Raw genomic sequence first — 57,671 nt, 5'->3', positions numbered from 1 at the left:
CTATTTATTTGAGCACCACTTAGGTAAACGGTTACATCTTCTAAATGGGTAACCGTGTTATTTTTAGTTTTAGCAAGACTAATGGTTGATATTAAAATTAGTAAAAGGGTAAATTGTTTCATGATAAGTTAATTTAGTTTACCATAAAACTAGCTTTCTTATCAATGTTATAAAATTGGGTTTGAGCAAAGACTCATTTTTATTGAGTAAACTTATACCTTGAATTAGTCTTCTAAAAATAATTTGGAATGCATCTAATAGATGTTTTTTGCAAGTCCTGTTTTTTGAACAATTTTTTTAGGGTTTATATCGATGTTTTTGCTCAATTAGTATGTGTAGCAGTAAATTTATACTATAAATAATGTGCTATTAATCAATAATCTATAATTAGATAATCCCTCTTGATTAAAAATTATTTAGAGTTAAATTAGTTTTAATTAGTTGTTAATTATTAAAGTCCTTTTTTCCCAAAAGGACTTTTTTTTATTCTAAAAATTTCGATTTCAGTTCTGGAGTAGGAATCATACAGGCTTCTTTCTTTCCATACCATCTATAGCGATTTTTCGCTACATAATCATAAACCCAATTTCTTATAAACGTTGGGATGATAAAGAAAACGACAATCATATTTCTAGGGAAACCTAAATGTTTTGCAATTTTTAATGCTGCAGATGATTTTACCGATAAGCCATTTTCATTAGAATACAGTAATATAGAATCGGTTTTAGAGGTGTCAATATTATATGATTCGATGATGTGCTGACCTGCATTACTTTGCAAAGGTGCAAACATAAAGCGATTTGTCTTATCGTGTTTAATTACATACAAGACTGATGAATTGCATAAGTTGCAAACACCATCAAAAAGTATTAATTGTTTATGTTTTGGTAAGGCTTCTAACACATTGCAAAGATACGACAACCAATTATAAGGTGTTTAAAAATTGAGTTAAATCCTTAGAGTGTAAGTCGGTTGAAAATGTTTTATGGTGTGTAATGAGAAACTAAGCGTTAATTAGCTAAGCGGTTTTGGCTGGTTATTTGCGTTCTACTAATTCTAATAAATCTAAGCTTACATTGGTCGTAAACAGGCCATAGTTTACTATAGCTTTGTTTTTTTCAATTTTATCAATGCTTCCAATAGCTCTGCCATCATGCATTCTCACACGATCACCAACTTTTAAAATAGGTTTTGGTTTTTCAACGGGAATGTTTTTTTTCTTTTCAGCTTTTTTCTTCTTCCTGATGACTTCAACTTTCTTTTCGGCTTCTTTTTTTATTTGAGTTTCTTTAGCTTTTTGAGCTCTTTTTTGTTTTGCTGAAACTTTTTTGCGCTTAGAGTTTTCTATTTGAACAAGTTTGAACAATTCAGCCATTAACTCACGCTTCTTCTTATTATCAAAGTATTTTTCTGAAATATCATTAAACTTTTGTCCGAGATATATTAAGCGCTGATTGGTATCATAAAGTTCCTGAAAGTTTTCTAATTTCTTTTGAACTTTTGCATTGACTTCTTCGAGTTTATCTGCTTCAGATTGTTTTTTCTTTTCGTTTTCTTTGAGAGAACGCTCCGTTTTTTCGAGCTTACTGCGTTCTTTCTGAAGTTTAGCAATCGTAGCATCAAAGCGTACTTTACCACGTTCAATTTTCTTTTTGGCACGATTGATAAGGCTGTACGGAATTCCGTTTTTTTGCGCCACCTCAAATGTAAACGAACTACCTGCCTGGCCTAAAATTAGTTTGAACATAGGTTCTAGACTCTTTTCGTCAAACATCATATTAGCATTTTGCATATATGGTAATTCGTTTGCCAATACTTTTAAGTTAGAGTAGTGGGTTGTAATAATTCCGTAAGCTTCACGATGGTAAAATTCTTCCAAAAATGTTTCTGCCAGAGCTCCACCTAATTCTGGGTCGCTTCCTGTACCAAATTCATCGATGAGAAATAAGGTGTTTTTGTTACATTTCCGAAGAAAAAAGTTCATTTGCTTCAATCGGTAACTATAGGTGCTTAAATGATTTTCTATAGACTGATTGTCACCTATGTCACTAATAATACGATCAAACAGACAGATATTACTTTTCTCATGAACAGGAATTAATAAGCCGCTTTGGAGCATCACCTGTAATAAGCCAATAGTTTTGAGAGTGATACTTTTTCCACCAGCATTTGGTCCAGATATAACAATGATTCGGTTCTCTGGGTGTAAAACAATAGACTGCGGAAATGTTTTTTTGCCTTCAGCTTTGTTTGATACATAAAGCAAAGGATGATAAGCATCTTTGGCCTCATAGAATTTTTCATCATTGATCTTCGGAAGTATTGCATTTATAGATTGTGCATACTTAGCTTTGGCATAAATGACATCCAACTGTATTAAAAACTCCTGATAGTTTTGTAATAGTGTAGCATATGGTCTTACGTATTCAGTGAGATGTCTTAAGATTTTATCTATCTCTTCACTTTCATCAAACTCTAAATTGTTGAGTTCTCGCGCATACTGAAACGTTTGTTCAGGTTGAATGTAAACAATACTTCCCGTTTTACTGCTTCCCATGATACTGCCTTTGACTTTACGTCTGTACATGGCTTTGACTGCAAGCACACGCTTATTTTCTACAACAGATTCTCTAATATCATCGAGGTAATCGAGATTGTGGTATGTATGTAGTGCCGATGAAAAACTCTGATTTATTTTTCCTCTGACTGAATTGATAGACTGACGCAGTTGAAAAAGCGTATCTGATGCATTGTCTTTAATATCACCAAAACGATCAATAATAGCATCAATTTCAGTAACGATATGTGTTACGATTTCTAAATTTGCAGCCAATTTATATAATGACGGATAGTATTCTTCAAACTTTTTAAGGAACTTTAAAATATCACTTACTGTAAGTGTAATTGATGCAATTTTTTTAAAACTCTTGGTTTCTAAATATGAATTTTCAATATTTAAAAGCTTGATTTCTTTAGTGATAGGTTCAAATCCGTGATTAGGAATTCGATTATCATTATAAAATGATGCTACATATTCATTTGTAAAGTCGAGCGATTGTATAATCGATTCACGAGTAGTAAAAGGCTTAATTTTTAAAGCCTCGACTCTACCTAAATCAGTAATACAAAGTTCTGACACTTGTTGTAACACAGTGTAAAACTCAATATCCTGTAATGTTTTTTCGTGAATATTAATCATTGCTAATCACCCTCAAATCGGTAAGGTTTGCAAAGGTACTTATTAATGATTTAGAAATAAAATGTTTTGACTGATTGTCATTTAGCGTTTTACGCGATTGCCATTGTCATCTATGTAATGACAAACACAGTTTTTCGGACTATATAAACCAACGCTGTGTAATTTACGTTTAATGAGTTCGGTCGATTTCATTTTAAAATTATCAATAGGAGTGAAGCCAAAATTGTTTGAACTAATTGATACGTCCAATCCATAAACACAATGCCACCAGGTTTGAGGAATGAATAACATTTCTCCTGGGTGAATTATAGTATACATGACATTGGCATTTTTAAAGTTAGGATGCTTTTTCTCGTCAAAATTTTCCATATTAACATCACTTAACCTTGAGCCAGGCTCATATTTATCACTCGGATACATATGGTCTTTACTTTCTTTAGGATTTACGAGTAGCACAAGTTTTCTACCTTCAATGAGCGCTAAAATATTATTAGCTAATCTATCGGTGTGCCAGCCAGTAATGGTGCCTGGAGGTCCAATCCACAGTGACGTTGAATTACGAATCGTATTGTTGGAGATCAATGAGAAGTCAACATGTTCTAATAATTCTGGAAACATTTTTGCAATAGGCATATTTCCTAAATAGGTATCGGTATTGGCACTTCTGATTTCATTTAAATAATCCTGAAACGCACCAAATTCCCAGTTAGTATCGTTTTGACGTATATTACCTTTGTACATATAGGTTTCTTTGTCTTTACCTATCTTTTCAAAGTAGTCAAGTGACCATAGCTCCATCGCTTTCCAGTGCGACATCATATTGGTCATTTTAACCGGAGTATTTTTCTTGATATGGTTATTGTAGAAATCGTCATGAGAAATTTTCTCAATAGAATTTATTTCTTTAAGATCCTTATTTAGAATACCTTGTACTCTTTCTAAAATTGTGTCTACCATGTCTTATAGATATTGTAATGGCTAATATACTATATTTGATATTACAAATTTATGACATATTTCATAATTTAGATAATAAGAATTTTTTTTAGATAAAATGAAGGTAAACATACATAAAAGCTGGGAAGAAAAACTAAATCAAGAATTTGATAAGCCCTATTTTAAGGATTTAATCGGGTTTGTGAAAAGCGAGTATGCTTCTACAAAATGTTTTCCTCCTGGACCTAAAATTTTTTCTGCCTTTGACCTTTGTACTTTTGATGATGTCAAAGTGGTAATTATCGGTCAGGATCCTTATCATGGGATCGGACAAGCTAATGGTTTGTGTTTTTCGGTAGCTGACGGAATTACTCATCCACCATCATTAATCAATATTTTTAAAGAAATAGAAACAGATACGGGAATCGCTTATCCGCAATCTGGAAATTTAGAACGTTGGGCGAAACAAGGCGTGTTATTACTTAATGCAACTTTAACGGTTAGAGCACATGAGGCTGGAAGCCATCAAAATAAAGGTTGGGAACAATTTACAGATAAAGTTATAGAGCTGATAAGTGATAAAAAGAAAGATATTGTGTTTTTACTTTGGGGCGGATTTGCAAAAAAGAAAGCAAAATTGATTGATATTCAGCAACATGATATATTAACTTCAGGGCATCCATCACCTTTAAGTGCAAACAGAGGGTATTGGTTTGGTAATAAGCATTTTAGTAAAACAAATGCAATATTGAAGTCTAAAGCGAAAAAAGAAATTAACTGGTAAATACTAACTTCCGGTAGGAGCTAACTGGTTTGTAGCAAGTCGTTCAGTAGGTTTAACAACTTTAACAGATTTAGGTTTTGTGATTATTAACTGGTTTTGAGCTGCTGTTTTCTTAGTTACTTTGTTGCAGCTAAATGTCAATAACAAAAAGTTTAATGCAACTAAGGATGCAAGAATTAAAGTTAATGTTATAATCATATTTTATAGTTTTAAATCAAGTAGCATAAAGATTTGGTTAGGATAAATGTAAATAAATTTTTGATAAATAGAAAGTTAACTCGTTTAAAATGCTAAAATTCTGTTAAGATGCATAAAATAAAGTGTCACTAATTTATCAATTATATAACAAATCAAGTTGGGTTTTTCCTACCTAAAAATTAATTGATTTTTCTTACGAGACTATTATAATCTACTTTTTTAGGAATAATTTCCAGATTAAATAACTTATCCTGAATTGTGTCTACAGTAGCTTTATCAATCACGCTTTGTGACCATTCGGTGAGTGACAGCCACTCTTGAACATCTTCCAGTTTTTGATCATACCTGTTGGCGATTGTTTTGTCGATACTAGGAATGTGTTTAAACTCTTGGGTTGTACCGTTAATAATGTCTAAAATAATTTTAACATCCTCTAAGTTTTGATCTAAAAAATCCTCTCTAACTGCTATAACAAAGCATGGCCAAGGTGTAGGGCAATTTCCGATACGTCTAAAAACACCATCATCTACAATAGGTTTTGTCGTAAATTTTTCCCACATAAAATAATCAGCAACACCATTAGTTAAGCCTTCAACAGCGCCATCAAGATTGCGAATAACCTCAAAATCGAGGTCTTTATCTAAATCCCATTGGTTATTTTCAGCATTGATATAAGCCATGAGGTGAGAGCCAGATCCGTAACGACTAATAGCGGCTTTTGTACCTTTTAAATCTGATATGGTTTGATATTTCGAATCGTTAGCCACATGAATTCCCCAGATTAATGGTGATTGCACAAAGGTTTGAATTATTTTAGTTGGATTACCATCAATAATATCTTTAATAACACCTTCGGTAAGTATAACAGCAATATCAATTTCACCTTCTCTAAGTGCTTTGTTCATGGCTCCAGTGCCTCCAAAATAATCTTTCCAACGTAAATTTATACCTTGCTCTTTGTATTCGCCGTTTTTTAATGTGAGATACCAAGCAAGATTAAAATGTTCTGGGACGCCTCCTATGTTTATTCGTTTCAATATGATGTACTTAAAAATTAATCTAAATCTACAATTTTATCCAAAGTGTAAATGATGAGATTGTCAACAGTTTGTTTTGGATTACTACTAAATTGTCCGGTCGCTCTATTAGCAATGATAGCATTCATGGATAGGGCACGATGACCAAGTAAACTTGAAATGCCGTAAATACCAGCAGTTTCCATTTCGAGGTTAGTAATTGGTTTTCCTTGATAATTAAAGTTGGCCAGCTTGTCATTCAATTCATTATCCTGAATCCCTAAACGTAGTATTCTGCCTTGCGGACCATAAAAACCAACGTTCGTAGCTGTAAATCCGGTGATTGTTTTTTCGCTGGATAAATGTTGAAGTAATTGATCACTACATTTCACTACATACGGATCAGATTTTTTGTCATACCAATCGGTTTGCACTTTTAAAGCTTCGGAAATTTCAAAATACTGAACATCTGTACTATTATAAAAATGTAGTAAACTATCAAATCCAGCAGCATATTCACTAATCACAAAAGCATCAATAGGAATATGTTTTTGAATAGAACCTGAGGTTCCAATTCGAATAATATCTAGTGATGTTAACTCTGGTTTAATTTCTCTTTTTTCTAAGTCAATATTAACTAAAGCGTCTAACTCATTAAATACGATATCAATGTTGTCTGTACCAATTCCTGTAGAAATAACAGTTAGGCGTTTGCCTTTATAGACACCAGTTTGGGTATGAAACTCACGTTTGTGTGTTTTGAAATCGACGCGATCAAAATGTTTTGTAACACTAGAAACACGATCGGGATCACCAACTGTTATGATGGTATTTGCAATATGTTCTGGACGTAAATTGAGGTGATAAACACTTCCGTCAGGATTTAAAATTAATTCTGATGCTTTAATTGGCATGAACAGCTGTTTTAATAAGTTTATTTTGTTGTTTGTCAAATTTGTAATCCAGACAACTTACACCTCCATAATGAATAGTATTATTCATTTCCTTTTGATAATTATGCTGGTGTTCTAAGGCTAAATGACCTTTTCTATTGAGTTTTAAGCTATTGTCTTCTTCGGTAAAAAATATAGATAATAAATCGATCACACGTTCCAGTTGTAAATCTCCATAACCATAATAACCTTGGTAATGTAGCGTGTAGCCAACAAGATGCCGTCTGGATGTAATATTATTTTCTTTTACGAGTTTTAATATGTTGTATTCTAATGTGCTAATTCCACTTCGAGTATCTGGAAAACGTTTAATATGAGCTTTCAAACAATTGCTCAGGTATTTAAAAGAAGAAGGTCTTGTAATAAGCGGCATTAATAAATTATGATCTTTACTACAATAAATTCTCCAAATGCGTTTGGCCAGTGCAATATCATCTATGGTTAACTTTACTTTATCTTTGTAATGTGCTTCTAATTGTTTAGGCTTTAATTCACCTAGAGCTTTTAAACCTTTCTCGCCTTCAACTCGTCCGCTGCATACCAGATAAATAGGAAGGTAAATTCCTCTTTGTTCCAGCAAGCTTATAACGGCTACCATGTTGATGTGACAAAACAAATCATATTCAAACCAAAGAATTATTTCAGTATAATCTTTGATGTTTTCTAATTTATTGAGTTCGCTCATGATTTCTTTTCGACTCAATGAGATATCATAAAATGACTTAAAAAAGGCCTTTCGTGTTTTGATAAACGCTTCAGAGGCGATGTGTTCTACAGTAGGGCCAACACAAAGTGTTTCTTGCCATGTCACTGTATTCGAATCATTTGAAATGCCTAATTTAAACAAGTAGTTTGTTAAACTAGTACCATTTGAGATATGTAAAGCTTTTGATTCCATTTAACCACCAACACGTTTAACATTAAACCCTTTATCTAGTAAAATCTGCATGATTTTATCTCTATAATCACCTTGAATAATGATTTTGTCATCTTTAAAACTACCTCCAACACTAAGTTTTTGCTTTAATTCTTTAGCTAGTTTTTTAAAGTCCTCATCTGCTCCCGTATAACCTTCAAGTATAGTTATGGGTTTACCTTTACGCTTTTCATATTTGCATAATATAGGGTCATCCTGTAGCCAAAGCCCTTTATCTTTCGATGTTTTTTCTTCGGAAATATCCTCGGAAACATGATCAGGAAAGAGATTTTTTAGTTGATCTTGTAAATCCATAAACAAATTATAAATGTCTGTTAGCGTTTTTCTGAAGCATTGTTAAGATTCCTAAGAGACGCTCTTGAGACAGATTTACTTCTTTAAACCAAGTTCAATTAAACGCTCATTTAAGAACTCACCAGCAGTAATGTCATCAAACTTTTTAGGGTTATTTTCGTCAATACAACCCTCTAAAACATTAAGCTTCATTTCACTTATTGGATGCATAAAAAATGGTATTGAATATCGTGAAGTTCCCCAAAGTTCTCTTGGCGGATTTACAACACGATGAATCGTTGACTTAAGTTTGTTGTTAGTATGTCTGGATAACATATCTCCAACATTAATCATCAATTCATCAGGCTCGGCAATGGCATCAATCCATTCACCTTTATGATTCTGAACTTGTAAACCTCTACCTTGAGCACCCATTAATAAAGTGATCAGATTGATGTCACCGTGAGCAGCTGCACGTACAGCATTTTCAGGTTCTTCTAAAATAGGTGGATAATGGATTGGTCTTAAAATTGAATTCCCATTATGGATATAGTTATCAAAATACGTTTCTTCTAAATCTAAAAATAAAGCCAAAGCTCGTAAAACATACTTTGCTGTTTTTTCAAGCATTTGATAGGTCTCTTTTCCTATTTTATTAAATTCTGGAAGCTCTTTAACTTCAACATTTTCAGGATATTCCTTAGCACGTTCTGGATCGTCCTCTACATATTGTCCGAAATGCCAGAATTCTTTTAAATCACCTTCCTTTTTTCCTTTAGCACTTTCTTTTCCAAAAGACACATAGCCTCGTTGACCACCAATACCTTCAATTTCATAGCTACGCTTAGTCTCTACTGGTAAGTCAAAAAAGTTTTTAACCTCTTTGTATAAATTATCAACGAGTTCATCATCTAAAAAATGTCCTTTAAGCGCTACAAAGCCAATGTCTTCGTATGCTTTTCCTATTTCATCAATAAATTTTTGTTTTCTATTTGCATCTCCAGAAATAAAATCCTGAAGGTTTACACTTGGTATTCTATTCATTATATCATAAATTTATTAGCTGTTCAATATAACAAAAATAGCGAAAATACTGCTAAAATCACAGATTAGAATCTCACTTAAAAAAAATGAACTAAGCCTTCATAAACGTCAATTTTTATTTACATTTGATTAACTAACGCAATTTATATAATAATGTTGACCTCATCCAAGAGTCTGATAGCCTACGACAAAAAAAATCTAGACGATAAAACACTGTTACAACTGTACAAAAACATGCTCAAACCTCGCATGATAGAAGAGAAGATGCTCATTCTACTGCGACAAGGTAAGATCTCAAAATGGTTTTCTGGTATAGGTCAAGAAGCAATATCTGTAGGTGTTACAATGGCAATGCATAAGGATGAATATATCTTACCTATGCATAGAAACCTCGGTGTTTTTACAACACGTGAAATTCCTTTACATCGTCTATTTAGTCAGTGGCAAGGTAAAGCTAATGGGTTTACTAAAGGTCGTGACCGCTCATTTCATTTTGGAACCCAAGAATTTAATATCGTTGGAATGATATCACATCTCGGACCACAATTAGGTGTCGCAGATGGTATCGCTTTGGCGAGTCTTTTAAAAAACAAAAAGCAAGTCACAACTGTATTTACAGGTGAAGGAGGAACAAGTGAAGGTGATTTTCACGAGGCTTTAAATGTCGCATCTGTATGGCAATTGCCTGTGATGTTTTGTATTGAAAATAATGGTTATGGATTATCTACGCCAACGAATGAGCAATACCATTGTAAAGATTTAGCCGATCGTGGCAAAGGTTATGGTATGGAGTCTTTTGTTCTCGATGGTAATAATATTATTGAAGTTTATACGAAAATGCAAAAGCTTGCAGCTAGTATTCGCAAGCGACCGCGACCAATTTTAATTGAATTCAAAACGTTTAGAATGCGTGGTCATGAAGAGGCTAGTGGCACAAAGTATGTGCCTAAAGCGCTCATGCAAGAATGGGCAAAAAAAGATCCTTTGGAAAATTTTCAAGCCTATCTTAAAGAACAACGCATCCTGAGTGAAAAACAAGAAGTTGCGATTAAAGATGCCATTACACTTGAAATTAACGAGCATTTGCAAATGGCTTTTGATGAAGCTCCTATAGTTCCAAATGTAGAAACCGAATTAAATGATGTTTATAAGAGCTTTGATTTTAAAGCGATAAAGCCTGATTCTAAAACTGCTGAACTCAGACTTATTGATGCAATTTCTCAAGGTTTAAAACAAGCTATGGAAAAGCATGATGACCTGGTTATTATGGGGCAGGATATTGCAGAGTATGGTGGTGTATTTAAGATTACTGAAGGTTTTGTAAATCAGTTTGGTAAAGCACGTGTTAGAAACACACCTATATGCGAGTCTGCTATTGTAGAAGCTGCAATGGGATTATCTATAGCAGGTATGAAAGCTGTTATGGAAATGCAATTTGCCGATTTTGTAACATCAGGGTTTAATCCTGTAGTCAATTATCTTGCTAAATCGCATTATCGTTGGAATCAACAAGCAGATGTGGTTATTAGAATGCCTTGTGGAGGAGGTGTGGCCGCAGGACCATTTCATTCGCAAACCAATGAAGCCTGGTTTACAAAAACTCCAGGACTAAAAGTCGTTTATCCTGCATTTCCTTATGATGCTAAAGGCTTATTGACAACAGCTATTGAAGATCCAAATCCGGTATTATTCTTTGAGCATAAAGCACTGTATCGTAGTATTCGACAAGATGTGCCTTTAGAGTATTATACACTTCCAATAGGTGAAGCTTCGGTTTTAAGGGAAGGGACAGCGGTTACTGTTATTTCTTATGGTGCAGGAGTACACTGGGCATTGGAAACTCTTGATGCTAATGAATCTATTAGTGCCGATTTGATTGATTTGAGAAGTCTGCAGCCTTTAGATACTGAAACCATTTTTGCCTCTGTAAAGAAAACTAATAGAGTTATCATTTTACAAGAAGATTCCTTATTTGGTGGGATTGCCAGTGATCTTTCAGCATTGATAATGGAACACTGCTTTGAATATTTAGACGCTCCGGTAAAACGTGTTGCTAGTATGGAAACACCAATTCCTTTTGTTGATCAATTAGAAGAGCAATACATGGCTAAAGGACGTTTTGAAGAAGCCTTGAAAGCGGTTTTAGCATATTAAATTCATGAAAGACTCTAAGCCAATTTTTTATAAAGCACTCATAGCGTGCGTGTTGATTGTTGGTTTCGGAATTTATATAGCACTAAGAGGGACAAAGGCTAAAACTGAGTTTGAAAGTGTTACTGGAAAAATCGACTATTTTGATACAATCTTTCAAGAGATTACTTACAGGAATAAAGGGAACCACCGCTTTATTCATATAGAGGATTATCCTATTGTATTTGATGTTTTTGTAGGTAAAGAAACCGGAGATTTTAGTCCGAAATTTGAACAATTAGATCAATTACGTATTGGTGATGAAATTACTGTTTATCATGATGATAAAACACCTCTTCAGTTGCATAGTGATTTGAGGTTTAATAAAACAGTGCAGTTTATAGATAAAGATAATGTCGCTTATTTTATTAGAGGTAATAAAGATAAATATGGCGGCTATGCACTTATAGGTTTAGGCTTTATGTTTGTTGTCGCACTGTTGATTCTTAAACGTTTGGGTAAAATTAAATAAGTAATGGCTAAATCATCTAACTCAAATAAAGGTTTTCAATTTGCTATAATAACTCTTGTAAGTTTTTTGCTATTTCTAGTCTTTCAATTATTAGCAGCAAATAATTCTATTTCAGTTGATATATATAGTAATGTCAGTAGTTTTTTAATAATTTTAATCATAACAACATCCATTCTGGGTTTTACTTTTAGCATTAAGGGTTTGAAAGATCCTAGGTCTTTTAAGAAGGCTTTTGGTATTATTATAAATTCTATATTATGTGTTTTAGTGGTAGCTACAGTTGTGTCAAAACTTCTAGGATTCTAGCCACTTAGCTTTTTGTTGCTACAGCTTGTACTTCATCTAAAACACGCAATAAATTTCCGCTCCAGAGTTGCTCAATTTGATCTTCAGTATAGCCACGTTTTACTAATTCTAGTGTGACATTAAAAGTTTCCGAAGCATCACTCCAGCCATCAACACCGCCTCCGCCATCAAAATCACTGCTAATTCCAACATGTTTAAGTCCTATTTTCTCAACCATATAATCAATATGGTCTACAAAATCGGATACATTAACCTTAGGCGGAAAGTCTTTAATATGGCTTGCTTTTTCATCAGCTAATTTGACAATTTTTGCTCTAACGTCATAAAAAGCATTTTTGTCTGCTTCAGACAATGTTTTTGTTTCGCTCCATTCATACCATGTGGCACCTAAAGACTTGGCAATATCTTTTCGAATAGCTAAAATAGCTTCATTTCTTGTATCGTTTTTCTCCGTATTGGTATAAGCTTGAAATGCTACTGTTTGAATAACGCCTCCGTTTTCTTTCATCCACTGCAATTGTTCGTCATCTAAATTTCTGCTATGATCACACAACGCTCTTGCAGAAGAGTGCGATGCAATAATTGGAGCTTCACTTAATTCAATCATTTGCCTCATCGATTCTTTAGAAGGATGCGACACGTCAATCATAATTCCCAAACGATTCATTTCCTTAATAACTTCTTTCCCTAAGTCGCTTAGTCCATCATGCAGCCAAACATCATCCGCTTCACCTGTATTACTATCACATAATTGACTATGTCCGTTATGAGATAGTGACATATAACGAGCACCGAGATTATAGAATTTTTCAACATTAGAAATGTCAGTTCCTATTGGATAGCCATTTTCAATACCAATCATTGCTACTTTTTTTCCAGATGAGTGAATTCTTCTAACATCATTTGAGTTGAGCGCCAATTCGATTTGGTCTGGAGCAATATTTTCAACTAATTTATGAATGGCATTAAACTTAGACATAGCGTTGTCATAAGCTTTTTTATAGCCTTCATCGGTAAGCGTATCCTGACCAGTGTATACAATAAACCAAGCCACATCCAGCCCACCAGCTTTCATTTTTGGGAGATTAACCTGAGATTCTAAATTTTGTGTATAATTGATTGTGTCAGTGAAGTTTTTGACATTAATATCACAATGCGTATCTAATGTTATTACACGTTCGTGAATTGCTTTAGCACGCTGAACAAGATTTATAGAATCGTTTGTATTGATTGAATTATCAGCCGATTTAACATCATTTTTACACGAAGTGGTCATAATTAGTAGACTTAAAGAAATGTAGAAAAATTTCATAAAATTTGAATTATTTGATGCTTGTGAAGTTACAAAATCTTATATTTAAATATGTATTCTTCTATAATATATAAGCGATTTTTTCTTTTTGGATTTTGTTTGTTGCTATGTGGTTGTAAAAAAGAATTAGACTCAGCTTACGAATGGAAAACGATTGAAGTTACTGCAACAGCTTATAATTCTCTATCATATCAAACTAATTCTAATCCGAATATAACAGCCTTTGGAGATAGTTTAAAACCTGGTTTGCGCTATATTGCCGTGTCCAGAAATTTATTGCGAGAAGGATTAACTCATAATACGCTGGTGAAGATTGAAGGTTTAGAAGGCACCTATTTGGTTAAGGATAAAATGAACAAACGATGGTGGAACCGAATAGATGTTTATATGGGAACTGATGTTAAAGCTGCCAGAGAGTGGGGCAAACGCAAAGTTAACATCAGTTATAGAGTTAAAATTGAAAATGATTCGTTGAAGCGTTAATGCTTAAGTTCTGCTTCAGATAATATAAATGGATAGGCAGCTCTTACGTTTTGAAGTTCCTCTTTTGATAATTCGTTTGAAGGTTTTTTTAAAACCGTTTCAGAATACTGATTTCGCAATTCATAATACGCTTTAGTTAATTCATCTTGGACCTTGATGTAAAAATCATAACTGGTTTGCTTGTCATTAGTTAACGAAATTACTGCTGCTTTAGGATTATCTGATGATGTTTTAGATTTCAATCCATTGCAGTATCCACAAGAACCATCACCATTGTTATCAAGAAAGTTTTTGGCAATATCTTTTAAATCATTAATACTTATTCTATTATTTTCTACTAATAGTTCATCTTTTGAATTCACTTTAACTTCTAAAGTGTTTTTGTGATGAATTTCTCCTCCACAATTGATATTTGGAGGGCAAGGTGCTGGCAATTTTCGGTTAATCCCTTTGTCGTTTGGAATCATAGCAGTGACCAGAAAGAAAATAAGAAGTAAAAAGGCTATGTCTGCCATTGAACCTGCATTTACTTGAACGGATTGTCGTCTTGAAGTTTTCATAATAATAGTTTTTAAAAATGATTAATATGTTTAAGTCTCAAAAACGATACCATGATTTTTATAAATCAAAAAGACCAGCATACTTAGCGAATACTGGTCTTTATGGATTGTATATTGAAATGAAATTCAATATAAATTTTGATTGATGATAAATGTTGTGATCACTTACTGTTAACGTAACGTTTCTAAATCGTCATTTGTTGTATGTGATGTGTTGATAATTTTAGTTAAAGCTTTCATGGTAGATTGATATTTTGATTGATGAATAGTTACAGATTAATTATCTATAACGTCTTTTTTGATTCCAAGTAAAAATTTTTGTTTCTGTTGAAGTACTTGATAATTGATTGCTGTTTAATGTTCTCATGATTTTTTCGATTTTTTGATTGATAATTTTTAATAGCTATTTTATCTATAGCGTCTTTTTTTATTCCAAGTGTAAATTTTTGTTTCGGTTACTGTACTTGTTAATTGATTGTTGTTTAAAGTTCTCATAATAATTGTTTTTAATGATTGATGTTATACTAGATAGACGATGGTAATTTAAAAATGTTACAGTACTTTGTATAGCATAGTAGTAATTTAACAAATTTTAACAGTGTAGGGTAGGAATTACTTTTCATTTCTTTTTAACAATATGCTTTGTTAACCTTATAAAAGCTTAATTTTGTGAGAATTTTTTTTTCAGAAGCTATTAATTTTATGTCCGACACCCTCGAAATAACATCAAAGAAGGAAAGTAAAAAACGTCTTTATGACTATCAACTGGCTGATCTTAAACGTATTTTTGACGTTTTTGATTCAGCTCCAGATAATTATAACTTATTATATCAATTGCCAACAGGTGGTGGTAAAACTGTTATATTTTCTGAGATTGTAAGACAGTATATAAAAAAACACCAGAAAAAGGTGGTGATTTTAACGCATCGTATTGAGCTATGTAAGCAAACCTCTAAAGTACTGCATGGCTTTGGCGTTAATAATAAAATCATCAATAGTAAAGTAAAAGAGTTACCAGATCAAGACCAGTACGAATGTTTTGTTGCCATGGTAGAAACGCTTAATAACAGGCTTAACGACGGAAAATTAAACCTAGAAGATATTGGTTTAGTTATTATAGATGAGGCTCATTATAATTCGTTTAGAAAGTTGTTTAAGTTTTTTGACAACTGTTTTATTCTAGGTGTTACAGCAACTCCATTGAGTAGTAATATCAAATTACCAATGAAAGATAATTATAAAGAACTTATCGTTGGTGATAATATTTCAACTTTAATAAAAAATGGGTTTTTGGCTTCAGCAGAAATTTACAATTACGATGTTTCGCTTAATACTTTAAAGATTGGTATCAATGGGGATTACACTGTAAAGTCATCTGAAGCCTTATATACCAATGCAGCAATGCAAGGGAAACTTCTGTTTGCTTACGAAGAATTATCTAAAGGAAAAAAGACACTTATTTTTAATAATGGTATCAACACTTCAAAAGAAGTTTACTACACCTTTAAAAGAGCGGGTTATGATATTCGTCACCTTGATAATACGTCATCAAAACAAGACCGAAAGGAAATTTTAAAATGGTTTAAAAATACGCCTAATGGTATTCTAACCTCTGTGAGTATTTTAACGACTGGATTTGATGAACCATCTGTTGAATCTATTATACTCAATAGAGCAACACGTTCATTGACTTTGTATTTCCAGATGATTGGTAGAGGATCTAGAATATTTAACGATAAATCTAAATTTACGGTAATTGACTTAGGTAATAATGCTGTGCGGTTCGGACCATGGAGTCAGCCTGTAGATTGGCAACATATCTTTAAAAACCCAGATTTTTACTTAGAAAACCTACGTAATGATGAAGATATAGAACGTGAGTTTGTCTATAAAATGCCAGAATCGCTTAGAAAGCGTTTTAAGAAAAATCCTAATGATGATTTTGATATTAAAGCCGAATACAAAAAAGTCATCAGAGAAGGTCGTAAATCTATGCAAGCCATAGAAAATAGTATTGCACAACATTCTGAATTAGTGATTGCTAATAGTGAAGATGTTTTTGAAGCTAGAGAGCTGGCAAAACTACTGCATGATGATATATGTTATCGCATTAAGCAATACTGTTATTGTATTATGAACAGTACAAAAAACTATAAAGATTGGTTGTTAGAAGAGTACACACGAAAGTTGCGATTGAGTTTTAACGGAAAGTTTTAACGAAAAATTAAAATCTTTACAGCCTAAAGTCGTTACTTTTAACCTTAGGTATAGTTTTTGAGTTACTATACTAAAAAAAATGTAATGAAGACCTATTTTGTTTTTTTCATATTAGCCTTAAGCACTTTTTCTTTGTTTGCTCAGCCAGACACTGAGGAAAAGAAGTCTATTAAAATACCTGCTATAGAGACCAAGGAAAAAGACTCTACCAAAAAGCTTATTATTAAACCTAATTCTAAGATTGGTATAACCAAGCCAAAAACAAACAGTCTGGGCATTCCTACCGAAAGCAAATATTCTATTAAAAAAAAGCAAAAAGAGTTTTCAATGATAGATGACAACGGATTGCGAAATCCTGGAGAACTTTTTGAAAAACGTTTTAATAAAATCGCAGTTGAACAAGGTTTGAAGATAGAAACCATGGCAGATGTCTTTCTTGGAGACATTAGAAGTAATGGTCGCTTTGTAAATATAGTATGTCGTGATCATGAATATCCCGATGGCGATTTAGTACGTGTCTATGTTAATGGAGATATTATTGTTCCGTCATTGTTGCTAACATCAGGATATAAAGGGTTTAATGTCGACCTTAGTGTCGGAATTAATAATATTGTTTTTGAAGCCTTAAATCAAGGTGACTCTGGTCCGAATACCGCAGAGTTTTTAGTTTATGATGATAAAGGCATTCTTGTATCTTCAAAAAAATGGAATTTACTCACAGGTGTTAAAGCAACTGTGAATGTCATTAAAGATGAATTCCCTATTCAGGAAAAAACAAAAAGTACTGCTAACCCTGATCACAAAGAGAATTAAATATTGTTTAAATCCCTAGACAAGCTATTAAATAATTTGGCCTTTGTTTTTAAAAAACTATTCTGAAGTTCAATAGCTTTCAATCTAGAATCAATGAGGCTTTTTTCACGGGAATTGATTAAAAATATTGAACTCTCACCAAAACTGAATTTACGCTCTTCAGCATTGAGCATTGTGGTGTAATCTGTTACAATATCCTCAATAATCTGATTTTGAATTTCAAAGGATTCGAGTTCTCTGTAAATTGCTAATACTTTATTCTGAATTGTAATTTTTGTATTGTCTATTTCAAATTGTAAATCCTGAAGTTTTGTTTTTGCCAACCTTAAGTCGCCACGTTCTTTTCTTAAAAATAAAGGAAAAGCAATATTGAATCCGCCTTTATATTGGTTGGTATTGAAGGATCTTGCAATATCAGCTGTTTCAGTTAGAAAATTATATTGAATGTCAATTGTGGGTAATAATTTGTTAGCTTTTAAACGCTTGTCAATTTCGAGGCCTTCATATTTAAACCCTAAAGATTTCAATTTTGGATGGTTTTCAATGGTAATGTCAGACATCCCTAACCCTGAAATTTCTAAAACATCATCTATCGTATTTTCAATTAAAACATCAGGAATTACCTGAGGTTGTATTTCAACAGGGATATTATCGTTAAGCCATAGATAGGTTGAAAGTTCTAAGGAAGCTTTCATTAATTTGACTTTAGATTTTTCTAAACCCAATGTTCGATTCTTAACTATAATACCAGCTTCTACAGCATCTATATTAGCTTTATCTCCAGTTTCAACGCTTCTTTCAATACCTTTTAGGCGAATTTCTGCATTGTATAAAAATTGCTTGTATATTTCTATTTCATTATAGGCTTGAAGCCAATTAAAATAAGCTATAGACGCATCGTACAAAATTTGATTGATAAGCAATTCTCTATCTGCTTTGGCTTGCTCTGTAAAAACTTTTGCTTTTTTTAGGTCTGCCATACGCTTATTAATAAACAATCCCTGTCCGAGAGAGGCTGAAATTCCAGCACTATACAAGCCGTCTTCAGGAACAAAAGCCTGAGGGTTTAAAAAATCACCATCATTTTGTTCAAAATTTCCTTTAAGTTCTATGCCGTACCACGTCGGAATTTTAAAGGTAGCATTGAGTTGATCGTAATATTCAATGTTTTTAAACTTCTTTCGATCATTATCAATTTCGATTTTTGGGTCAAAACCACCTCTTGCTTTCATCAAATTGGCTTGACCAACTTGTAATGTTAAATTGGCTTGTTTAGCAATTGGATGATATTTTTTGACATAACCTAGATACTCACTTAATGTCAATACAATTGAATCTTGTGATTGCGCATTGAGTAATGTGGTCGTTAGAAGACAAATAATGCTAAGATATTTAATCATAATCGCTATCTATTTATTTTCAGTTTTAGCAGTTGATTTATTATTGGGTTGGTAGTAATTAGGAGGGAAGCCATTGAGTTTTCTCCACAATTCAAACCAAATTGGAACATCTTCTAATAAAGCGATAGTCATGGCTCCTGATCCAACTCTGATGGCTTCAGGCCAATTATGGTCACTTTCATCTGGAGCGAGCAGCACTCTAAATTTTCCATTATCACTAATGAAGTTTTCAATAGCTACCACTTTAGCTCCATAAGTTCCATAAGATACATTAGGCCAACCACTAAATACAATTGCAGGCCATCCATCAAATTGTACACGAACCTTTTCATCAAGATGTATTAATGGTAAGTCTATAGGGTTAACGTACATTTCTACGGCCAAATCATAATCTGCAGGCATTATTCCAACCAGGCGTTCTCCTTCTTTAAATGTTTCACCAATACCACCTTTTATCGCTTTATTGATATATCCATTTTGAGGCGCTTTTATATAGTATAAGTCATTTCGCATTTCATAACTTGTATAATCACTTTCAAGCTTGGTGACTTGTGCTTCTGCATCAAACTGACTAGACTCAGCAGTAAATTTATCGCTTTGTGCTTTTGAAATTTTATCGGCGTATTCAGCTTGTACACGATTAATTTCAACTCTGGCGTTTATCACTTCATTTTTAGCAGATAGATATTTGTTTTCCTGAGAAATGAGTTTTGCCTGTGTTTCTTGAAATTTTGAGCGCTTTTCTTCTAATTGAGTTAATGACTTTAGTCCTTCATCATAAAGTTTTTGTATGGCTCCAATTTGTCTTTCGGCAATACTTAAATTAATTTTTACTGCCTCTAAATCGATGCTGTCACTTTTTACTTTGAGTTTGGCTTGAAGCAATTTGTTTTCGGCTTGCTCTAATTTTAGTTTTCGTTCTCTGACTAAAGCACCAATTTGATTATTTAGGGCTTCTACTTTAGATCCGTAAGACGTTGCTGACGCTTCTTTTGCTTTAATTTGTTTACCTGTTCGATTCACTAAATTCGGATCGAAGTATTCATTTTTTATTTCAGAAATAAACAAAATTGTATCTCCTTTTTTAACATAATCTCCTTCACGAACATACCATTTTTCAATTCGTCCAGGAATTGGTGATTGAATGGTTTGTGGTCGCTGATCAGGTGTTAATGTAGTTACATTTCCACGACTGTTTATGTTTTGAGTCCATGGCAAAAACATCACAATAATCACAGTTATTGCAAAAGCAATTAAAAAACGGTTAAAATGCTTGAAATGTCTTCTGTGAAACACTTTTTGTACCGATTTGTATTTTGATAAGTCAACTTTTTTGTTGAGTTTATTATGAGAGATATTAAGCATATTCGTATAATTTATTTGATTTGTCCATCCTCTAAATTGATGATTCTAGAACAGTTCTTTCTCCAGTCCATATTATAGCTTACCACAACTAAAGCCCATGGGTTATTTTTATCAGATAGATAAGTCATGATACTTTGTGCTTCTTTAGTTTCAAATTGATTTAAAGGGTCTTTTAGAAGTAAAAGTTTAGGCTTCTTTAAAATACTTCTTGCCAATACAATTTTTTTAGTCACTGTTGAAGATAAGCGCTGACCTTCAGGATAGAGCATGGTTCTCAGGCCGAGAGGCTGGGATTTTACAAAATCTACCAGCTTGGTTTTTTCAAGAACAACCTTAATATCATCATCTGTTATCGATGTATCTCCAAACGTAAGATTCTCTCTAATCGTGCCTTCAAAAGGTGATTCTTCTGGTAATGATTGTCCGATAAAAGCTCTGTAATTATTGAGTTTTATTCCGCTAAGCGCAATATCATTTACATAAACGTTACCCGAAGAAGGTAAGAATATGCCAGCAATAACTTTTAATAAACTTGTTTTACCAGACCCATGAGAACCATGAATTAAAATTCTATCATTTGGTTCAATGGTTAATGAGATATCTTTTAAAATGGGATCAGGTTTGTCGGGTACGGAATAGCTTACCTTATCTAATTCTATTTTGATCGTTCTATTTTCAGAATCTATAGTATCACCTTCTTGAGGCTCTAACTCTTTATCAACAACTTGCCCTAATTTTTCAATTGAAGTTAGTACATCATAAAACGATTCTAAGCCTAGAATTAATTTTTCTACTGAGTTGATGACTAAAAGGATAATAATTTCTGCAGCAACAAATTGCCCGATATTCATTTGTTGACTGAGGACTAAAAACCCACCAATAACAAGCAATCCGGCTGTGACTAACACTTTAAAGCCAATTAATTTTAAAAACTGCTGAACCAAAACTCTAAAATGACTTTCTCTGGCATCAAGATATTCAGAAACCAAATGATCATTTTTGTCAAGAGCTAAACTTGTTTTTCCTGATAATTTAAAACTTAAAATCGATCGTGCTACCTCTTGTAGCCAATGTGCTACTTTATATTTTTGCTTAGACTCATCCAGACTGGTGTCTAAACCTTTTTGAGCTGAAAATTTGAAAACCACATAAATTAAAAGGATTAATAAAATACCATAAATAATAAAAAACGGATGATAAAATGAAAGTAATAATAAGCCCAAAATAATTTGAAGCAAAGCCGCAGGGAAATCAATCAAAATCTTTGCTAAACCCTTTTGTACATTGAGCGTATCAAAAAAGCGATTGGCTAATTCAGGCGGATAATAGTGACGTAATTCATCCATTTTTATTTTTGGAAAGCGATATGCAAATTCAAATGATGATCTTGTAAAAATTTTTTGCTGAACATTTTCAATAATTCGCATTTGCATCAATTGTAAACTACCGGCAAAGGCGACTCCCAGAGTTACTAAGACGACCAATACAATCCAAGAACTACTTATTTGTGCACCTTGTATGAGGTTTATTATAGCTTGAATCCCTAAGGGAAGTGATAAATTTACTAATCCAGCAAAAATTGCATAATAAAACACTTGCCTGATGTCTTTTCGATCTAATTTTAATAAACCTATCAAGCGTTGCCATGAGGTTAGAATTGTTTTTGTCATTTGGTAGGGCTTAAAACGTTAAATACTAAATGCGTGAAATAATCTGAAGGTTTTGTTTGCTCATTACAATCGGTTAATGATTTAAAATGATCTTTCAAAAAATGCTGATGTAAAGCACCTTCTAAAACAGTACTGGCTAAACTATGCGGAAATTTATAGGTGCTATCTACCTCTATGATAACATCATGTAAACGTGTTATTAATCGTTTGTAAATAGCGAAGTAGCCATCTTTATTTTCTTCATCAACTTCTTTCGTGAGATATGATTTAGAGTACTCATTGATGACGACACGATTTAATGCAACTTCATCTATATGAGAAAAAGTAGAATCAGACTCTATAGTTCGCGTTAGTATATTAATGGCTTTTTCTAGTTTTTCTTTTGGATCAGCGATGTTAGTTGTCGAAAACACTAATTGATATTCTAACCAAGCCCAGTACCATGAGGCTAGGTATAGAAGTAATTTATGCTTACTATCAAAGTAGCGATATATAGAACTTTCATTAGACCCTATGAGTTGTCCTAACTTCTTGAAGGTAAAACTGTCAAAGCCAATATCATCAATGAGAAATATACTGTTTTTTATGATCCGTTTGCCTAAATCAGACGATTGAGGATCTTTTAAATAGATATTTTCATTAATATCAATTCTTAAATTTGAAAGTAATGTTTTCATTAAAATAGTATTTACACGCAAAGATAATAGTAACACTATTAATTATGTTTATTTTAACTTTTGATTAACTAATTGTCATATTGATGAATAAATCCAATTATAACCATTATCTTTACAAAGATAGGAGCATGTAGCACCTTATAATTAAAACCTCTTAAGATAAAGAATGGCAAAGTCGCAACAGACATTTAACAAAAGTGAAAAAGAAAAAAAACGTTTAAAGAAGCGCGAAGACAAACGCAAAAAAATGGAAGCGCGTAAGCTTGAAAAAGAAGAAAATGGAGGCGGAGAAAGTATTCCGTTTGCTTACGTAGATCAGTTTGGAAACCTTACAGATACACCACCAGATCCAGCTGATAAAGTCAAGGTAAAGGCTAAAAACATTATTTTGGGTGTGCCTAAAAAAGAAGACATTGAAGAAGAAGAATACGATCCTATTAGAAAAGGAAAGGTATCTTACTTTGATCATTCAAAAGGTTTCGGATTTATTATAGATACTGAAGATCAGGAAAAGTACTTCTGCCATGTTAGTGGTCTAATTGATGAAATTCAGGAAAACGATAAAGTACAATTTGAACTGGAAAAAGGAAACCGTGGGATGAATGCGGTTAGAGTGAAAGTAATCTAGATTTAAGTTTATTGTAGAGATATAGAAGCTGGTGAGAATTCACTGGCTTTTTTTATAGTAAGGTGTCTAATTCTAACGCTTGCCCCATGGATAAACCGTCTAAAGTGATTTTTCCAATTCTAATGCGAACTAATCGCAACGTTGGAAAACCAACCTGAGCGGTCATTTTTCGAACCTGACGAAATTTGCCTTCATTCAAAGTAATCGAAATCCATGATGTTTTTCCATGTCGTTCATCACGAATTCTTTTTGCACGTTCAGGAAAATCAGGATGACATTCTAATTTTATAGCTAAACACGGCTTAGTCTTATACGTTTGACTTTTATGACTAATTTCAACACCTGTTTGTAATTGTAAAAGCGCTTCATCTGTAATCTCACCATCCACTTGTACATAATATTCTTTATCGGTTTTTGAACTGGTGATTTCATAACTTACTTTTCCGTCTGTGGTAAGTAGGAGCAGGCCTTCAGAGTCTTTGTCTAATCTTCCAACTGCCATTGTGCCTTCTGGAAAATTGAATAATTCGCCTAAAAATTTTTTATTGACTTCATGCGTGGCATTGGTTTGAAATTGACTTAAATAGCCATAAGGTTTAAAGAGTTTAAAATGCTGATGTTCCATTTTAAATGTCGCCTTTAAGTATACTGTAAACCAAATCTTTTGTCAGTTGTTTGTCTTTAGCTTTAGAGCGAATTGTATCAAATGACATTCTAAAATCACAACCCGATTTATAAGCGCTACAACCGTATGCAACTTTTCCTTTGATAATGCTTCCTTTTTGGCATTTCGGACAAGTTAATCCGTCTTTTGTTTTTGCTTCGGAAACTTTAGAACCTCCTTTTTTTGCTTCTAAAACCAGAGTAAACTGTCCGTCAAATCGCAACAAACCTTCAGTCGAACCATTATCTGATGTAAAGCCTTTGAGATTGACTGTAGATCCTTTTTTAAGGAGTCTTATATATTGCTTTTCAGATATTTTTTTTCCGTAAACTTTAAATGGCAATACAAAATCACAACCCGACTTAAACTGATTACAACCATAAGCCGATTTTCCTTTGATTAGTTGGCCTTGTTTACATTTAGGACAGGCTTCAGAAGTGATACCAGCAGTTTTGCTTAGCTTAGCTTTAGCCTGCCTTTGGGTAATGACTCTGGCTTGAGAAATGTTAGCGCGTTTGGTTTCGCTTCGGACTTCATAAACCAACTCATCAACCATTTTTTTCATGTTCTTAATAAAGAGACTCGCGCTGTATTCGCCCTTCTCAATATCTTTGAGTTGTTTTTCCCAAAGTCCGGTGAGTTCGGCAGATTTTAGTAATTCATTTTGAATGGTATCAATAAGAGCAATACCAGTAACAGTTGGTAAAATTTGTTTTTTGTTACGCTTGATATACTGACGCTTAAAAAGCGTTTCAATAATATTTGCTCGTGTTGAAGGACGACCGATACCGTTTTCTTTCATAAGATCACGAAGTTCATCATCATCCACTTGTTTGCCTGCAGTTTCCATAGCGCGTAGGAGTGAGGCTTCGGTAAATTGATTTGGCGGTTTCGTCTGTTTTTCTAGAAATGAAGGTTCATGAGGTCCTTTTTCCCCTTTCACAAATGTAGGTAATATGTCTTTTTCCGAAGTTGAAATCGCATCCTTTTTTCCGAATTTAAACACCACTTTCCAGCCGTCTTTTAAAACTTCTTTTCCAGTTGTTTTAAAATTTACATCGTCAGCTTTTCCAATGACTGTAGTATTTGAAACCTCACAATCGGGATAAAACACAGCAATAAAACGTTTTACAATGATATCATAGACTTGTTGCTGATTATATTGTAAATTAATCTGAATTCCTGTCGGAATGATAGCATGATGATCCGTGACTTTTTTATCATTAAAGACTTTAGCCGATTTTTTTATTTTTTTACTCAGAAGTGGTTGTGTTAACTCTGAATAATTGGTCAGTTTTTGCAAGATACCTGGCACTTTTGGATAGATGTCGTTTGGTAAAAATGTGGTATCAACTCTAGGATAGGTTACTACTTTTTGCTCATATAATTTTTGAACAATTTTTAAAGTGTCATCTGCTGAAAATCCAAATTTAGTATTGCAATACACCTGAAGTCCTGTAAGATCAAATAATTTGGGTGCATATTCTTTACCTTTCTTTTTTGTGATTGAAACAATTTCAAAGTCGTGTTCTTTTACTTTATTTGCCAAAACTTCACCATCTTCCATTTTCAGAAAGCGACCCTCCTCATAAGCAAACAAAGTGTCACGATACATGGTTTGTAATTCCCAATAGGGTTGCGGCTGGAAATTTTCAATGTCTTTAAAGCGATTAACAACCATAGCCAGAGTAGGTGTTTGCACACGACCAACAGATAAAACTTGTTTGTAACCACCATGTTTTACTGTGTACAGTCGAGTAGCATTCATACCCAATAACCAATCGCCTATAGCACGTGAAAATCCCGCGTAATAGAGATTGTCATAGCTTTCAGAATCTTTGAGGCTTTCAAATCCTTCTTTTATGGCTTCTGTTGTTAAAGATGAAATCCATAACCGTTGTATTTTGCCTTTATAATTTGCTTGATCCAAAACCCAGCGTTGAATAAGTTCTCCTTCCTGACCAGCATCCCCACAATTAATAACAACTTCAGCTTTGTCGAATAACGATTTGACGATATTAAACTGCTTCTTAATTCCGGAGTTGTCAACCACTTTGGTTTTAAATTTTTCAGGCAGCATTGGCAGGTTGTTTAAATCCCAGCTTTTCCAATACGGTTTATAATCGTTTGGTTCCATGAGCGTACAGAGATGCCCAAACGTATAGGTTACTGCATAGCCATTGCCTTCATAGTAGCCATCATGTTTAGTATTGGCTCCAAGTACTTGCGCGATTTCTCGAGCTACACTAGGTTTTTCGGCAATGCATACCTTCATTTACGAGTAAAAAATTTTGGATTAAACAGACCTGCAAAATAGCAAAATGTAATCGTTTTTTGAAGGAGATTTATACAGAGTTATTAACTAAAACTATTCGTTTTTGAATAACAGAGACGCCTTAGAACAATCTAAGCATGCCTTCGTTACTTTTAAAGCAGAAATCATTGGTCTATAGTGAAATTGATGAGATGTATTTAGTATTTATAGACTGTTGCTGTAATACTCAAAACTCTTTATGATAAGTTCATTGTCAACTAAACAATCAATTTTTGGTTTTCCAATCTCTTCTAACAGTACAAAATTGATATTACCATGCTCATTTTTCTTATCGTATTTTAATAAGTCTATAATGGCATCATAATCTGAATTCTCAATGCTAACAGGTTTATAAATAGAATTAATAGCTTTTGTAATGTACTCTAAATCTCTTTGAGGAAAACTCAATAATTCCGCAGAAATAAAGCACTCGAGGATCATTCCAACAGCTATAGCTTCGCCATGGAGTAACTCGTCTTTATCAGGATGACTTAAAAAATGAGATTCAATAGCATGTCCTAAAGTGTGTCCGAAATTAAGATGCTTTCGTTCTCCGACTTCTAATGGGTCATTTGTGACCACGATTTTTTTTATTTCAACAGACTCATGAATTAGAGCATCCAAATCATTCAGTGTGAGTTGTGATAAGTTAGTTAACCTATCAAAATATGTTCTATCCCGAATAAGGCCATGTTTTAGCATTTCAGCTAATCCAGATTTCATCTGATTTTGAGGTAAAGTGTTTAAATACGACGTATCCACTATGACCATATCACCTGAACTGATAACACCAACTTGATTTTTTAAAGCACCAAGATCAACACCTGTTTTTCCTCCAACAGAAGCATCAACCATAGCTAATAGTGACGTTGGAATATTTATATACTTAATGCCGCGTTTAAAGGTGCAAGCTACAAATCCGCCCAAATCGGTAACCACACCACCACCAAGGTTTAGCATTATACTTTTTCGGTCGGCACCAAGCTCAGACAGAGCATTCCAAACGCCTACACAAGTATCGATAGTTTTATAAGGTTCGCCAGCTTCTATTTCTATAACCTCTATAGCAATTGGAGTTTCTAATCGTGACATAAATTTAGATAGACAATGCTCATGAGTATTGGTATCTACAAGAATGAAAATTTTTGAAAATTTATGCTGTTCTATATAACGGTTAAGTTCGTTGTAAGCCTTGTCATTAAAGTGAATGGCGTATGTATTTGCTACTATTGAATTCATATATTTTTGTAAAGTGGAAAATTAGCGACTTTTAGTAAAATAATACGCATCTAATAATTATTTTTGTCTAATATTTTTAACAAATGGCTATAAATTCACTTTTTGATAATACTGAAGTTGCTTTTGCGCTAAAAAATGACTCAGAGCTCGAACGTGCGTATTTTCTATTTAAGATGATTTCTCACGAACCTTTAGTTCGAATTGGTACTGCTGCAACAAATTTTGCTTTAAAAGCTAAATTACCTGTTGAAGGTTTAATAAGATCTACGGTGTTTGATCACTTCTGTGGAGGTGTAAATGAAGAAGACTGTTTATCTGTTATTGATAAAATGTTTACTAAAGGCGTAAGTTCGGTTTTGGATTATTCGGTAGAAGGAAAAGAAGAAGAGTCAACCTTTGATGAAGCCAGAGATAAGATTTTAAAAATCATCAGATTTGCTGATGAGAAAGAAGCGATGCCAATCGTGGTTTTTAAGCCTACAGGTTTTGGACGCTTTTATTTATATCAGAAAAAAGGTGAAGGTCAATCATTTTCACCTAAGGAACAAGAGGAATGGAACCGTATCGTAGATCGCTTTGATGTCGTTTGTAAGCTTGCCAAGGAAAGAGATGTAGAAGTATTGATTGATGATGAAGAAAGTTGGATGCAAGATGCTGCCGATATGCTTTGTGAAGATATGATGCGTAAGTATAATACTGATAAGCCCATTGTGTATAATACGTTACAAACTTATCGTTGGGATCGACTTGACTATCTGAAAGGAATTCATAAGCGTGCTCAAGATGATAATTTTAAAGTAGGATTTAAGATTGTACGTGGTGCTTATATGGAAAAGGAACGAAAGCGCGCTGAAGAAAAAGGTTATCCGTCTCCAATATGTGAGACTAAGCAGGCTACTGATGAAAACTTCAATACCTGTATGTCCTATATTTTTAAACATCTTAATACCATTTCGCTATTTATTGGAACTCATAATGAGCAAAGCTGTTACATTGCCATGGATATTATGAAAACCTTAGGTATTGATAAAAAAGATAATAATGTCTGGTTTGGACAATTGTATGGTATGAGTGATCATATTAGTTTTAATCTTGCAGCTCAAGGCTATAATGTTGCTAAATATGTGCCTTTCGGACCTGTAAAAGATGTGATGCCTTATTTAATTAGGCGCGCAGAAGAAAATACCTCTGTTGCTGGCCAAACAAGTAGAGAGCTTAATTTGCTTAAACAAGAAAAAAAGCGACGTAAACTTTAAATCAAAAAAAAACCGCAATACTATTAATATTGCGGTTTTTTTATGGTGTTTATTTTTTAAATAGTTGATACCACTTTTTCTTACGTTGCGGATTGTTTCCATAGCCATAACCATAGCCTTTACGCTTAACACTTCCGTTAAGTAGTGTCGTCATATTAGGCAAGCGTTTTTCTTCATACATTGTTTGCGCAATATGAAGTTGTCTTTTGTCAATATTATTTGCACTAACCACATACACAAATATGTCGGCGTGACTACTTATCAATAAGGTGTCTGTAACCAAACCAACTGCAGCTGTATCAACAACGATATAATCGTATTTTTTCTTCACATTATCAAAAAGAAAATTAACACGATCACTCATTAATAATTCTGCTGGGTTAGGAGGTATAGTACCAGATGGAATCACATCTAAAAAGGGATTGTCTTCCATTTTAACCGTTACATCTTCTATGCTTAAACTTTTATCAGAAATAAAATCGGTCAATCCTTTGTCGGCTTTTATTTGAAGATAGTCGTTTACTCTAGGAACTCTAATATCGGTTTCAATTAGTAATACTTTCTGTTCTGAAAAAGAAAAGGAACTTGCCAGATTGGTTGTGGTATGCGATTTTCCTTCCTGAGCAGTTGTTGAAGTCACGAAAATGGTTTTGCAAGCATTTTCATTGCTCTGTAACATAAAATTGATATTCGTTCTAATAATTCTGAATGCTTCAGCTTTAGGAGAATAATCGACCTTGTTTACAACTTTCGATTTAGTATTCGCTTTTGGAATGTCTCCAATAAACGGAGCTTTAATCAAGCGTCTTACATCATCTTTTGTATGCACTTTTGTATCCATAAGATCTTTAGCATATACGTAAGACACAGGAACAATAAGACCTATTAGCAAGGCTGCTAAATAGATCACGTTTTTCTTAGGAGCTACAGGTTCATTATTGGTGTAGGCATAATCGATGACTTTAGCATTAGCTGTTGACATGCCCAAAGTAATTGCTGTTTCTTCACGCTTTTCTAATAGATATAAATATAAGGACTCTTTAATATCCTGTTGACGTTTGATATCTCTAAACTGACGCTCTTTACCTGGAGCCGAATAAATTTGACCTCTAATTCTTGAGTCTTCACGATTAAGGTTTCTTAGCGTAATTTCATTTGCAGATTTAATATTGCTTAAACTCTGATTGAGGTTGTTTTTTAATGCATTAATCTGATCATTAAGTTTAATAACCGTTGGGTTTTTTTCGCTTGAATTTTTAAGAATTCGATCACGTTGCAATACCAGGTCGTTATGACTTTTTGTAATCTGAGCCACATCGCCATCAGCGATACCTATATCTGCAGGAAGTAAATCAGTTTCTACTTTAGGATCGTTTAAACGTTCGCTCATAAATTCTGCCAGTTGCAACTGATTACTTACCTGATTAATCTTTGCATCGGTTTGACGTTCACTTTCTAAAAAGATATTAGACTGTGCAGATAAAGCTGTTAATCGATTATCTTTTTGAAGCTTTTCAGCAGTAAAGTCTACTTGCTCTAATTCATTAGATACCACGTTTAAACGATTGGTAATGAAGTCGGAAGTAGTTTGAACAATTTTTTCTTTGTCTTTAATAACATCAGCATTGTATTTTTCTATAACCTTGTCAAGAATCATACGTGCTTTTTCTTTAATACTCTCTTGAAGTGATAATTTGATCACATTAGATTTGTCGGTTGTACTAATCTTAATTTGCGTTAAATAAGATCCTACAACATCTTGTAGTGGTTTGATGCGAATTTCAAGATTAGAGCCGACTTCAGAGCCATAAGTTCCAATATTTGGTGTTAGTATAAAATCTCCAAAAGATTCGCTTACACGTTCTCCAAAACTGTGTGTCGTCGTTTCTGGGTTACCAAACTCTAATAGTTTATTGGTATTTACCTTTGATAATTCGTATTGCTGTGGAGAAATGATTTTAATAAACAATGACTTCTTGATGTCTTCAACGATTGAATCATTAACAAAAAAGCTAATGTTTACAGGTGGATTAGAGTAGGTTTCAACTTGTTTAACTTTTCCGTTGACAAAATATTTAATATTCAATTTTAAGTCTCTAACGACATCAGTGATTATTGCACGAGACTTGATTACTTCAATTTCATCAGTGACATTTGGTAAGTCGGAAGAAAATATTCCGTTTTGCAAAGATGATATTTCAGCAAGGCTTCTTGAGTTTTCATCTTCCTTTAATTTAATAGTAGCATTTGCCTGATATAAAAATGTGCTATAGCGTACTTTAAGAAAGGCTAAAGCAAAAGCAATAATAAGACATACTAGAATAAGCTTCCATTTAGATGCATATAATTCAACAATGTCTCTAATTGAATTTTCATTTGTAAGTGTATTGTTAGACATAATATAGGGGTGTCTTTTTTATTTATCGGAAAGCAAAAATTGCTACAATTGTTGCTAGAGTAGATACAGCAGAAATTAGTACTCCTGTATTAGGATTATACGTAGATGTTTTGACACGTGTATTGTTTGGTTCGACGTAAATCACATCATTTTGAGATAAGTAATAAACAGGTGAATTTACAACATTAATTGAGGTTAGATCATACTTTGCATATTTCTTTTGCCCATCAACTTCACGAATTAAAAAGATATTGTTTCGTTTTCCGTATATGGTTAAATCTCCTGCCAAACCTAAAGCTTCAGTTAGAGAAACACGCTCATCCTGAATTGTATATGCACCAGGTCTATTCACTTCTCCTAATACTGTGATTGTAAAATTAATAAGCCTGATATTTACAATAAACTCTTTAACATATTCACCAATTTTTTCTTTTAGCATCTTAGTGGCTTCAACTCTGGTTAAGCCGCCAATTTTTATAGTTCCAAGTACAGGGAATTCAATATTACCATCAGGATCTATGAGATAGGTTTGTCTGAGGATATTGGTTTGTGTATTCACACCTCCAGAAGTATCATAGGCAGCTACTGGTAGATTGAATGCCGAAACAGATTCAGCAACTTCAGCAGAAACATCGATAGTTAAAATGTCGTTGGGCTTGTATCTGATTTCAAATTTATTATCTAACTGACTTAAACTTTCGTTTGTAATCGGTTCATCTTGAAAGTAAACAATGTTTTTTCTAGATCCGCAAGACGATAAAACTACTAGTGCAATTACTAAAACTAACTTAGGGATATTGTTAAACTGTTTACGCATAATTATTGTGATTTGGTTAAGTTTATTTTTTTGAATCTAGTACTTCGTATTTCGAATTATTAGAAATGTATTCTGGAATAATGTCTTTAATTAATGATACAATTTCCAGGTTTTGAGATTTAGAATTTATTGCACATAAATTAGAAATTTTTTCACTTATGGCATTTACTTCCAGAGTTTTGGTTTTTGCAATCATAATTTTCTCATGATAGGTCGGACGAGTATTTTCGCCATCGGCTAATAACTCTTCGTATATTTTTTCCCCTGGACGTAACCCAGTAATTCTGATATCGATGTCTTCTGGAAATCTAAGTCCAGATAGAATAATCATATTCTTTGCTAAATCATAAATCTTTACAGATTCGCCCATGTCAAACACAAATATTTCGCCTCCATTTCCCATTGTTGCAGCTTCTAGTACAAGTTGACACGCTTCGGAAATCGTCATAAAATAACGTGTTATCTCTTTATGGGTAACTGTTAATGGTCCTCCGTTTTCTATTTGTTTCTTAAATAATGGAATAACAGAGCCATTAGATCCAAGCACATTTCCGAAGCGGGTTGTGATAAATTTTGTTTGTCCTTTTCCTTGCAGACAATTTACATAAAGTTCTGCTATACGTTTCGTAGCTCCCATGACATTGGTTGGGTTGACAGCTTTATCGGTAGAAATCAGTACAAATTTATTAACACCATGCTTTACTGATAAACTGGCAACATGTCGTGTACCACCAATATTAACACTTACGGCTTCATATGGATTGTTTTCCATTAAAGGCACATGTTTGTAAGCAGCAGCATGAAATACAATTTTTGGTTTATGAAGCTGAAATAGCTGCTCCATACGCCTGTAATCTCTAACATCTGCAACTATAGCGATAAAGTTTTGAATGCCTTTTTGAACGAATTCCTGTTGTAATTCGTATAAGGGTGATTCGGCAGTATCTACTAAAATTAATTTCTTATAGCGGTAGTTTGTTGCTTTTCTTGCAATTTCACTACCAATTGAACCTGCAGCACCTGTGATTAGAATAATTTGATTTTCATATTCATCAACCAAGGCAGGGTTTACGATTGAAATAGGATCACGGCCTAATAAGTCTTCAATATTAACCTCTTTAATTTGTCCGACACTTAAATCTCCATCAATCCAATGTTGAACAGGAGGGACGATTTTTACTTTTAACCCTAATTCAAATAAAAGTCCGGAAATTTGTAAAAGTCTAGAAGATTCAATGTTTTGAACCGAAATGATGACTTCTTCGACTTCTACTTTTTTGATGAAGTCTTCAGTAATTTTATCCAAACTGTAAACACGTAATGTGTTAATTTTTTTACCAATTTTACGCTCATTATCATCAATAAACCCGATAACCACATGACTGTTCTTAGGGTCATTAGTGATGGCATCGTAGGTTATCATTCCCGAACTACCAGCTCCAAAAATCAAAACACGCTTTTGGGTCTTAAAATCCTGCATCAACTTGTTGTACATCGATTTTATAAACAATTTAAAGCCAACAAGGAATAGGATATTAAGTAATAAATGAATATAAATAATAGATCCAGAGATATTGAAAATGCTCTGGTAATTAAATCGTCTACTAAAAAAAGTAGAGATAATTAAAATTGTTGCTAAAATATTAACACCAATAATAATATTAACCACATCTTTAAATCCTGTAAATCTAACAACACCCTTGTAAGATCCTACAAGAATAAAGCTAATTAATGCAGCCAAAAAGACAAACGGTATTTGCTTGAACATGACTACAAAATCAAAGTCTAGTTTGAAATTAAATCGAATAATATACGCTGCAACAAAGGTGAATGCTACGATCATTAAATCGAAAAGCATCACCAACCATTTGGAGGCATATTTATGCGAAATTCTTTGTAGTAGATGTTTAATCATGCTCTAAAATACGTTTTTATTGCTGATGTTACTCTATTTAATTCGTTTTCAGTTAAGTTAGACCCACTTGGCAAACATAAGCCTTTTTCAAATAATTCATCGGAAACACCATTAATATACTGTGGTAAATCCTTAAATATTGGCTGTTGATGCATAGGTTTCCATAACGGACGAGTCTCAATATTTTCCTTTTCTAAAGCCGTTCGTATTCCTTCTCTTATGTCTTCAGAAGGCGTTAAGATGCAAGATAACCATCGATTAGAGTAATAGCCTTCAGGTTCATCTACAAAAGTAAGTTCTTCTATGTTTTTGAAGCTTTCTTTATAAAACGCGTAGTTTTTTCGTCTTGCCAACACCCGATCATCTAAAACTTCCATTTGGCCTCTTCCAATTCCTGCTAACACATTAGACATTCTGTAATTATAACCAATTGAGGCGTGTACATACTCCACAGCTTTTTCTCTGGCTTGAGTTGCTAGGAAAACAGCTTTGTCTCTTTGTTTTGGGTCTTTGGTTATGATGGCGCCACCACCAGAGGTTGTAATAATTTTATTTCCGTTAAATGACAATACCGAAATATCTCCAAAAGTACCACATTTTACATCTTTATAGGTGCTTCCCAAAGCTTCGGCACTATCTTCAAGTACAGGAATGTTATAGGCTTTTGCAATCGCATGAATCGCATTGACATTATAAGGCATTCCGTAGAGATGTACGGCAATGATAGCCTTAGGTTTTTTTCCTTTGCTGATGCGATCTTTGATAGCTATTTCTAATTGTTCAGGGCAAATATTCCATGTGTCTTTTTCACTGTCTACAAAAATTGGTGTAGCACCTTGGTAGGCAATAGGGTTTGCAGAAGCAGAAAAAGTTTTGCTCTGACAAATAACTTCATCACCATGACCAACATTTAATAAAATAAGACCTAAATGAATAGCGGCTGTCCCAGAACTGAGCACAGCTACGTGACTATCTTCGTTCAGATAGTTCTTGATATCACTTTCAAAGCCATTGACATGCGGACCCAAAGGCGCAATCCAGTTCGTTTTGAAAGCATCATTAATATAAGATTGTTCTTTTCCACTCATATGTGGAGATGACAACCAAATTTTTGATTCCATAATCAACCTGTTAAGTAAGTTTATTACTATTCAATATTATTGTCTAGTGAGGGATTTGGGATTAAGCAATTTAATAATTGTAAGTAAATATTGCTATTAAAACCTATTCGTTCAAATTATTACGACAAATAGCAAGTTTTTACGATATACAAGTAAATATTAAAGATTTAATGATTTTAAAGCTTTAGTGATTTGCTTAGAAGCTTCTTCATGACCATAACAGTTCCAATGCGCATCATAACCAAAAGTCCAGTCTTCGCCGTGGTCGTCTAAAAGAACGACTTTAAATCCGTAGGACTCTAAAAGCGCAGCGAGTTCTTTGGTTGCTGTAGGCTTTAAAACTAAGATTTTATCTTCAATAGTATAGTTTGCTGCAACATAGTCAAGAAGTGACCTAAATTCCTTATTGTATTGTTCTAAGTAAGGAATGGCATAAGTGTCTACTTTAGGAACATCATCAGTTTTGTTAAAATTTATTGGAAATCTATTATATAAATAGTACATGAATTTCCAGCTGTATAAGATTTTTTTAGCAAACGGCGCCTTCATTTTCCCATATACAAACTCTTGTTTTTCAGTATTGAATTGAGTGATATCTGATTGCGCTTCTATATTTGAAATACTCTCTTTAATGTTATAATCGTTGAGACAAATTATATGATACTTAGGTTGTAACGAGTCTAAATGCTTTGTGATTTCAAAAGATTCAATAAAGGTAACGCCAGACCTTGCTGCTTCTAAGAAGTTTTGCTTCGGAAAGTTTTGTTTTAAGAAATAAGATTGATGGCATTCATCTGGATTCATCAGGTTTTCAATGAATGAATCACCGACTATAGTAATAAGATTATCAAAGCTGTCTGGTAAAGGACCTGCCCAGCCTCTTTCGTTTACCTGCCATTCATGATCTCCATCGCTCCAGCCACCACTTTGATTAGGAATATATTTTTGAATATGATCTGAAGTAATCGTTCTCTGTGGAATATCTGAAGTTAGCCCAAATACGCGTACAATAATTTCGCCTACGATGAGACCGTAAATTGCATAAAGGGCTAATACTTTGAATAATTTTAACATAGCATCTAAAATTGAAAGTAAATAAAAGCACGTTGCGCGTTATCATCATAAAACACAAACATAGATATAACTATAGCAGTATATATGGCAACACGTACAATTCGGTGTTTAAATTTAAATGGGTTTCTTTCATCTCGTCGAATTAAATATTCATAAATAACGAAAACCAGAATAAGCAGATAATAGGTTGTCATGTTTCCACCTAATGGATGTTCGTAAGGTGTAAATTCGAAATTGGTGAAAATACGATCGATATAAGCGAACGAATCGGTTAAAGTATCTGATCTAAAGAAGATTCTTGAAAACGTTACAATTCCGAAGGTTAGTATAAGCTGACCAAACTCTTTAAGGTTTGGGATTATTGTATTTTGAGCCACTACAGAGTTCTTGTATATCGTATTCCTTCCCATCAAAAATACTGGGATATAAGCTAAAGCATGAAAAGCACCCCAAAAAATAAAGGTCCAGTTAGCACCATGCCAGAAGCCACTAATTAAGAAAATGACACAAATATTACGTACCGATAATAGTTTACTCACTCTAGAACCTCCTAAGGGAATGTAAACATAGTGTCTAAACCATGTTGAAAGGGATACATGCCATCGTTGCCAGTACTCTGCGACATTTCTTGAGAAATTTGGAAATTTGAAGTTCGACATCAGTTCAAAACCAAACAGTTTTGATGTTCCGATAGCAATATCTGAATATCCACTAAAATCGCCATAAACCTGGAAACTAAACATGGTAACTCCTAATATCAAAGTAGAACCCGAATAATCACCATAGTTGGTAAAGATATCATCTACCATTGGAGCTAGAGAATCTGCAATCACAACCTTCTTAAAAAGTCCCCATAGTATCAGGCGAAGACCTTCTTTAGTTTGCTGATATTTAAAGTGTCGTTCAGAAGTAATTTGTGTGAGTAGGTTAGAAGCTCTTTCAATAGGTCCAGCAACTAATTGTGGAAAAAATGCCACAAAGGTCGCAAATGATAAAAAGTCTTTGGTAGGCTTAATTCGTTTGTAATAGATGTCTAACGAATACGACATGGTTTGAAAGGTATAAAACGAAATACCTACAGGTAATATGATATTAAGTGTCCATGAGCTTTTAATCGTATACCCAAACAACTCAGTCATATCCATGAATGAGTCCACAAAGAAATTATAATATTTAAAAAAGCCTAATAGAGATATATTAAATAATACACTTACCCAAAGCCAGGCTTTTTGACGTTTTTTATCTTCAGAATATTTATCAATTAATATTCCAACAAAATAATCTACAACTGTACTACCAATAATAAGAAATAGAAAACGCCAGTCCCATAGACTGTAAAAGAAATAACTTGCTGCTAGTATTAATATGTTTTGTACTCGGAAATTCTTTTTAAAAACGAACCAATAGAGTAAAAATACAACAGGTAAAAATAGAGCAAACTCAAAAGAATTAAACAGCATGAAATTGGTAAGTTAGATTTGGTTAGTTTAAATGAATGCCAAATATTTATTTTTAAGTGTAATAAAAACAAATATATACGATAAAAGGCTAATTTTCACGTTTATGCCTGTATTTGTTAAGTCCTAGGGATTAGTAAATTAGAAATAGTAAAAATAACTATCTAAGGGAGTGTTTTTTACGTCATATAGATGGCAATGTTTACTCAAAAATATTACATTTGCTCCGAATCCTAAAAATACATTTTCAATCAAATTCATGACTCAAAATCCGTTTACATCTTTAACTTTTGAAAGCATTTGGTCAAAGCACTTTAATGATAATAAAGCATTATTGTCGTTTAAATCTATTAATGGCGTCAAGTTTATAAAGTATTCAAGATTTGGTATTTACGTCAATGCAGGAAAGAATTTGACTAAGGGTATTGATTATAGTATCAATTTTGAAGAAACAGATTATAAAGGAAAAACGTTTCTAATTTATGATGTTCCTACTTATTTTGACATAGAACCCTTTCATCCTCCAGAATCCTCAAGTTTGAAATTGAAAAAAATGTTTCAATATCAAGGATTTTTAATGGACATTTCTGACTTTAAGGACAAGGATGATTATATAAATGCTCAGTTTAGTTCTAAAAACAGAAGAGAATTCAGATCCAATCAAAGACGCCTTGAAACCTGTTTTAATATTCGTTATGAATTTATTAACGAGGAAATTTCACAAGCAAAGTTTGATGTGCTTTTTGATCAGTTTCATGCCTTACTTAATGAGCGTTTTGAAGGTAAACAGGTTAATTATCATCACTTAAGTAAAGATAAGTGGGCCTATTATAGTGAGTTGGTTTTTGAAATGCTGAAAGAAAAGAAAGCCTCTCTTCTTATAATTTATAATGAAGATAATCCTATTGGGATTACCTTAAATTTCCATGCAGATAAGGTGCTTTTTGAGACTATAACTGTCTTTAATCCTGATTATTACAAGTTTAGTATCGGAAAAACATCGATTATAAAACTTCTTGAATGGTGTTTTGATCATGGATATCAAATTTCAGATTTCTCAAAAGGAGATTTTGACTATAAACATAAATGGGGAAATTTAGCTTACGATTTTAATTACCATATCCTATACGATTCTAAATCTATACGATCAATTCTTACCTCAAAATATATCGAATATTTTTATATTTTAAAGTTGTATCTGAGGAAGCGAAAAGTGAATGAGCTTTATAGAAAGTATAAGTTTTTAATGTCAAATAAAAAAACAGTAGAAACGTCTCAATATTCGAATGTTAAGGTCTCTTCAATTCAGCAGTTTGAAGCTTCAGATTACGATTTGATTCAATTTGAAAAAGACGATTATAAATTTTTGCGTGTGTGTGTGTTTTCGTTCGCTTTTGCTAACCCTGAAAATATTTCAAACATTAAAGTTTACAAGCATAAAAGTTTAGAAAACACTTATCTTATTTCAGGTACTAAAAAAGCACAGCAAGTGACTTTTAACGTGACTTAATTTCTAACATACGGTCGCATTTTGAAAACAGTTTACCAGCTTTATACTGATTAAACTGTGCTACATTGTTATTCCCTTTTAACCATTCAATATAAACAGCAGCTGTGTTAATTCCTGCTTCATGTGAGAACGGGTAACCTCCTCCAAATCTTGGATTTAACTCTAAGACGTAAAGCTCGTTGTTGGCAATAAAAACGTCACAATCTAAACTTCCGGTGTGCTTGAGATGTTTCGATATCTCTTGTCCGACATCATCAAATCGCTGGTCAATGACAGATCTCGCTTTATCGGTTTCTCCAGAACGCATGTTTACTTTTTCTCTAACAAATGTCCCGTAGTAATTACCTTCAAAATCATTGACGATGTCCATGCCATATTCTGTGCCATTCATTTTTTCCTGAATCAGTATGGCATTATCAAAATCATGTTGACTAACAGTATTGAGAATAGATTTTTTGAGTTTTATCTGCTGGAGTTTAAATGCTAAATCTAATTCTTCTTCAGTTTCAGGGAAATCGATACCAATAGAAGCACTTCCCCAACGTGGTTTAACAACAAGCGGAAAGTCGAGATCACCCTGTTGAATAGCTGATTTTACTTTACTAATCGAGGTATAGGTTTTAGGCGTTTTTAGTCCAATGCTTTTTAGAAAATTAAAAGTTTCAATCTTATCGAATGCAATATCAATAACACGTTCATTAGAAACAATAACTTTCGCTCCGGTTTTTTCTATTTCAGTTTTATGCTTAGAAAGAATAGGAAGTTCAAGATCATTTAGTGATATGACAGCAGTGACACGATGTTCGATAATTATTTTTTTGAGCTCATCGATATAATGGTCACTATAAACACTCGGAACCAAAATTGCTAAATCGGCATCAACCATTGCAGGAGCAGAGGTGCTCATGTCTGCAACAATAATACGACCTTCACCTTTTAAAGCTTCTTTAAAATAATTAATTAGATAATTGCGTCGTCCTGCACAGGTAAAAAGGATATTGATTGCCATGTGTTATTCTTGTTTTTTTTGTTCGGTACCTGTAAAATCAGGTACTATGTCATTTTCAAAACTATAAATGCCATCTTTTTTTATGACTTTATACAAGGTTAAAAATAGAATTTTTATATCTAATAGAAAGCTTAAGTTTTTGACATACCACACATCATATTCAAATTTCTGTTCCCAGCTTATAGCATTTCTGCCATTAACTTGTGCCCAGCCTGTGATACCTGGTTTTATTAAATGGCGTTGTTTTTGAAAATCGTTGTATCTGGGTAAATATCTGACGAGAAGTGGTCGTGGTCCAATCAAACTCATATCTCCTTTGATAACATTGAGTAATTGCGGAATTTCATCTAAGGAATACTTTCTCACAAATATTCCTGCTTTTGTTAAACGTTCTGAAGGCGGCAATAATTCGCCTTTGGCATCAGTTTTATCATTCATTGTCTTAAACTTAATGATTTTAAAGATGCGCTCGTTTTTTCCTGGTCGTTCTTGGTAAAAGAAAGCCTTACCATTATTTTTTATCATTAAAACGAGCCAGGTTACTGCAAAAACAGGAAATAAGAGTATAAAACCAAGACTTGCTGCTATACAATCTAAAAGCCGCTTTATGATGTTTTTATATAGTTTCATTTGTCTAGGCTTTGATAGGTTTTTAAAAGCTCATTCCAAACAAAACTCTGATCGTAACGCTCAATAATTCTTGACCTTGTATGTGCAACCATAGCTTGTCGTTTTTCAGGGTTAGTGATCATAAACTGCATAGCCTCTTCAAGTGCAGTTTCATTTTTTACTGGAATAATTAAGCCGTTAAGTTGATGCTCTATAATTTCATTACAGCCATTAATATTAGAGACAATACAAGGCAATTCCATACAGCTTGCCTGTAGCACAACATTTGGAAATCCTTCCCGATAACTAGGAAAGGTGAGGACATCAGAAATGGCAACATAAGGCCTGATGTCTTTTTGCATTCCTACAGCTAGAATTTGTTTGTTTTCTTTGATAAAGGCTTCTGTTTCTGGTAAAAGCGGATCTAAATGATCTTCTTTGGGACCAACAAGTATTAACTTAGCATCTGACACTTTTGAAGAGAGATTGTTAAACGCATTTACTAATTCGTTAATGCCTTTGCTTTTTACGATTCTTCCGATAAAAATAAAAACAGTATCAGTATCTTGAATGCCTAACTCTTGTTTTAATTGCTGTTGTTTTTCTTCTGAAACTAGAGCACTGTCGTAATGTGTTGTATCAATACCATTTGAACTTCCGTTACCAATGACTTTAAGTTTCGCAGCTTTCGCATATTTATTTTTAATGATTATATCCTTCAATGCCGTAGAATTTGGTAAAATTTGTGTAGCACACGAATATGTAAATTTTTCTACAGTATCTAATAGCTTACGCTTTGAACCTGTTGCTTCTAAAAGCGGCAAGCCTGCAATAGTATGTAATCGATGTGGTACGCCTGCCAGTTTAGCTGCGAGCATTCCCAGAGTTCCTGCTTTTGGTGTATGTGTATGTACAATAAAGGGCTTTTCTTGTTTAAAAAACTTATAGAGCTGGTACGTGGCTTTAAGATCTTTAAAAGGTGTTATGGTTCGCGTCATTTCTACAACATGCGTCTTGATGCCTTCATTTTGTCTCACTTCTTGCAAGGCATCACCATCTCCAGATACTCCAATAACTTCATAGTATTGGCTCATAAAGCGATGCTGTCCTTTTAAGAGTGTTCTTAATGATGACGGAACTGTTGTTATGCGAATAAGTTTCTTCAAGATAATGACTTAGCTTAAATAGGTTTTTGTATACCACTTTTGAAAACAGAAAAATGACCATACTTTAAAGGTGTTGTCTTCTTTTCCGCTGACATGATTATTGACAAGTTTTATGATATGATCGGTATTGAAAATTGCTTGGTTTTTTAGAAAAGTCCTGTCACTATAGCTCAAGAGTTCCTGCTTTAAACCACTTCTTAGCCAATCACCAACTGGGACACCAAATCCTTGTTTTGATTTCTCCAGAAAACCTTCAGGAAACACATCCTTAAAGGCTTCTTTTAAAATGTGCTTTTTGCTCCATTTCTTTAAAAGATACTCTTCAGGTAGGCTCATGGTGAATTCAAATAATTCTCTATTCAGAAAAGGTGCTCTACACTCCAGAGAATTGAGCATACTGGTTCGATCTACTTTAACCAGCATATCGCCTTCTAAACTTAAATGCCTGTCGATGGTTCTAAAATCGTTTAATGACTTTGGATTAGAGATGCCTGTTTTTGTTTTATAATACTGAAATAGATCTTGCTTTTGAAATTCGTCAGACAATAGTGTATTAATGTCGTTAACATCAAAACCCAAGGAAATGATATCCCAATAATAACTATCATTATAGTCGATAGCATTTACCAGTTTATTGAGTTTGTATTTAAATCCTCTACTGTCATCTTTACGCTTTAAAGATGCTGAAGACAATGATTTTATGCCATTGTGAATAAATTTTGGTACAATATTCGTGTAACGGCTGTTTAATTTTCCGATGTAATATTTGTTGTAACCACCAAATACTTCGTCACCACCATCACCCGTTAATGCTACTTTAACGTAGGCTTTGGTTTTATTAGAAACCAAATAGGTTGGGAGCGAGGATGAATCGGCAAAAGGTTCGTCAAAATTTTGAAGAATACTGTCTATATTTTCTCCTAAATCGGATTCGTTGATAATAAACTCATGATGATTACTTCCTATTTGTTTCGCTACAACTCGCGACTTATCAGTTTCATCAAAAGTAGCCTTTTCAAAACCTATGGAAAATGTATCAATTTTTGAATTGCTTATTTCAGATAAACAATATGAAACTACAGAAGAATCGACGCCTCCTGAAAGAAAAGTCCCTAAAGGAACATCTGAAACCGATCTGGATTCTACACTTTTGAAGACACGATCTTTGACTTCAGCTTTAGCTTCATCGAATGATAATTGAGACTTGGCTTTAGGCGTCGTATCATGGATTTGATGGATTGAAAAATCAAAATTTTCTAAATCATATGCGATGTAATTATTAGCTTCTAATTTATGGATGTCTTCATAAATCGTATAAGGCGCAGGAATGTATGTGAGTCTGAAATAAAGATTCAATCCATCTTTGCTAATAGCAGGACGCGTAGGCAACCCATTAAAAATGGATTTTAGCTCTGAAGCCCAGTAAAAACAATCCTTAGTATTTGTATAGTATAGTGGTTTTTCTCCAAAGAAATCCCGAGCAATATATAGTTTGTTGGCCTTATAATCATGTATACTCAAACCGAACATCCCATCAAGCATCGCAAACGAGTCGGTCCCATAGGCTTCATAAAGTTTTAAAATAACCTCTGTGTCACTCGTTGTCGAGAAATTAATGCCTTGCTCTTTTAATTGATGCCTTAGAGTCTGGTAATTGTAAATTTCTCCATTAAAAACAATGCTTATGGATTTGTCTTCAGAGTACATTGGCTGATCTCCCGTACTCAAATCTATAATCGATAAACGACGCATTCCCATTCCAACGGCATAACGTGGATCACTTTTGGTATAGACACCATCATCATCAGGACCGCGATGTATGATCAAGTCGTTCATTTTTGTAAGCGTTTGCTTTACACTATGAGACTCTTGTTCAGATTTGAATATGACACCATTAATTCCGCACATAGTTAGTATTCGTTATCTAATAATAATTTAACTTCTTTATAGATCTCAGGAAGATCGTATTGTTTTGCTTTTTTATACCCTAAATCACTATACTTTTTTCTCATGTCATCATTGTCTTTGAAAAAGGTAATGGCTTTAGTTAATGCAATATTATCATTTACATTAATAAGTATACCATATTTTGCCAGATAAAATTCACCATCGTCTATCGTAACTTCCTCATTATCATTTAAAATTTCCAGCGGGCCAGACATACAGTTTGTAGATATCACTGGAATACCAATAGCCATAGCTTCGAGTAATACATTAGGGAAGCCTTCAGTGATTGATGACAAGACAAAACAATCGCTTTGGAGTAAGTATTCGCCGACATTTTTCACTTTTCCTGGCATGTGAATATCATTGGTAATATGATGTGTCAGAATGTAGTCTTTTAAATCTTGTGTGAGGTTTCCGGTACCCAAAATTGTTAGCGACACATCCGTATCAAGAGTTCTTAACGCATTTAAGATTAACTCTTGATTTTTAGCATGAGAATGACTTCCTACATTTATGATTTTGAAAGGTGCCGAGCCATCATAGCTGTCTTTAAAGGGTTTAGGATGACTAATTTCAATAGGATTGTAAATAACATCCATTGGTATTTTAATCTTGAAATTTTCCTTCAAATCCTCATTGATGTGCACAGAATTTGAAAACAAACGATCGTTCTTATTATAAAAAATCGGATAGAATATTTTAGCCATTTTCATAGCAAAAGTCCCTTGTTTGTACATTTCCGAAGGATAACAACGTTCGCTAATAACAGTATGTGTTTTTTTATGATTTACATAATTAGCTATGATGCTGTTTATAATATTTGGTAAGGCCAGAAAGGACATAGCAATATCAAATTTTTCACGCTTTACAATTTTATAATACTTGTAAATAAACATGACTGTGCTTTTAAGCTTGCTATGAGGCGGCTTATTTTTAAGAATATTAGACTTGCCTAAAACGTGTAATGTTACCTGTTCTGGGATGTCAAATTCAATGTCGTCTGATAGTAATACTAACGTCACATCATAATCATGAACCAAATGCTTTAGCAATAGGCTAATGACGCGTTCTGCGCCACCCATGTTAAGGCTAATTGTTAATATACATATCTTTTTTTTGTTCATTTAAGGGGCTTTTGATGATTTAAAACTATCAAATTGTTTTTAATAATTAGGTGTGTTTTGGTTGAAAGATAAAGTTTGACAATAACTCATTAAAGTTTTTATAGTAGAAACTCTTTCTGGAGGTTTCATTGGCATTTTTTTGAATAGTGTCTAAAAAATCATCATAGTGAGTTATAATGTACTCTAACTTTTCATGCATTTTAGTATTATTATCTGTTGGTACAATAAAACCATTAACTCCATCTTTAATAAAAAGCTTGTTATCGCTTACATCAGTGACTAAAATAGGTTTTCCATGATCTAAATAATCTGAAAGTTTCGTAGAAAAACCATAATTGTTTTGAAGTGTATAGCCGCGAGGAATCACTAATAAGTCTTGTTGATCTAAAAAGGTCGATAATTCTTTAGCATTTAAATTTCCGTAGTATTTTATATTGGTCTTAATATTTAAATCTGTAGCTAGTTTTTCTATCAATACATTCTGGTGTTCCTTTTGAAAATAACCACATAAATTTAAAGTAAAAGCGTAGTTGTTTTTGTGAAGTTCTCCCAGTACTTTAAAAAAGTTGGATAAGTTTTCTTTATTGGGATGAATGCTCCCAGAAAATCCAATGTTAAATGTGTTGTCTCGACTATAAACCAAATTTGAAAACTCTTTTTTAAAATTAGGATTGGTTAAAATAGGAACTCGAATTGTTGATGAATTAAAGCGTTTTCCATAAGCTTCAATGGCAGTAGAAATACAAATTAAACCATCGTAAAAACGTAGGCAGTATTCTAAAGCAGAAAAGACCGTTTTGTAAATAATTTTCTTAATCGAATATTTCGGACGCTTTATACTTATACCGTCATGAAAAGTTGATGTGTATTTTCTAACTTCATTGAGTTCATAAAATACGTTGCACTTTTTTAAAAGTTTCAAATAAAACAGCGCAATAATTTCCAGATAAACCAGAGGAGAAGGGTAGAAGATATAAGCTTGCTCTTTCACTATACTTTTTGAAAACTTGTAAAGGTTCTTGATGAATTTATAAGTTCCAAAAAAGCTATTCGTTATCGTATTATCTTTAAGGATAAATACATTTGGATATACTTCAGTAAATGCATTTTTTTCTATCGGAGACGAACTGCAGGTCAGTAAATACACAGGAGTATCTGTACTAGCAATTGCCTGCGCATAGTAAAGCATACGTGTGACTCCAGCATTTTTTACTGAAAAATTAAAATTACTATATATAAAAACGCCCCTCTTCAACAGTTATCATTTAGACCAAACCACTCGGTTTACATAATCGATATATGAGATGATAATTCTAACTACTTTTTCGCTTACATTAGGCATAGAGTAATCGGCAACCCTTCTGAAATTTCGTTCAGGGTTTCTCTCTTGCACCTTTAAAGCGGCCAAACCTTGCAAAATACGTTCTGGTTTGAGTCCTACCATCATCACAGAAGCTTCTTCCATAGCTTCCGGACGTTCATGTGCTTCTCTAATATTTAGTGCAGGAAAGTTTAAAATTGACGATTCTTCTGAAATCGTACCACTGTCTGATAGTACTGCAAAAGCATTTCTTTGTAAAGCGTTGTAATCACTAAAACCTAAGGGCTTCATGAACTTTACTTCGTCTCTCACTTTGACATTTTTTGCATCAATCATATGTCGCGTTCTCGGATGTGTAGATACAATAATTGGATATTTATACGTATCTGCAATGGTATTCAGACTTTCTATTAATCCATTAAAGTTTACCTCACTACTAATATTTTCCTCTCGATGAGCAGATACTACAAAATACTTTCCGTCTTCAAGGTTAAGACGACTTAATACATCTGAATCTGTTATTTGATCCAGATACTTGTGTAGGACTTCAAACATTGGGCTTCCCGTTTTTATAACCCTGTCGGCAGGCAAGCCTTCACGAAGAAGATACTCACGAGCAATATCACTGTAAGTTAGGTTGATATCCGCCAAATGATCTACAATACGTCTGTTTGTTTCTTCTGGAACACGTTGATCAAAGCATCGGTTTCCAGCTTCCATATGAAATACTGGGATTTTACGTTTCTTAGCAGTAATAGCTGCTAAACAGCTATTGGTGTCACCCAATACGAGAAAAGCATCGGGTTGTTCTTGTTCGAGAATTGGGTCGATATTAATTAAAATCTGACCTATAGTTTCGGTAGCAGACCCTTTTGCAGCATTTAGAAAATGATCAGGCTTGCGTAAACCTAAATCTTCAAAAAATATTTCATTTAGCTCATAATCGTAATTCTGACCAGTGTGGACTAATACATGATCTATGGCTTCATTTTTATCTAAAGCTAAAATCACGCAAGAGAGTCGTATAATTTCTGGTCGTGTTCCTACTACTGTAACAATTTTTAATTTTTTCATGACTTATACATTTTCAAAATAAGTGTCAGCGTCTTCTGGGTTGTAAGGTTCATTAATCCAGAACAAGGTTACAAGTTCTGTATCACCTATATTTTTTATATTATGTGTATACCAGATTGGCATATCTACATAAGCAGGATGCTCACCATCCAGATAATAATCTATAACTTTATCTGTTCCGATTTTTCGCAACTGGATTAATGCTTTTCCGCTTATAACAGCAAAACGCTCAGCTTTTCTTGTGTGGAAATGATTTCCGCGGGTAATTCCTGGCACTGTGGTTGAAAAGGAAAATTGTCCGCTGGTATTAGTTCTAGCAATCTCTACAAACATGCCTCTTGGATCTGTGTGCTTTTCAAAAAGTACAGGATAATGATCTTCGGGAATATAGCATCTATAGGTGTTGAAAAGTGCTTTTTCAAAAGGATCTTCTAATGATGGAAATACACCATTAGCCAAATAATTAGTTTTAAAAGACACCAATAAAGCTAAAATCTCTGATACTTTTCTAGAACTTGTATGCGGCACAAGATATTCATAACAGGATGTGTTAAACTCATTAGTAGGTATGTCCTCTTTAATGATACCAATAAATGCTGCAACTAATTCGTTGACATAAATTAAATTAACTTGAGAGTCAACATGTACTTCAGGTGTTTCACCGTGTGTTAATTTATGACAGAATGTAGCAATAAATGAATTGTAATTAGGCTTACCAAATGGTCCGAAAACATTAGGAATGGTTAGCGATGTAAATTTACCTCCAGAGGCTACAGCCCATTGCTCAAAAATAGTTTTACCTTCTTTTTTAGATTTTCCATATAGATTATCGTTTAACTCTTGCGTAGACGATGAGAATATAATATGTGGTGTTGCATTAGTTTGTACACAAGCATTGACAAGCTTTTTTACTAAAGCAATATTCGTATTGTAGATAACCTGTTGATCTTCATGGCGATTCATTGCTGCTAAATGAACAATAACATCGCATTGAGAAACAAAAGTATTTAATGCTGTTTCATCTTCGAAGAACTGTCTTTCAAAGGGGATTAAGGCTATTGAATCGTCGAGACTTAAGGTCGTGAAAAGATGATTTCCAATAAATCCGGCTTGTCCTGTTATTCCAATTTTCATCATAATCTTACCATTTATTTATCCATTTATTGGTTTCAAATCTATAATCATCTTGTTTTGATGTTTCCAAATCAAAATTTGAAAATACCATAAGTTTAGCATCATCAGTGATGGCTTTAAAACCGTTTGCATAACCTCCAGGAATATAGAGTATTTGTGGTTTGTTTTCATTTAATTCGAAAGAAAAGACTTCTAAATCATCAGAGGGATTATCAAAAGTGTCTAATTTGACTAAGCTAATTTTAAATGCTCCACGCGAACAATAGAACCATTTGGATTCTTTTTTATGTGCTTGCCATGCCCTTATTGTTGTTGTATCGTTATGTGCAATTTCATAAAAACGAACGATGGGTTGCAACGAAAAAGCATTGACAAATGACAATGTACCTCTATTATCACTAAACAAATCACCTTCAATTATTTGGTGCTCATTACTCATTTAAACTGTCTTTAATAAATTGCAGATTCATAAGCGTGTCTTTAAGAGCATCTTTAGTTAATTGCGTTGTATTATGCGAGTGATAATCTTCTATTTTACTAATATCTTTTTCGCCTTCTGAAAAGTAACGGTTATAGTTTAAATCCCTATTATCGGCAGGTATTCTGTAGAAATCACCCATATCTTCAGCCTTTTGCATTTCTTCGCGAGTACAGAGTGTTTCATATAATTTTTCACCATGTCTGGTTCCGATGATTTTTATTTCGTTTTTTGCATTGAAGATATCTTGAATTGAAGCAGCCAAATCTCCAATTGAACTTGCAGGTGCTTTGTTGACAAACAAATCTCCCTGATTTCCATTTTTAAATGCAAATATTACAAGATCAACAGCATCTTCTAATGACATTAAAAACCTCGTCATATTTGGGTCTGTAATTGTTAAAGGCATATTGTCTTTAATTTGTTTCACAAAAAGAGGAATAACCGATCCTCTTGAGGCCATAACATTTCCGTATCTGGTTAAGCATACAGTAGTGCTGTCTTCAGAAATGTTTCGCGAGGCTGCAATAGCCACTTTTTCCATAAGCGCCTTACTGATTCCCATAGCATTAATTGGATACGCTGCTTTATCGGTACTTAGGCAAATAATTTTTTCGACTTTATTTTTGATGGCAGCATCAATAGTGTTTTGAGTTCCTAAAACATTGGTCTTTGTGGCTTCAATAGGGAAGAACTCACATGAAGGAACTTGTTTTAAAGCAGCAGCATGAAACACATAATCAACACCACTCATAGCTCTATCAATGCTGTTGAAATCTCTAACATCACCAATGTAAAATTTCACCTTGTCATTTTGAAGCCGATTTCTCATATCGTCTTGCTTCTTTTCATCTCTACTGAATATCCTTATTTCTTTGATATCAGTATCTAAAAATCGGTTTAAGACTACATTACCAAATGAACCTGTTCCTCCAGTAATTAAAAGGATTTTTCCTTTAAACATATTTGTTTTTTTTAATGAATTTGGTATAATAATAATACATCATGAATAGATAAGTTGCACTTGCAAAAATCTTAGTCACTATTGCTCCGGTAACACCAAAATATTTGACTAAAATAGTATAGCCCAAAACATTAACAATTCCTACGACAAATGCAGAATTTCTTAATAATTTACCTTTACCATTTGCTCCTAAAAATCTATTAATCAGGTCTCCAAAGCCATGGAGCAAAAAGCCAAAAATTAATATTTTTGATATGTCTATTGCTGGCGTAAAGTCTTCAGAATAAAACAGTAGAAATACTCTTTCAATAAAAACATAAAATACTATTAGTGCTAAAACTGTGGCTAAAATAGAAAAAATTATAACCTTTTTAGGTATATAATCGAAGTTTGCAAATTTTTTAAAAAGCACTGTTCCTAAAACAGATGGTATCATAATTAATGGGGAGCATACAGTCATAGCTAGTGTAAAAAAGCCTACTTGAGTATTGTCTATATAATAGGATAGTGAAAACCCAACTATATGTGCTGTTGCGACACCAGCAAGACTTCCATAATATATAGGCTTTCCATTTGTATTATTCTCATGAATTACATCTTTGACAAGGCTCTTTTTAATATCAAACTTTGGTTTCAGTTTAATTATAATTACAATTAAAAAAAGTAGCTGAAAACCATAAAAGAGTAATAAGATGTCTTCGAGATGTAATGGGTTTTTTAGGTTGAAACTGTAGGCGATTACTAAATATAGAATTGCAGGAACTGCATTTAAAACTGATAACGTATATATTTTATTTAGGCCTTTTAGAATTTCCCTCAAGGCAATACTTCCAAGAATAGCGAAAATTAAAAATGAATATTGCCTGAAAATATGACCCAAATTCCCAGAGAACCAAATAGGCTCTATAAAAGAAAAAATGAGCAATAAAATAACTCCAATCGCACCAGCAATGGCTAATGCTATTACAAAAAAGCCTATAAGACGATGTGTGTAGATTTTGCTTTTTGCTATGGCAAGCATTCTTGTGATAGAAATAAATATACCTACTGATACCAGACTAGCTAAAAAGCGAAAAACAGTTTCAATAAACTTGAAATCACCAAAGGCTTCTTTTCCTAAAACTCGAGTATTGAATACACTTATGGCGAAGCCTAAGCCTACACCAATAAATGTTGAACCATACAACGTGACTATTTTTTTTATGGTGTCTTTATCTATATTCACTTCGTTTGCTGTATTTATATAGTAAACGGCCTTGAATGACACAAATAATAAAAAAGTAAAAATCTACAGACATCGTAGAATATATTGAAACACCAGCACAAGCTAGAGTCCAGATGACTAGGACAAAAGATTCAACTCTTGTTTCATAGTCTTGTCCTTTTTTTATAAATAACTTAAAGGGTATAACGGCTGTTAAATAAAAGTACATCATTGCAGGAATGAGTCCAGCCCACCACAATAATAAAAGCCATTGATTATCGAGATATGGATATTGTCGTCCATTAAAATCCCATGTGGAGTCAAAGCCAGTTCCAACAATCAGATCATAAACATTAATCTGACTCAAAAATGCGTTTAATTGATTTGAGCGTGTATCATTTGTTCCTCGCTGCTGTAAAAGCTCTAAAGAGGTACTTAATGCTTCAGAATTTAATAAAACATATATGAATAGTATTCCGACGAGAACTCCTCCAATAGCATAAAATGTTTTTTTCTTGGTATGAATAAAATCAAAAATAATCACCATTAGAAAAATTAATAAAAATGATCTTGTTAAGGTGACCAGAGCTGTTGATATACCAATAATGATTGCAAATATTCTTATGAATCTGAGTTTTTTATTATCCTTCAATATTAAAAACACAAATGGTGAGATCCATACGAGATTAGTTGCATAGACACGATACTTAGCGAGTGATTGACCACGATACAGACCTATTCCGTAAACCACAAGACTATAAATTACATAGGCAGAAATCACAAGGACAGCAACGAGCAGAAATTTTTTGAAAATCTCATACCTCTTATCATCAAACCCTACGAATATCAAACCTAAGCAAATCCAAGGCCCAATACCTTTAGTATCCATTAATCCTGTAATGTCATCAAGACCAGGACCAGTAAAAAGGTAGTTTATTGTGATATAACCCAGAATTAAAAGATAGGCTATAAAAAATTTGGGCAGATACTTTTTTCTGGATTGGAATATGCTGATTAGAACCGAAATAAATATGAATATGACAGAAAGCGATCTGAAATAGCGTTCAGGACCTAATGATATTGAACCAGAGGACATCTTACTGTATAATCGCTCTTGAGCAAAATATACAAAAATTAAGCCTAGAGCTAAACCTATGATGAATAAATAGGTTACTAACTTATTTATGTTATCCGTTTTGTTCAATTAGAGTGATAGTTTTGACTTGATAGGTACTGCGATTTGGTTCAATATAAAGTATTTTGGTTGTAAGTAGGTTATTTTGATGTTCCAAATATGTGAAATAGAAATGATATTAGCTTATAAATTTGATGAAAACGTCTATTTTAACGATTATCCATAATCTTTTCTTGATTGTTTTTTATCCTACAAGTCTGTCTCTTTTGTGTTTGAAGTTGCTATTTAATTTACTAGCTGTGCTTTATTGTTATCAATAATTTTTGTGTGATTTTTCCTAATTATATGTAAGAATTGTAGAAAATTTTGTTAAAATTTTATCGATGTAATCCATTTTTTATCGACCAACGTACATTAAGTATTATTGTTTTTTTGACAAATTTTTGACAAAAATATAGTCAATTATAGTAAAAAGTAGGAATTATATTTCATTTTTAATACACATTATCGAATAATTAATACTTTAAACGTTAATTTTTAAATTTATTGTCTAGATTGGTCGCAATATTAAAGTCCCCAAATTTAATAGCACATGAAATCCCCAAAAAACCTATGGCATGCCTATGGCATTTCGATATTATGTAAAAATGTTTTATTTAGTCTAATTTTAATCTCTAGTTTAGCCTCTTATGCTCAATTAGCTTTCCCTAGTGCAACAGGTGCTGGAGCACATGTTACTGGAGGTAGAGGAGGTTCAGTCTATCATGTCACCAATCTCAATAATAGTGGCTCAGGTAGTTTTAGAGACGCGGTTAGTGGATCAAATAGAATTATTGTATTTGATGTTAGTGGAACAATAGAGCTATCGAGCAGTCTATCAATCTATGCTGATAATTTAACAATAGCTGGACAATCTGCACCAGAAGGAGGAATCACAATTACTGGTAACGTTATTTATTTTCAAAATACCAATAATATTATTGTAAGGTATATTAGGTTTAGACCTAATTATAATGCCAGTGGAAGCGTTGATGCGTTAAATGCGATTAACTGTACTAACTTTATTATAGATCATTGTTCGGTATCATGGGGAGGAGATGAAGCATTTAGTCTTAGAGGGAGTTCATCTGATGTAACCGTTCAAAATTGCATATTTGGTGAAAGTGCTACTGGGATGTTAGCAGGAGAAAGTAGTAATGCTAGCTCAACAAACTTCAGTATAAACAGTAATTTGTGGTATAATATAAGTCACAGATTCCCTAATGTTAATGCTATAAGAACGGATGTTATTAACAATGTGGTTCATAACTGGTATACAAGATTAAAGGTTGTTGCCTCACGTGATCATGCTCAGTTAAACGAAATAAACAATTATTATCAAAGCGGAACAAAGACTGGTGAGCCAAGAAGTCCAAACTGGTCTGTAAACTGGTTAGACATTGGTAGCGCTAGTCAGCGATCTAATATTAGAATCTATTCAGATGGAAATGTCTATCCTTCATTTATAAGTGAATCTGAAGATGATTGGGACTTATATGTTCATAGATTTAATGTTACGAGCGGAGCTTACGCAGGAACCAATCAGTGGGATGATGGAAATACTGATTTTAGAGTATCATCTCCATTTGGATTGTTAGGAGAGCCTACGAATATTATGACTGCCGAAGAAGCTCTAGAAAATGTTCCTCTAAATTCTGGAGCGTATAAATATTTGAATAGCGACGGAACTACAGGAGAATATCGTGATGCTATTGATGATACCTATGTGACTAATGTTGTTAATGGTACATCAGAACCCTATTCTTATCCACCAACAAATATTACAAGTAAACCAAGTTATGTTAATTTCCATAATTCGGTAAGTAATACACCTATAAACTCAAGACCTTCTGATTACGATACTGATAATGATGGTATGGCTGACGAATGGGAAATGATACAATATAATACACTTTCTAATGCGGCTTCTGAAGATGAAGATGGAGATGGATATACAAACGTTGAAGAATTTTTGAATGAGGTGGATACACCTGGTACTGGAGAAACAAATGGAAATGAAGTTACAGTAAGTTCTAATGCAACCAATGACACTATATGTGAAGGTGAAGAGGTTGTTTTAACAGCTGCAAATGCCAATTCATATGAATGGGATTTTAATAATGAAACATCTCAAAGTATTACTGTGGCTCCAACTGTAACTACAACGTATACAGTAACAGGAACACATTCTGATGGAAGTTTTACTGAAGCACAAATTACAATTACAGTAAATGAACTACCAACAGCAAATGCAGGTGAGGATGTATCTACTTGTTTAGGAACACCAATTACGTTAACTGCTACAGGCGGAACTTCGTACGAATGGAACACAGGTCAAACAACAGCCTCAATTACAGTAAACCCAAGTGTGACTACAACATATTCTGTTGAAGTTACGCAGAATAATTGTACGAGTACAGATAACGTTACTGTTACAGTAAACGATATTCCAAATGTTGATGCTGGTGAAGATGTTACTATATTTATAGGAGAAAGTACCACATTGACTGCTACAGGTGCTGATTCATATTTATGGAGTACTGGTGAAACTACACAATCGATAACTGTTAACCCTGTTTTAGATACATCATACTCTGTAACAGGAACTACCAATGGTTGTGAGGACTCAGATTCGGTTACTGTTTTTTTGCTAGATGACAGTGTCAATGCTAATGCTGGAAATGACACCGAGATTTGTAATGGAGAAACTATTACACTTACAGCAACTGGAGGAACAACATATCTTTGGAATACAGGAGAAACAACCGCAAGTATAAATATTTCACCTACAATAACGACAACATATACAGTTACTGCATTTAGTGTATCTGGTACAAATCAGGATGAAGATAGTGTGACTGTCACTGTTAACGAATTACCTATAGCTGACGCAGGTAACGATTCTGATATATGCCTTGGAAATGAAACTACATTAACAGCTTCTGGAGGAACAACATTCCTTTGGAGTACAGGGGAAACAACTCAAAGTATCACGGTAAGTCCGGATGCAACAACTACCTATACCGTTGAAGTATTTGAAAACAATTGTTCTGATACAGATGAGGTCCTTGTGACTGTTAATGCTATACCAGCAACAGATGCAGGTTCTGATGTAACCATTACTGAAGGTGAAAGCACAACGCTAACAGCAACTGGAGCAGACTCTTATTTGTGGAGCACAGGAGAGACTAGTGAAAGCATTTCAGTAAGTCCAAATGCAACTACAACTTATTCAGTAACGGGAACTTCAAATGGCTGTGAAACTTCCGACAGTGTTACTGTTATTGTACAATCTGAAAATGTTACAGCTAATGCAGGATTAGATGTTACCATTTGTAATGGAGAAAGCACGACGCTTACAGCTACAGGAGGAACAACTTATTTATGGAGTACAGGTGAAACTACAGCAAGTATTACTGTAAACCCAAATACAACAACAGATTACACTGTAACGGCATTTAATACAGCGCAAACAGCTTCAGATGAAGATAGTGTTACTGTAATAGTTAACGAATTACCAGCAACAGATGCAGGTGCAGATGTGACCATTTCCGAAGGAGAAAGTACAACGCTAACTGCTACTGGAGCAGACACATATTTATGGAGTACAGGAGCGACTACAGCATCGATTACTGTGACACCAAACAGTTCTACAACTTATACAGTGACAGGGTTTTCTAACAACTGTGAATCAACAGATGAAGTGTTAGTGACAGTAAACATAGAAAATGTTACAGCTAATGCAGGATCAGATGTTACTATTTGTAATGGAGAAAGCACAACGCTTACAGCAACAGGAGGAACAACTTATGTATGGAGTACAGGTGAAACTACAGCAAGTATTACAGTAAACCCAAATACGACAACAAATTATACTGTAACAGCATTTAATACAGCGCAAACAGCTTCAGATGAAGATAGTGTTACTGTAATAGTTAACGAATTACCAGCAACAGATGCAGGTGCTGATGTGACCATTTCCGAAGGAGAAAGTACAACATTAATTGCTACAGGAGCAGATACATACCTATGGAGTACAGGAGCGACTACAGCATCGATTGCAGTGTCACCAAACAGTTCTACAGCTTATACAGTAACAGGATTTTCTAACAACTGTGAATCTTCAGATGAAGTGTTGGTAACAGTAAACATAGAAAATGTTACAGCCGATGCTGGATCAGATGTTACTATTTGTAATGGAGATAGCACAACGCTTACAGCAACAGGAGGAACAACTTATGTATGGAGTACAGGTGAAACTACTGCAAGCATTACTGTAAATCCGAATACAACAACAAATTATACTGTAACAGCATTTAATACAGCTCAAACAGCTTCAGATGAAGATAGTGTTACAGTAACCGTTAATGAATTACCAGTAACAGATGCAGGTGCTGATACTTCGATTTTTATAGGAGAAAGTACAACCTTGACAGCAACAGGAGCAGATTCTTATGTGTGGAGTACTGGAGAAACAACAGCAAGCATTGTTGTTACACCAAATGAAACTACATTATACACTGTAACTGGAATTTCTAATGGATGTGAAGTTTCTGATGACGTTATGGTAACAGTTGCTTTTGAAGCTAGTGCTGGAGCAGATCAAACAATTTGTCAGGGATATTCGACGACATTGACAGCTTCAGAAGGAGATGCTTACTTATGGAGTACAGGTGAGACCACGCAAAGCATTACAGTAAACCCTTCAGGAACGCAAACTTACACGGTTACTGTGTATCAAGGCGCATTTCAAGATGATGCAGATGTTACTGTTTCAGTAAATCCGAATCCTAATGTTATCATTAGCAATGGAGGTGAAGTGATGATTTTGGAAGGTGAATTCGTGACACTTTCGGCCAGTGGTGCCAACAGTTACCTGTGGAATAATGGCGCAACACAGCCAAATATAGCCGTAAGCCCATCAGCAACGACAACCTATGAAGTAACGGGTTATATCAATAATTGTGAAGACACATCAGCTGTAGTTGTAAATGTTGTTGGCATTGTGGAAGCTGATGCAGGAGAAGACATCACAATTTGTTCAGAAGAAACAGTCACTCTAACAGCAACAGGAGGAGAGGAGTACTTATGGAATACAGGTGAAACAACTCAAAGTATTGAAGTGTCTCCAGATTCAGATACAGAATACTCTGTCTTAGTTTACAATGCTTTAGATAGTGATGAGGATACTGTAATGGTATTTGTTGAAGCTTGTAATACGATAGAAAATCCGCCACCAACTGAAACTGAAGCCTTTGATTTTATAGTA

47 protein-coding genes (2 of these 47 running past the window's edge) are annotated in these 57,671 nt (G+C 33.7%); 10 read left to right on the top strand and 37 right to left on the bottom strand.

Going from position 1 to position 57,671, the window contains the following annotated elements; translation table 11 throughout:
• The 4 genes from H7350_RS07135 to H7350_RS07120 form a co-directional block, all read right to left on the bottom strand.
• On the bottom strand, nt 1-122 hold the 5' end (the start) of the coding sequence (locus H7350_RS07135; protein ID WP_204345210.1) for a mucoidy inhibitor MuiA family protein. 1,996 nt of this gene lie to the left of the window's left edge; 122 of the gene's 2,118 nt are visible here — the first part of the coding sequence; it begins with the start codon at nt 120-122; its stop codon lies off the left edge, out of view.
• Nucleotides 123-483: 361 nt separating this feature from the next.
• On the bottom strand, nt 484-903 hold the full coding sequence (locus H7350_RS07130; RefSeq protein ID WP_204345209.1) for a DCC1-like thiol-disulfide oxidoreductase family protein: 420 nt from the start codon (nt 901-903) through the stop codon (nt 484-486).
• A 133-nt stretch (nt 904-1,036) separates the two neighbouring features.
• Nucleotides 1,037-3,199, bottom strand: coding sequence for an endonuclease MutS2 (locus tag H7350_RS07125; RefSeq protein ID WP_204345208.1), 2,163 nt, complete (start codon nt 3,197-3,199; stop codon nt 1,037-1,039).
• A gap of 81 nt (nt 3,200-3,280) precedes the next feature.
• Nucleotides 3,281-4,156, bottom strand: a complete 876-nt coding sequence (locus H7350_RS07120; RefSeq protein WP_204345207.1) for a cupin-like domain-containing protein — start codon at nt 4,154-4,156, stop codon at nt 3,281-3,283.
• Between the two features lie 97 nt (nt 4,157-4,253).
• On the opposite strand from H7350_RS07120, the gene H7350_RS07115 reads away from it, so the two are divergent.
• A complete protein-coding gene (locus tag H7350_RS07115) occupies nt 4,254-4,919 on the top strand; it encodes a uracil-DNA glycosylase (protein ID WP_204345206.1) in 666 nt (221 codons plus the stop codon).
• 3 nt (nt 4,920-4,922) lie between these two features.
• On the opposite strand, the gene H7350_RS07110 is transcribed toward H7350_RS07115, so the two are convergent.
• The 6 genes from H7350_RS07110 to H7350_RS07085 all read right to left on the bottom strand — a co-directional run bounded on the left by H7350_RS07110 (nt 4,923) and on the right by H7350_RS07085 (nt 9,340).
• Nucleotides 4,923-5,117 (bottom strand): hypothetical protein, encoded by a 195-nt coding sequence (locus tag H7350_RS07110; RefSeq protein ID WP_204345205.1) that lies wholly within the window; start codon nt 5,115-5,117, stop codon nt 4,923-4,925.
• Nucleotides 5,118-5,296: 179 nt separating this feature from the next.
• Nucleotides 5,297-6,154 carry a substrate-binding domain-containing protein gene (locus H7350_RS07105; RefSeq protein ID WP_204345204.1) on the bottom strand — a complete coding sequence of 286 codons (858 nt, stop codon included), beginning with the start codon at nt 6,152-6,154 and terminating at the stop codon, nt 5,297-5,299.
• A 17-nt stretch (nt 6,155-6,171) separates the two neighbouring features.
• Nucleotides 6,172-7,047: a nucleoside phosphorylase gene (locus tag H7350_RS07100; protein ID WP_204345203.1), complete on the bottom strand. Its 876-nt coding sequence runs from the start codon at nt 7,045-7,047 to the stop codon at nt 6,172-6,174.
• Nucleotides 7,037-7,984, bottom strand: coding sequence for a DUF1835 domain-containing protein (locus tag H7350_RS07095; protein WP_204345202.1), 948 nt, complete (start codon nt 7,982-7,984; stop codon nt 7,037-7,039). The genes H7350_RS07100 and H7350_RS07095 overlap by 11 nt, the downstream gene beginning before the upstream one ends.
• A complete protein-coding gene (locus tag H7350_RS07090) occupies nt 7,985-8,317 on the bottom strand; it encodes a translation initiation factor (RefSeq protein WP_204345201.1) in 333 nt (110 codons plus the stop codon).
• Nucleotides 8,318-8,392: 75 nt separating this feature from the next.
• Nucleotides 8,393-9,340, bottom strand: a complete 948-nt coding sequence (locus H7350_RS07085; protein WP_204345200.1) for an isopenicillin N synthase family dioxygenase — start codon at nt 9,338-9,340, stop codon at nt 8,393-8,395.
• A 153-nt stretch (nt 9,341-9,493) separates the two neighbouring features.
• Between H7350_RS07085 and H7350_RS07080 the strand changes: the two genes are divergently transcribed.
• Nucleotides 9,494-11,494, top strand: coding sequence for an alpha-ketoacid dehydrogenase subunit alpha/beta (locus H7350_RS07080; protein WP_204345199.1), 2,001 nt, complete (start codon nt 9,494-9,496; stop codon nt 11,492-11,494).
• A gap of 4 nt (nt 11,495-11,498) precedes the next feature.
• Nucleotides 11,499-12,002 carry a hypothetical protein gene (locus tag H7350_RS07075; protein ID WP_204345198.1) on the top strand — a complete coding sequence of 168 codons (504 nt, stop codon included), beginning with the start codon at nt 11,499-11,501 and terminating at the stop codon, nt 12,000-12,002.
• Between the two features lie 310 nt (nt 12,003-12,312).
• On the opposite strand, the gene H7350_RS07070 is transcribed toward H7350_RS07075, so the two are convergent.
• Nucleotides 12,313-13,620, bottom strand: coding sequence for a dipeptidase (locus H7350_RS07070; protein WP_204345197.1), 1,308 nt, complete (start codon nt 13,618-13,620; stop codon nt 12,313-12,315).
• 51 nt (nt 13,621-13,671) lie between these two features.
• On the opposite strand from H7350_RS07070, the gene H7350_RS07065 reads away from it, so the two are divergent.
• Nucleotides 13,672-14,103, top strand: coding sequence for a 3D domain-containing protein (locus H7350_RS07065; protein WP_204345196.1), 432 nt, complete (start codon nt 13,672-13,674; stop codon nt 14,101-14,103).
• Here the strand turns inward: H7350_RS07065 and H7350_RS07060 are convergent.
• A complete protein-coding gene (locus H7350_RS07060; RefSeq protein WP_204345195.1) occupies nt 14,100-14,663 on the bottom strand; it encodes an ExbD/TolR family protein in 564 nt (187 codons plus the stop codon). The two genes, H7350_RS07065 and H7350_RS07060, sit on opposite strands and share 4 nt — an antisense overlap.
• Nucleotides 14,664-15,365: 702 nt before the next feature.
• Between H7350_RS07060 and H7350_RS07055 the strand changes: the two genes are divergently transcribed.
• Nucleotides 15,366-16,880 carry a DEAD/DEAH box helicase gene (locus H7350_RS07055; RefSeq protein WP_204345194.1) on the top strand — a complete coding sequence of 505 codons (1,515 nt, stop codon included), beginning with the start codon at nt 15,366-15,368 and terminating at the stop codon, nt 16,878-16,880.
• Nucleotides 16,881-16,964: 84 nt separating this feature from the next.
• Nucleotides 16,965-17,693, top strand: a complete 729-nt coding sequence (locus H7350_RS07050; RefSeq protein WP_204345193.1) for a hypothetical protein — start codon at nt 16,965-16,967, stop codon at nt 17,691-17,693.
• Here the strand turns inward: H7350_RS07050 and H7350_RS07045 are convergent.
• From H7350_RS07045 to H7350_RS07030, 4 genes are read right to left on the bottom strand one after another with little or no spacing between them, the layout of a single operon-like run.
• Complete coding sequence (locus tag H7350_RS07045; protein ID WP_204345192.1) at nt 17,690-19,093, bottom strand: TolC family protein; 1,404 nt, start codon at nt 19,091-19,093, stop codon at nt 17,690-17,692. The genes H7350_RS07050 and H7350_RS07045 overlap by 4 nt on opposite strands.
• A 9-nt stretch (nt 19,094-19,102) precedes the next feature.
• On the bottom strand, nt 19,103-20,458 hold the full coding sequence (locus H7350_RS07040) for an HlyD family secretion protein (protein ID WP_204345191.1): 1,356 nt from the start codon (nt 20,456-20,458) through the stop codon (nt 19,103-19,105).
• A gap of 11 nt (nt 20,459-20,469) precedes the next feature.
• A complete protein-coding gene (locus H7350_RS07035; RefSeq protein WP_204345190.1) occupies nt 20,470-22,128 on the bottom strand; it encodes a peptidase domain-containing ABC transporter in 1,659 nt (552 codons plus the stop codon).
• Nucleotides 22,125-22,805, bottom strand: a complete 681-nt coding sequence (locus H7350_RS07030; protein WP_204345189.1) for a TetR/AcrR family transcriptional regulator — start codon at nt 22,803-22,805, stop codon at nt 22,125-22,127. The genes H7350_RS07035 and H7350_RS07030 overlap by 4 nt, the downstream gene beginning before the upstream one ends.
• 166 nt (nt 22,806-22,971) lie before the next feature.
• On the opposite strand from H7350_RS07030, the gene H7350_RS07025 reads away from it, so the two are divergent.
• A complete protein-coding gene (locus tag H7350_RS07025; RefSeq protein ID WP_204345188.1) occupies nt 22,972-23,433 on the top strand; it encodes a cold-shock protein in 462 nt (153 codons plus the stop codon).
• A gap of 52 nt (nt 23,434-23,485) precedes the next feature.
• Here the strand turns inward: H7350_RS07025 and H7350_RS07020 are convergent, their stop codons facing one another.
• The 3 genes from H7350_RS07020 to aroB form a co-directional block, all read right to left on the bottom strand.
• Nucleotides 23,486-24,058 (bottom strand): pseudouridine synthase, encoded by a 573-nt coding sequence (locus H7350_RS07020; RefSeq protein ID WP_204345187.1) that lies wholly within the window; start codon nt 24,056-24,058, stop codon nt 23,486-23,488.
• 1 nt (nt 24,059) lies between these two features.
• On the bottom strand, nt 24,060-26,372 hold the full coding sequence (locus H7350_RS07015) for a type IA DNA topoisomerase (RefSeq protein ID WP_204345186.1): 2,313 nt from the start codon (nt 26,370-26,372) through the stop codon (nt 24,060-24,062).
• A 204-nt stretch (nt 26,373-26,576) separates the two neighbouring features.
• Nucleotides 26,577-27,650 (bottom strand): 3-dehydroquinate synthase, encoded by a 1,074-nt coding sequence (gene aroB, locus H7350_RS07010; RefSeq protein WP_204345185.1) that lies wholly within the window; start codon nt 27,648-27,650, stop codon nt 26,577-26,579.
• 89 nt (nt 27,651-27,739) lie between these two features.
• Here aroB and H7350_RS07005 point away from each other — a divergent pair, with 89 nt between their 5' ends.
• Nucleotides 27,740-28,906, top strand: a complete 1,167-nt coding sequence (locus H7350_RS07005; RefSeq protein ID WP_204345491.1) for a proline dehydrogenase family protein — start codon at nt 27,740-27,742, stop codon at nt 28,904-28,906.
• Nucleotides 28,907-28,955: 49 nt separating this feature from the next.
• Here the strand turns inward: H7350_RS07005 and H7350_RS07000 are convergent, their stop codons facing one another.
• The 6 genes from H7350_RS07000 to H7350_RS06975 all read right to left on the bottom strand — a co-directional run bounded on the left by H7350_RS07000 (nt 28,956) and on the right by H7350_RS06975 (nt 37,691).
• Nucleotides 28,956-31,304, bottom strand: coding sequence for a GumC family protein (locus H7350_RS07000; protein WP_204345184.1), 2,349 nt, complete (start codon nt 31,302-31,304; stop codon nt 28,956-28,958).
• A gap of 22 nt (nt 31,305-31,326) precedes the next feature.
• Nucleotides 31,327-32,121, bottom strand: coding sequence for a polysaccharide biosynthesis/export family protein (locus H7350_RS06995; RefSeq protein ID WP_204345183.1), 795 nt, complete (start codon nt 32,119-32,121; stop codon nt 31,327-31,329).
• Nucleotides 32,122-32,143: 22 nt separating this feature from the next.
• Nucleotides 32,144-34,036 (bottom strand): polysaccharide biosynthesis protein, encoded by a 1,893-nt coding sequence (locus H7350_RS06990; RefSeq protein ID WP_204345182.1) that lies wholly within the window; start codon nt 34,034-34,036, stop codon nt 32,144-32,146.
• Nucleotides 34,033-35,157, bottom strand: a complete 1,125-nt coding sequence (locus H7350_RS06985) for a DegT/DnrJ/EryC1/StrS family aminotransferase (protein WP_204345181.1) — start codon at nt 35,155-35,157, stop codon at nt 34,033-34,035. The genes H7350_RS06990 and H7350_RS06985 overlap by 4 nt, the downstream gene beginning before the upstream one ends.
• Nucleotides 35,158-35,316: 159 nt before the next feature.
• Nucleotides 35,317-36,231, bottom strand: coding sequence for a hypothetical protein (locus tag H7350_RS06980; RefSeq protein WP_204345180.1), 915 nt, complete (start codon nt 36,229-36,231; stop codon nt 35,317-35,319).
• Nucleotides 36,232-36,236: 5 nt separating this feature from the next.
• Nucleotides 36,237-37,691, bottom strand: a complete 1,455-nt coding sequence (locus tag H7350_RS06975; RefSeq protein WP_204345179.1) for an MBOAT family O-acyltransferase — start codon at nt 37,689-37,691, stop codon at nt 36,237-36,239.
• Nucleotides 37,692-37,947: 256 nt separating this feature from the next.
• Here H7350_RS06975 and H7350_RS06970 point away from each other — a divergent pair, with 256 nt between their 5' ends.
• Nucleotides 37,948-39,198, top strand: coding sequence for a GNAT family N-acetyltransferase (locus tag H7350_RS06970; RefSeq protein WP_204345178.1), 1,251 nt, complete (start codon nt 37,948-37,950; stop codon nt 39,196-39,198).
• Here the strand turns inward: H7350_RS06970 and H7350_RS06965 are convergent.
• The 12 genes from H7350_RS06965 to H7350_RS06910 all read right to left on the bottom strand — a co-directional run bounded on the left by H7350_RS06965 (nt 39,185) and on the right by H7350_RS06910 (nt 52,432).
• Entirely contained in the window at nt 39,185-40,207 is a 1,023-nt protein-coding gene (locus tag H7350_RS06965; RefSeq protein WP_204345177.1) for an ATP-grasp domain-containing protein, read from the bottom strand. The two genes, H7350_RS06970 and H7350_RS06965, sit on opposite strands and share 14 nt — an antisense overlap.
• Before the next feature lie 3 nt (nt 40,208-40,210).
• Complete coding sequence (locus H7350_RS06960; RefSeq protein ID WP_204345176.1) at nt 40,211-40,837, bottom strand: sugar transferase; 627 nt, start codon at nt 40,835-40,837, stop codon at nt 40,211-40,213.
• Nucleotides 40,834-41,982, bottom strand: coding sequence for a glycosyltransferase family 4 protein (locus tag H7350_RS06955; protein ID WP_235989286.1), 1,149 nt, complete (start codon nt 41,980-41,982; stop codon nt 40,834-40,836). Before H7350_RS06955 ends, H7350_RS06960 begins: the two co-directional genes overlap by 4 nt.
• 9 nt (nt 41,983-41,991) lie before the next feature.
• The gene (asnB, locus tag H7350_RS06950; RefSeq protein WP_204345175.1) at nt 41,992-43,890 is read right to left on the bottom strand and encodes an asparagine synthase (glutamine-hydrolyzing); all 1,899 of its coding nucleotides are present in this window, start codon (nt 43,888-43,890) and stop codon (nt 41,992-41,994) included.
• A 2-nt stretch (nt 43,891-43,892) separates the two neighbouring features.
• Nucleotides 43,893-45,053: a glycosyltransferase gene (locus H7350_RS06945; RefSeq protein ID WP_204345174.1), complete on the bottom strand. Its 1,161-nt coding sequence runs from the start codon at nt 45,051-45,053 to the stop codon at nt 43,893-43,895.
• 46 nt (nt 45,054-45,099) lie between these two features.
• Nucleotides 45,100-46,242, bottom strand: a complete 1,143-nt coding sequence (locus tag H7350_RS06940; RefSeq protein ID WP_204345173.1) for a glycosyltransferase — start codon at nt 46,240-46,242, stop codon at nt 45,100-45,102.
• Nucleotides 46,243-46,314: 72 nt separating this feature from the next.
• A complete protein-coding gene (gene wecB, locus H7350_RS06935; protein ID WP_204345172.1) occupies nt 46,315-47,448 on the bottom strand; it encodes a non-hydrolyzing UDP-N-acetylglucosamine 2-epimerase in 1,134 nt (377 codons plus the stop codon).
• A gap of 3 nt (nt 47,449-47,451) precedes the next feature.
• Entirely contained in the window at nt 47,452-48,585 is a 1,134-nt protein-coding gene (locus H7350_RS06930) for a polysaccharide biosynthesis C-terminal domain-containing protein (protein ID WP_204345171.1), read from the bottom strand.
• A 4-nt stretch (nt 48,586-48,589) separates the two neighbouring features.
• On the bottom strand, nt 48,590-49,021 hold the full coding sequence (locus tag H7350_RS06925) for a dTDP-4-dehydrorhamnose 3,5-epimerase family protein (protein ID WP_204345170.1): 432 nt from the start codon (nt 49,019-49,021) through the stop codon (nt 48,590-48,592).
• A complete protein-coding gene (locus tag H7350_RS06920; RefSeq protein ID WP_204345169.1) occupies nt 49,014-50,024 on the bottom strand; it encodes a polysaccharide biosynthesis protein in 1,011 nt (336 codons plus the stop codon). Before H7350_RS06920 ends, H7350_RS06925 begins: the two co-directional genes overlap by 8 nt.
• Nucleotides 50,017-51,249 (bottom strand): oligosaccharide flippase family protein, encoded by a 1,233-nt coding sequence (locus H7350_RS06915; protein WP_204345168.1) that lies wholly within the window; start codon nt 51,247-51,249, stop codon nt 50,017-50,019. Before H7350_RS06915 ends, H7350_RS06920 begins: the two co-directional genes overlap by 8 nt.
• Nucleotides 51,236-52,432 carry a hypothetical protein gene (locus H7350_RS06910; RefSeq protein WP_204345167.1) on the bottom strand — a complete coding sequence of 399 codons (1,197 nt, stop codon included), beginning with the start codon at nt 52,430-52,432 and terminating at the stop codon, nt 51,236-51,238. Before H7350_RS06910 ends, H7350_RS06915 begins: the two co-directional genes overlap by 14 nt.
• 523 nt (nt 52,433-52,955) lie before the next feature.
• On the opposite strand from H7350_RS06910, the gene H7350_RS06905 reads away from it, so the two are divergent.
• Nucleotides 52,956-57,671: the 5' portion of a T9SS type A sorting domain-containing protein gene (locus H7350_RS06905; protein ID WP_204345166.1), read on the top strand. Its footprint extends 249 nt past the window's final position; only the first 4,716 of its 4,965 coding nucleotides appear in the window; it begins with the start codon at nt 52,956-52,958; its stop codon lies beyond the right edge, outside the window.

The sequence above is a fragment of the Psychroserpens algicola genome, assembly GCF_014526325.1.
Taxonomy (GTDB): domain Bacteria; phylum Bacteroidota; class Bacteroidia; order Flavobacteriales; family Flavobacteriaceae; genus Psychroserpens; species Psychroserpens algicola.
The sequence above is the reverse complement of the archived record's forward strand: the minus strand, read 5'-3'. Positions and strand labels throughout refer to the sequence as shown.

Excerpts from the sequence above, each read along its gene's own strand:
- H7350_RS06920 (WP_204345169.1), bottom strand. The coding sequence starts at position 50,024 with ATGTTTAAAGGAAAAATCCTTTTAATTACTGGAGGAACAGGTTCATTT.
- H7350_RS07040 (WP_204345191.1), bottom strand. The coding sequence starts at position 20,458 with ATGCTTAATATCTCTCATAATAAACTCAACAAAAAAGTTGACTTATCA.
- H7350_RS06990 (WP_204345182.1), bottom strand. The coding sequence starts at position 34,036 with ATGATTAAACATCTACTACAAAGAATTTCGCATAAATATGCCTCCAAA.
- H7350_RS06995 (WP_204345183.1), bottom strand. The coding sequence starts at position 32,121 with ATGCGTAAACAGTTTAACAATATCCCTAAGTTAGTTTTAGTAATTGCA.
- H7350_RS06985 (WP_204345181.1), bottom strand. The coding sequence starts at position 35,157 with ATGGAATCAAAAATTTGGTTGTCATCTCCACATATGAGTGGAAAAGAA.
- H7350_RS06970 (WP_204345178.1), top strand. The coding sequence starts at position 37,948 with ATGACTCAAAATCCGTTTACATCTTTAACTTTTGAAAGCATTTGGTCA.
- H7350_RS07095 (WP_204345202.1), bottom strand. The coding sequence starts at position 7,984 with ATGGAATCAAAAGCTTTACATATCTCAAATGGTACTAGTTTAACAAAC.
- H7350_RS07000 (WP_204345184.1), bottom strand. The coding sequence starts at position 31,304 with ATGTCTAACAATACACTTACAAATGAAAATTCAATTAGAGACATTGTT.
- H7350_RS06925 (WP_204345170.1), bottom strand. The coding sequence starts at position 49,021 with ATGAGTAATGAGCACCAAATAATTGAAGGTGATTTGTTTAGTGATAAT.
- H7350_RS07025 (WP_204345188.1), top strand. The coding sequence starts at position 22,972 with ATGGCAAAGTCGCAACAGACATTTAACAAAAGTGAAAAAGAAAAAAAA.
- H7350_RS07035 (WP_204345190.1), bottom strand. The coding sequence starts at position 22,128 with ATGACAAAAACAATTCTAACCTCATGGCAACGCTTGATAGGTTTATTA.
- wecB (WP_204345172.1), bottom strand. The coding sequence starts at position 47,448 with ATGAAAAAATTAAAAATTGTTACAGTAGTAGGAACACGACCAGAAATT.
- H7350_RS07015 (WP_204345186.1), bottom strand. The coding sequence starts at position 26,372 with ATGAAGGTATGCATTGCCGAAAAACCTAGTGTAGCTCGAGAAATCGCG.
- H7350_RS07045 (WP_204345192.1), bottom strand. The coding sequence starts at position 19,093 with ATGATTAAATATCTTAGCATTATTTGTCTTCTAACGACCACATTACTC.
- H7350_RS07020 (WP_204345187.1), bottom strand. The coding sequence starts at position 24,058 with ATGGAACATCAGCATTTTAAACTCTTTAAACCTTATGGCTATTTAAGT.
- H7350_RS07065 (WP_204345196.1), top strand. The coding sequence starts at position 13,672 with ATGTATTCTTCTATAATATATAAGCGATTTTTTCTTTTTGGATTTTGT.
- H7350_RS07100 (WP_204345203.1), bottom strand. The coding sequence starts at position 7,047 with ATGCCAATTAAAGCATCAGAATTAATTTTAAATCCTGACGGAAGTGTT.
- H7350_RS06975 (WP_204345179.1), bottom strand. The coding sequence starts at position 37,691 with ATGCTGTTTAATTCTTTTGAGTTTGCTCTATTTTTACCTGTTGTATTT.
- H7350_RS07125 (WP_204345208.1), bottom strand. The coding sequence starts at position 3,199 with ATGATTAATATTCACGAAAAAACATTACAGGATATTGAGTTTTACACT.
- H7350_RS06940 (WP_204345173.1), bottom strand. The coding sequence starts at position 46,242 with ATGCTTTACTATGCGCAGGCAATTGCTAGTACAGATACTCCTGTGTAT.
- aroB (WP_204345185.1), bottom strand. The coding sequence starts at position 27,650 with ATGAATTCAATAGTAGCAAATACATACGCCATTCACTTTAATGACAAG.
- H7350_RS07080 (WP_204345199.1), top strand. The coding sequence starts at position 9,494 with ATGTTGACCTCATCCAAGAGTCTGATAGCCTACGACAAAAAAAATCTA.
- H7350_RS07120 (WP_204345207.1), bottom strand. The coding sequence starts at position 4,156 with ATGGTAGACACAATTTTAGAAAGAGTACAAGGTATTCTAAATAAGGAT.
- H7350_RS06965 (WP_204345177.1), bottom strand. The coding sequence starts at position 40,207 with ATGGCAATCAATATCCTTTTTACCTGTGCAGGACGACGCAATTATCTA.
- H7350_RS07090 (WP_204345201.1), bottom strand. The coding sequence starts at position 8,317 with ATGGATTTACAAGATCAACTAAAAAATCTCTTTCCTGATCATGTTTCC.
- H7350_RS07075 (WP_204345198.1), top strand. The coding sequence starts at position 11,499 with ATGAAAGACTCTAAGCCAATTTTTTATAAAGCACTCATAGCGTGCGTG.
- H7350_RS06960 (WP_204345176.1), bottom strand. The coding sequence starts at position 40,837 with ATGAAACTATATAAAAACATCATAAAGCGGCTTTTAGATTGTATAGCA.
- H7350_RS06980 (WP_204345180.1), bottom strand. The coding sequence starts at position 36,231 with ATGTTAAAATTATTCAAAGTATTAGCCCTTTATGCAATTTACGGTCTC.
- H7350_RS07030 (WP_204345189.1), bottom strand. The coding sequence starts at position 22,805 with ATGAAAACATTACTTTCAAATTTAAGAATTGATATTAATGAAAATATC.
- H7350_RS06945 (WP_204345174.1), bottom strand. The coding sequence starts at position 45,053 with ATGAACAAAAAAAAGATATGTATATTAACAATTAGCCTTAACATGGGT.
- H7350_RS07110 (WP_204345205.1), bottom strand. The coding sequence starts at position 5,117 with ATGATTATAACATTAACTTTAATTCTTGCATCCTTAGTTGCATTAAAC.
- H7350_RS07060 (WP_204345195.1), bottom strand. The coding sequence starts at position 14,663 with ATGAAAACTTCAAGACGACAATCCGTTCAAGTAAATGCAGGTTCAATG.
- asnB (WP_204345175.1), bottom strand. The coding sequence starts at position 43,890 with ATGTGCGGAATTAATGGTGTCATATTCAAATCTGAACAAGAGTCTCAT.
- H7350_RS07050 (WP_204345193.1), top strand. The coding sequence starts at position 16,965 with ATGAAGACCTATTTTGTTTTTTTCATATTAGCCTTAAGCACTTTTTCT.
- H7350_RS07085 (WP_204345200.1), bottom strand. The coding sequence starts at position 9,340 with ATGAATAGAATACCAAGTGTAAACCTTCAGGATTTTATTTCTGGAGAT.
- H7350_RS06930 (WP_204345171.1), bottom strand. The coding sequence starts at position 48,585 with ATGATGAAAATTGGAATAACAGGACAAGCCGGATTTATTGGAAATCAT.
- H7350_RS07070 (WP_204345197.1), bottom strand. The coding sequence starts at position 13,620 with ATGAAATTTTTCTACATTTCTTTAAGTCTACTAATTATGACCACTTCG.
- H7350_RS07115 (WP_204345206.1), top strand. The coding sequence starts at position 4,254 with ATGAAGGTAAACATACATAAAAGCTGGGAAGAAAAACTAAATCAAGAA.
- H7350_RS07055 (WP_204345194.1), top strand. The coding sequence starts at position 15,366 with ATGTCCGACACCCTCGAAATAACATCAAAGAAGGAAAGTAAAAAACGT.